Source organism: Brevundimonas sp. GN22 (genome assembly GCF_054824005.1).
Map to the genome: position 1 here is coordinate 1 of NZ_JSYD01000071.1, position 57,540 is coordinate 57,540.

General features: G+C 58.7%; 53 protein-coding genes, 1 tRNA gene, 1 pseudogene and 1 riboswitch (1 of these 56 only partly in view). Of the genes and pseudogenes, 29 read left to right on the plus strand and 26 right to left on the minus strand.

Going from position 1 to position 57,540, the window contains the following annotated elements; all coding sequences use genetic code 11:
- The 3 genes from OB03_RS10295 to OB03_RS10305 form a co-directional block, all read right to left on the minus strand.
- A partial coding sequence (locus OB03_RS10295) for a recombinase family protein (RefSeq protein ID WP_461344075.1) occupies positions 1-471 on the minus strand: 471 nt, incomplete at its 3' end.
- Positions 468-1,391, minus strand: a complete 924-nt coding sequence (locus OB03_RS10300; protein WP_461344076.1) for a hypothetical protein — start codon at positions 1,389-1,391, stop codon at positions 468-470. The genes OB03_RS10295 and OB03_RS10300, both read right to left, overlap by 4 nt.
- A gap of 220 nt (positions 1,392-1,611) precedes the next feature.
- Entirely contained in the window at positions 1,612-3,378 is a 1,767-nt protein-coding gene (locus tag OB03_RS10305) for a hypothetical protein (RefSeq protein ID WP_461344077.1), read from the minus strand.
- Between the two features lie 400 nt (positions 3,379-3,778).
- Between OB03_RS10305 and OB03_RS10310 the strand changes: the two genes are divergently transcribed.
- The 6 genes from OB03_RS10310 (at position 3,779) to egtD (ending at position 10,029) form a co-directional block, all read left to right on the plus strand.
- Positions 3,779-5,164 (plus strand): ammonium transporter, encoded by a 1,386-nt coding sequence (locus tag OB03_RS10310; RefSeq protein ID WP_282452680.1) that lies wholly within the window; start codon positions 3,779-3,781, stop codon positions 5,162-5,164.
- A 187-nt stretch (positions 5,165-5,351) separates the two neighbouring features.
- The gene (locus tag OB03_RS10315; protein WP_461344078.1) at positions 5,352-6,032 is read left to right on the plus strand and encodes a TorF family putative porin; all 681 of its coding nucleotides are present in this window, start codon (positions 5,352-5,354) and stop codon (positions 6,030-6,032) included.
- A gap of 125 nt (positions 6,033-6,157) precedes the next feature.
- Positions 6,158-6,460: an SCP2 sterol-binding domain-containing protein gene (locus OB03_RS10320; protein WP_242913416.1), complete on the plus strand. Its 303-nt coding sequence runs from the start codon at positions 6,158-6,160 to the stop codon at positions 6,458-6,460.
- Positions 6,461-6,579: 119 nt separating this feature from the next.
- Positions 6,580-7,791 (plus strand): acyl-CoA dehydrogenase family protein, encoded by a 1,212-nt coding sequence (locus OB03_RS10325; protein WP_461344079.1) that lies wholly within the window; start codon positions 6,580-6,582, stop codon positions 7,789-7,791.
- Positions 7,792-7,879: 88 nt separating this feature from the next.
- Positions 7,880-9,133, plus strand: a complete 1,254-nt coding sequence (gene egtB, locus OB03_RS10330) for an ergothioneine biosynthesis protein EgtB (RefSeq protein ID WP_242913418.1) — start codon at positions 7,880-7,882, stop codon at positions 9,131-9,133.
- Positions 9,109-10,029, plus strand: coding sequence for an L-histidine N(alpha)-methyltransferase (gene egtD, locus OB03_RS10335; protein WP_461344080.1), 921 nt, complete (start codon positions 9,109-9,111; stop codon positions 10,027-10,029). Before egtB ends, egtD begins: the two co-directional genes overlap by 25 nt.
- Before the next feature lie 56 nt (positions 10,030-10,085).
- Here egtD and OB03_RS10340 read toward each other — a convergent pair whose 3' ends face one another.
- Together OB03_RS10340 and OB03_RS10345 are read right to left on the minus strand one after the other, a co-directional pair.
- Complete coding sequence (locus OB03_RS10340; protein ID WP_242913420.1) at positions 10,086-10,328, minus strand: con-10 family general stress protein; 243 nt, start codon at positions 10,326-10,328, stop codon at positions 10,086-10,088.
- Between the two features lie 142 nt (positions 10,329-10,470).
- Positions 10,471-11,172 carry an MBL fold metallo-hydrolase gene (locus tag OB03_RS10345; protein ID WP_461344081.1) on the minus strand — a complete coding sequence of 234 codons (702 nt, stop codon included), beginning with the start codon at positions 11,170-11,172 and terminating at the stop codon, positions 10,471-10,473.
- Between the two features lie 174 nt (positions 11,173-11,346).
- On the opposite strand from OB03_RS10345, the gene tig reads away from it, so the two are divergent.
- The 5 genes from tig (at position 11,347) to OB03_RS10370 (ending at position 15,490) form a co-directional block, all read left to right on the plus strand.
- On the plus strand, positions 11,347-12,690 hold the full coding sequence (gene tig / locus OB03_RS10350; protein ID WP_242913422.1) for a trigger factor: 1,344 nt from the start codon (positions 11,347-11,349) through the stop codon (positions 12,688-12,690).
- Between the two features lie 152 nt (positions 12,691-12,842).
- A complete protein-coding gene (locus tag OB03_RS10355; RefSeq protein ID WP_461344082.1) occupies positions 12,843-13,751 on the plus strand; it encodes a hypothetical protein in 909 nt (302 codons plus the stop codon).
- Positions 13,752-13,858: 107 nt separating this feature from the next.
- Entirely contained in the window at positions 13,859-14,500 is a 642-nt protein-coding gene (locus OB03_RS10360; protein WP_242913424.1) for an ATP-dependent Clp protease proteolytic subunit, read from the plus strand.
- A gap of 107 nt (positions 14,501-14,607) precedes the next feature.
- Entirely contained in the window at positions 14,608-15,138 is a 531-nt protein-coding gene (locus tag OB03_RS10365) for a cytochrome b (protein ID WP_461344083.1), read from the plus strand.
- 31 nt (positions 15,139-15,169) lie between these two features.
- A complete protein-coding gene (locus tag OB03_RS10370; protein WP_242913426.1) occupies positions 15,170-15,490 on the plus strand; it encodes a hypothetical protein in 321 nt (106 codons plus the stop codon).
- A 21-nt stretch (positions 15,491-15,511) separates the two neighbouring features.
- Here OB03_RS10370 and OB03_RS10375 read toward each other — a convergent pair whose 3' ends face one another.
- Positions 15,512-16,114 (minus strand): HAD-IB family hydrolase, encoded by a 603-nt coding sequence (locus OB03_RS10375; RefSeq protein ID WP_461344084.1) that lies wholly within the window; start codon positions 16,112-16,114, stop codon positions 15,512-15,514.
- A 252-nt stretch (positions 16,115-16,366) separates the two neighbouring features.
- On the opposite strand from OB03_RS10375, the gene clpX reads away from it, so the two are divergent.
- The 4 genes from clpX (at position 16,367) to OB03_RS10395 (ending at position 20,791) form a co-directional block, all read left to right on the plus strand.
- Positions 16,367-17,635 (plus strand): ATP-dependent Clp protease ATP-binding subunit ClpX, encoded by a 1,269-nt coding sequence (gene clpX / locus OB03_RS10380; RefSeq protein ID WP_242913428.1) that lies wholly within the window; start codon positions 16,367-16,369, stop codon positions 17,633-17,635.
- Between the two features lie 255 nt (positions 17,636-17,890).
- Complete coding sequence (lon, locus tag OB03_RS10385; RefSeq protein ID WP_461344085.1) at positions 17,891-20,290, plus strand: endopeptidase La; 2,400 nt, start codon at positions 17,891-17,893, stop codon at positions 20,288-20,290.
- A 96-nt stretch (positions 20,291-20,386) separates the two neighbouring features.
- The gene (locus tag OB03_RS10390) at positions 20,387-20,662 is read left to right on the plus strand and encodes an HU family DNA-binding protein (RefSeq protein ID WP_242913430.1); all 276 of its coding nucleotides are present in this window, start codon (positions 20,387-20,389) and stop codon (positions 20,660-20,662) included.
- A 52-nt stretch (positions 20,663-20,714) separates the two neighbouring features.
- A tRNA-Val gene (locus tag OB03_RS10395) sits at positions 20,715-20,791 on the plus strand.
- A gap of 57 nt (positions 20,792-20,848) precedes the next feature.
- On the opposite strand, the gene OB03_RS10400 is transcribed toward OB03_RS10395, so the two are convergent.
- The 3 genes from OB03_RS10400 to OB03_RS10410 all read right to left on the minus strand — a co-directional run bounded on the left by OB03_RS10400 (position 20,849) and on the right by OB03_RS10410 (position 23,838).
- Positions 20,849-21,349: a pyridoxamine 5'-phosphate oxidase family protein gene (locus OB03_RS10400; protein ID WP_242913431.1), complete on the minus strand. Its 501-nt coding sequence runs from the start codon at positions 21,347-21,349 to the stop codon at positions 20,849-20,851.
- A gap of 85 nt (positions 21,350-21,434) precedes the next feature.
- A complete protein-coding gene (locus OB03_RS10405) occupies positions 21,435-22,493 on the minus strand; it encodes a PAS domain-containing protein (protein ID WP_242913432.1) in 1,059 nt (352 codons plus the stop codon).
- A 184-nt stretch (positions 22,494-22,677) separates the two neighbouring features.
- Positions 22,678-23,838: a glutathionylspermidine synthase family protein gene (locus tag OB03_RS10410; RefSeq protein WP_242913433.1), complete on the minus strand. Its 1,161-nt coding sequence runs from the start codon at positions 23,836-23,838 to the stop codon at positions 22,678-22,680.
- A gap of 108 nt (positions 23,839-23,946) precedes the next feature.
- Between OB03_RS10410 and OB03_RS10415 the strand changes: the two genes are divergently transcribed.
- The 3 genes from OB03_RS10415 to OB03_RS10425 all read left to right on the plus strand — a co-directional run bounded on the left by OB03_RS10415 (position 23,947) and on the right by OB03_RS10425 (position 26,906).
- Positions 23,947-24,528 carry a DUF1190 domain-containing protein gene (locus OB03_RS10415; protein ID WP_461344086.1) on the plus strand — a complete coding sequence of 194 codons (582 nt, stop codon included), beginning with the start codon at positions 23,947-23,949 and terminating at the stop codon, positions 24,526-24,528.
- A gap of 192 nt (positions 24,529-24,720) precedes the next feature.
- Positions 24,721-25,488 carry a trehalose-phosphatase gene (gene otsB, locus OB03_RS10420; protein ID WP_242913435.1) on the plus strand — a complete coding sequence of 256 codons (768 nt, stop codon included), beginning with the start codon at positions 24,721-24,723 and terminating at the stop codon, positions 25,486-25,488.
- A gap of 8 nt (positions 25,489-25,496) precedes the next feature.
- Positions 25,497-26,906, plus strand: a complete 1,410-nt coding sequence (locus OB03_RS10425; protein ID WP_461344087.1) for an alpha,alpha-trehalose-phosphate synthase (UDP-forming) — start codon at positions 25,497-25,499, stop codon at positions 26,904-26,906.
- 50 nt (positions 26,907-26,956) lie between these two features.
- Here the strand turns inward: OB03_RS10425 and OB03_RS10430 are convergent, their stop codons facing one another.
- Positions 26,957-28,909 carry a TonB-dependent receptor plug domain-containing protein gene (locus tag OB03_RS10430; RefSeq protein WP_461344088.1) on the minus strand — a complete coding sequence of 651 codons (1,953 nt, stop codon included), beginning with the start codon at positions 28,907-28,909 and terminating at the stop codon, positions 26,957-26,959.
- 135 nt (positions 28,910-29,044) lie between these two features.
- Positions 29,045-29,251, minus strand: a riboswitch (cobalamin riboswitch).
- A gap of 131 nt (positions 29,252-29,382) precedes the next feature.
- Here OB03_RS10430 and OB03_RS10435 point away from each other — a divergent pair.
- Positions 29,383-29,652, plus strand: a complete 270-nt coding sequence (locus OB03_RS10435) for a hypothetical protein (RefSeq protein ID WP_242913438.1) — start codon at positions 29,383-29,385, stop codon at positions 29,650-29,652.
- A gap of 13 nt (positions 29,653-29,665) precedes the next feature.
- On the opposite strand, the gene OB03_RS10440 is transcribed toward OB03_RS10435, so the two are convergent.
- The 5 genes from OB03_RS10440 to ligD all read right to left on the minus strand — a co-directional run bounded on the left by OB03_RS10440 (position 29,666) and on the right by ligD (position 38,308).
- Positions 29,666-30,823, minus strand: a complete 1,158-nt coding sequence (locus OB03_RS10440; protein ID WP_242913439.1) for a hybrid sensor histidine kinase/response regulator — start codon at positions 30,821-30,823, stop codon at positions 29,666-29,668.
- The gene (locus OB03_RS10445) at positions 30,820-31,389 is read right to left on the minus strand and encodes a chemotaxis protein CheB (protein ID WP_461344089.1); all 570 of its coding nucleotides are present in this window, start codon (positions 31,387-31,389) and stop codon (positions 30,820-30,822) included. Before OB03_RS10445 ends, OB03_RS10440 begins: the two co-directional genes overlap by 4 nt.
- A complete protein-coding gene (locus OB03_RS10450) occupies positions 31,386-32,222 on the minus strand; it encodes a CheR family methyltransferase (RefSeq protein WP_242913441.1) in 837 nt (278 codons plus the stop codon). The genes OB03_RS10445 and OB03_RS10450 overlap by 4 nt, the downstream gene beginning before the upstream one ends.
- Positions 32,219-35,656 carry a response regulator gene (locus OB03_RS10455; RefSeq protein ID WP_461344090.1) on the minus strand — a complete coding sequence of 1,146 codons (3,438 nt, stop codon included), beginning with the start codon at positions 35,654-35,656 and terminating at the stop codon, positions 32,219-32,221. Before OB03_RS10455 ends, OB03_RS10450 begins: the two co-directional genes overlap by 4 nt.
- 180 nt (positions 35,657-35,836) lie before the next feature.
- Positions 35,837-38,308, minus strand: coding sequence for a DNA ligase D (gene ligD / locus OB03_RS10460; protein WP_461344091.1), 2,472 nt, complete (start codon positions 38,306-38,308; stop codon positions 35,837-35,839).
- 117 nt (positions 38,309-38,425) lie between these two features.
- Here ligD and OB03_RS10465 point away from each other — a divergent pair, with 117 nt between their 5' ends.
- The 8 genes from OB03_RS10465 (at position 38,426) to OB03_RS10500 (ending at position 44,701) form a co-directional block, all read left to right on the plus strand.
- Positions 38,426-38,659, plus strand: a complete 234-nt coding sequence (locus OB03_RS10465) for a DUF5961 family protein (RefSeq protein WP_242913444.1) — start codon at positions 38,426-38,428, stop codon at positions 38,657-38,659.
- A gap of 70 nt (positions 38,660-38,729) precedes the next feature.
- The gene (ku, locus tag OB03_RS10470) at positions 38,730-39,590 is read left to right on the plus strand and encodes a non-homologous end joining protein Ku (protein WP_461344092.1); all 861 of its coding nucleotides are present in this window, start codon (positions 38,730-38,732) and stop codon (positions 39,588-39,590) included.
- A 6-nt stretch (positions 39,591-39,596) separates the two neighbouring features.
- Positions 39,597-40,613 carry a DNA topoisomerase IB gene (locus OB03_RS10475; RefSeq protein WP_461344093.1) on the plus strand — a complete coding sequence of 339 codons (1,017 nt, stop codon included), beginning with the start codon at positions 39,597-39,599 and terminating at the stop codon, positions 40,611-40,613.
- Positions 40,614-40,707: 94 nt separating this feature from the next.
- Positions 40,708-41,598 (plus strand): SDR family oxidoreductase, encoded by an 891-nt coding sequence (locus OB03_RS10480; protein WP_282452688.1) that lies wholly within the window; start codon positions 40,708-40,710, stop codon positions 41,596-41,598.
- A gap of 38 nt (positions 41,599-41,636) precedes the next feature.
- Complete coding sequence (locus OB03_RS10485) at positions 41,637-42,428, plus strand: TIGR02587 family membrane protein (protein ID WP_242913447.1); 792 nt, start codon at positions 41,637-41,639, stop codon at positions 42,426-42,428.
- An 8-nt stretch (positions 42,429-42,436) separates the two neighbouring features.
- Positions 42,437-42,805, plus strand: coding sequence for a hypothetical protein (locus tag OB03_RS10490; RefSeq protein WP_242913448.1), 369 nt, complete (start codon positions 42,437-42,439; stop codon positions 42,803-42,805).
- Positions 42,806-42,949: 144 nt separating this feature from the next.
- Positions 42,950-43,510 (plus strand): SRPBCC family protein, encoded by a 561-nt coding sequence (locus OB03_RS10495; RefSeq protein ID WP_461344094.1) that lies wholly within the window; start codon positions 42,950-42,952, stop codon positions 43,508-43,510.
- Positions 43,511-43,522: 12 nt separating this feature from the next.
- Positions 43,523-44,701, plus strand: coding sequence for a zinc-dependent alcohol dehydrogenase (locus OB03_RS10500; protein ID WP_242913450.1), 1,179 nt, complete (start codon positions 43,523-43,525; stop codon positions 44,699-44,701).
- 10 nt (positions 44,702-44,711) lie between these two features.
- Here OB03_RS10500 and OB03_RS10505 read toward each other — a convergent pair whose 3' ends face one another.
- The gene (locus OB03_RS10505) at positions 44,712-45,638 is read right to left on the minus strand and encodes an NAD(P)/FAD-dependent oxidoreductase (RefSeq protein WP_461344095.1); all 927 of its coding nucleotides are present in this window, start codon (positions 45,636-45,638) and stop codon (positions 44,712-44,714) included.
- A gap of 195 nt (positions 45,639-45,833) precedes the next feature.
- On the opposite strand from OB03_RS10505, the pseudogene OB03_RS10510 reads away from it, so the two are divergent.
- A pseudogene (locus OB03_RS10510) lies at positions 45,834-45,938 on the plus strand (KTSC domain-containing protein); the annotation flags it as partial.
- Between the two features lies 1 nt (position 45,939).
- Positions 45,940-46,977, plus strand: a complete 1,038-nt coding sequence (locus OB03_RS10515; protein WP_461344096.1) for a hypothetical protein — start codon at positions 45,940-45,942, stop codon at positions 46,975-46,977.
- A gap of 293 nt (positions 46,978-47,270) precedes the next feature.
- Here OB03_RS10515 and OB03_RS10520 read toward each other — a convergent pair whose 3' ends face one another.
- The 10 genes in view from OB03_RS10520 to OB03_RS10565 are tightly spaced (at most 6 nt apart) and all read right to left on the minus strand, a layout consistent with a single transcriptional unit that may run on beyond the window.
- Positions 47,271-47,777, minus strand: a complete 507-nt coding sequence (locus tag OB03_RS10520; RefSeq protein WP_461344097.1) for a tyrosine phosphatase family protein — start codon at positions 47,775-47,777, stop codon at positions 47,271-47,273.
- The gene (gene cobS / locus OB03_RS10525; protein ID WP_461344098.1) at positions 47,774-48,538 is read right to left on the minus strand and encodes an adenosylcobinamide-GDP ribazoletransferase; all 765 of its coding nucleotides are present in this window, start codon (positions 48,536-48,538) and stop codon (positions 47,774-47,776) included. Before cobS ends, OB03_RS10520 begins: the two co-directional genes overlap by 4 nt.
- Entirely contained in the window at positions 48,538-49,575 is a 1,038-nt protein-coding gene (gene cobT, locus OB03_RS10530) for a nicotinate-nucleotide--dimethylbenzimidazole phosphoribosyltransferase (protein WP_461344099.1), read from the minus strand. The genes cobS and cobT overlap by 1 nt, the downstream gene beginning before the upstream one ends.
- On the minus strand, positions 49,572-51,047 hold the full coding sequence (locus OB03_RS10535; protein WP_461344100.1) for a cobyric acid synthase: 1,476 nt from the start codon (positions 51,045-51,047) through the stop codon (positions 49,572-49,574). Before OB03_RS10535 ends, cobT begins: the two co-directional genes overlap by 4 nt.
- Positions 51,035-51,994 carry an adenosylcobinamide-phosphate synthase CbiB gene (gene cbiB / locus OB03_RS10540; RefSeq protein ID WP_461344101.1) on the minus strand — a complete coding sequence of 320 codons (960 nt, stop codon included), beginning with the start codon at positions 51,992-51,994 and terminating at the stop codon, positions 51,035-51,037. The genes OB03_RS10535 and cbiB overlap by 13 nt, the downstream gene beginning before the upstream one ends.
- The gene (locus OB03_RS10545; protein ID WP_461344102.1) at positions 51,987-52,760 is read right to left on the minus strand and encodes an ABC transporter ATP-binding protein; all 774 of its coding nucleotides are present in this window, start codon (positions 52,758-52,760) and stop codon (positions 51,987-51,989) included. Before OB03_RS10545 ends, cbiB begins: the two co-directional genes overlap by 8 nt.
- Positions 52,757-53,749, minus strand: coding sequence for a FecCD family ABC transporter permease (locus tag OB03_RS10550; RefSeq protein ID WP_461344103.1), 993 nt, complete (start codon positions 53,747-53,749; stop codon positions 52,757-52,759). Before OB03_RS10550 ends, OB03_RS10545 begins: the two co-directional genes overlap by 4 nt.
- The gene (locus OB03_RS10555) at positions 53,746-54,597 is read right to left on the minus strand and encodes an ABC transporter substrate-binding protein (protein WP_461344104.1); all 852 of its coding nucleotides are present in this window, start codon (positions 54,595-54,597) and stop codon (positions 53,746-53,748) included. The genes OB03_RS10550 and OB03_RS10555 overlap by 4 nt, the downstream gene beginning before the upstream one ends.
- Positions 54,594-55,604 (minus strand): threonine-phosphate decarboxylase CobD, encoded by a 1,011-nt coding sequence (cobD, locus tag OB03_RS10560; protein ID WP_461344105.1) that lies wholly within the window; start codon positions 55,602-55,604, stop codon positions 54,594-54,596. The genes OB03_RS10555 and cobD overlap by 4 nt, the downstream gene beginning before the upstream one ends.
- A gap of 6 nt (positions 55,605-55,610) precedes the next feature.
- Positions 55,611-57,540 carry the 3' portion of a TonB-dependent receptor plug domain-containing protein gene (locus OB03_RS10565; RefSeq protein WP_461344106.1) on the minus strand. Its footprint extends 14 nt past the window's final position, so 1,930 of the gene's 1,944 nt are visible here — the last part of the coding sequence; its start codon lies beyond the right edge, outside the window; the stop codon is at positions 55,611-55,613.

A 57,540-nucleotide genomic window follows, 5' to 3' on the forward strand; every position in this document is an offset into this window, starting at 1 on the left:
GACGCCCATTGTCATTTTTCCGGCTGCGCTCGTCAGATCCACACCACCGAGGGCGAGGCAATGAACCTTCACGCCAGAGGCGGCTAGGCGCTCCACGGTAGCTCGCACATCCATAGCATTGCGGCCTAGACGATCCAGCTTGGTGACAATCAGCACGTCGCCTTCTTCCATGCGGTCGATCAGCTTGGAAAAGTTCGGACGTTCCATTGCTGCTACGGAACCGGAGATGGTTTCCATCACCACCCGCTTCGGCTCGATGCTGAAACCTTGGCTCTCAATCTCTTGAAGCTGATTGGCGGTGGTCTGGTCCGAGGTGCTCACTCGGCAATATGCAAACGTCCTAGCCACAACCAATTCCGTATCGAAAACCTGTATCGGAACGTAAGTTGTATCGAAAGTATTGTAAAGCTGAGTTTCGATACAACTTTCATACCTGTATCGTTTTCGTTCGTTTTCGAGCCGGGCTGTCATTTGCCCTTCAGCGTATCCAATAAGCTCACCGCCCCATCTCTTGAGCCCCCTAGGTTCATTGGAATAGGCGAGCCAGATTTCCGTTGAGCCTGATACCAAGCCTTTGCAGCGGCTCTAGAGCTCGTAGGGGCTCCAATAAGGGTGTCGCGCCGCTCGGGCAAGGAACGCTTCTTTCTGGCCCAGTGGAGGGTGTCAGCGGTCATCAGAGGGGCTTTGGCAATGTATCTGGCCCATCCCATCAGATTGTAGATTTTGCGAACGTCCACTTGCCGCTCTTTGGCGGCCATATCTGTCTCACCACCGACTCGAGCAAGGATGGGCCGCACCTTGCTTATCGAGGAAGATATGATCCCGTGAATATGAACTTCATGGACTGGGGAAGCTTCCAATATGAAGGCATATTGAGGGGAGGGATCACCAGCCTTGCTGAAGGCTCGCTTCATTCGTTCAGTGAAATATCCAACAAAGCCTCTCGGGGAGGCATAAGCGGCTTCGATTTGCCTCTTGCCTAACTTGATCGTGAAGGCATGGACTTCACCCGTCATGGAAGCTCCCAAAGCCAACAGCTTGAGACGGTCTCCGGTATGGGTCCAATCAGGGACCCAAATGGTCCTGGTCTCTTTCCCTGTTTCTGGATTAATCTCTTTGTTCTTTAAATAGATTTTATCCTTCCATCTTGGGACTAGAGGCTTGCTTCCGGACGCTAAAACGGTGTCGCAGCCCTTATCTATAGAAGCCCATATTAACTGGAATATCCGGGTGTCTTCGATTGGGTCTCGGCGAGACGACGCGCCAGCAACTTTTGACTTATAGCCTAAGCGAGCGCGGGTTCTGGCGATCTTGGTTGCGAGAAGTTTATCAGCCTCCCATTCGACCACAAATTTGTCGATGAGGCGGTTGGTTTTAAGGTTTTGACTCATTGTGTTCTGAACTGAGAAAGTGGCTCGTGAAAGTATAAGGCCGCCCAAATGGCCTCTTTCAGAGTCCGGAAAATGCGGACAACTTTCGTACAAGTTACGTCCCGGATATGAGGCAGTGACTGCCATGTCGCTCAAGCCCCGCGCCCATAAAGTATAAGGTATTCAATATTTTGAAGACCAAAAACTCTAGGGACAGGGGCCTTTTAGGAGGGCTGATTTTCTAGGACTTCACTTCAGGAAGTGGTGACCGTTCAAGCCGCGACAGGTCCAGCCCCTCGTAGGTCAAGGACTCAATGGCTTTATACAGTGCATCGATGCCAAGACTTCCCATGTAAAATGCGTCCATTCCAGTCTGGGCATGCCCCATGATTTGGTTCTGGAACTGTGATGGTACCGAGTTGGTAGCCATCAGCGTCTTCCATGTGTGACGGAGGCTGTACAGCGTCGGCTTAGGATACCGATCAACCACACTCGGAATCATCTGCTCGTTGATGTTTCTTATCCAACGCGCCGAGGTGTAAAGCTTCCGAGGATCGTCAGACTTTTTCCACTCTGGGAATAGGCGCTTGCTCTTTGCAAGTTCCATTTCCTCCACATAGTCCAAGAAACCCAACTCAATGAGTTTCGGGTGTATCGGCAGCAGACGCTTGGCGTTCTCAGTCTTGTACGAAACGATATGCTCCTGATCGTTGGGATCAGAAGGGTCGAAGTCAGTCAAAATCGAAATGCTAGGGTACTGGCTGCTGTGCCGGATATCCTTGACCAAGAGCTGGGCAATCTCGCTGGGACGCGCTCCGCTGAAAAGCATCAATAGCGGAACCCATTTTCGGTGGTCGTTGATACGGTATTGCCCTGCTACGTTGGGGTGGTCTTTCGAGCGGCATCCCGTGAAGGTAGGTAGCGAGAAGAACGCGTTCAGTTCGTCAATCTCAAAAGGAACACCGCGAGATTTTCCTTTGCTCTTTGAAGCGCCCTTTACACGAATGCCATTGCAGGGAGAGACCTTGATGTATCGTTCTTCGACAGTGAAAGCGAAAACCCACCTAATCGCAGAAAAATAGTTCGTGTTAATGGTGTTGGGAGAAATAGTTGAATACGGTTTTTCTCTCGAAGCATTTGCTGCAATAGCCGCCTCGAGGCCAAGCTTAGGGAACCGCTGAACCATGCGGTCAGGGGCTTCTGAAACTAGGCGCAGAAACGATTTTACGTCGGTTCCCTCGATTTTATAAAGCGCAGCCCCCCTGACATGCTGATTAAACAGCTTAGCCGCAACGCGAACCTTGTGATTCCAGCTTTCCTTTTTCTTTCCCTCGAGGATGGCTTCCTCAGCAATTTCTAGGAAAGTTTTATAGGCGTTTGGATGGTGGACGGTTTCGCTGACACCGAACGCAAAGTGGGGCTTTGATGGTTCGGTTTTGTTACCAGCCAAATCAACTCTGGCTCTCATTTCAGCGATATCAACTTCAAACAACGCATCAGCAATGCGCTGAATGCTATCGGCGTCCCCCTGTAGGTGTTTCTTTTTGGCTATGACTTCAGCCATTCTAAGCCGAACGTCTTCCTGCTCTTTCTTGATGATGGCCCGGGCTCTGTCCGCGTAATACTCATCGTTCAGAGCGCCAACATCTTGTGCAGCAAGTTCATCACGAGTGATGCGCACTTCCAGCGGCTCCGACATACGGCTCGCGTACATCTTGGGCGCGGTACGGTTGTACATCTCGTTCATCAAGCCGTTCAGGATTTCGTCGGTAACGCCAATCTTGGCTGTGACCACGGCTGTTGGTAGCGAGCGATCTTCAAAAAGAAGATCGATTCCCTCTTCCACAATCACACGCCTAGCAGCGCTCACAGTCCGTACCTTGAGAGAGCGTTCGTATATCTCCTTGCCGTTAAAGGGGGGGAGGTGCTGAAGGTGTTTTGGAACGCGACGCCTATAATAGATGATCCCATTTCTAGGCTTAGTATGTGCGGGAAGCTTGGTACTCATGGCGAGGCTTGTGTGGCAGAAAGTATGACAAGCCAACCCCAAAGACATTTGATTTCTAAAAGTTTTTTGTTTTCAGAGGGCGAACTGTCACACAGCAGAGAATCCCTCCGTCTCCGCCAGATCTCTTTGCCGAGATCCGGCACCTTCCCTCAAAAGCTAACTTTACAGCCCTGATGATTTGGGGCGTTGACGCGCGACTGCAGCCAGTTTGCGCACGACAACAGCTCTACGCCCGCTGCTAAGCTGGATGGTATTTGCGCCGGAACATGGTTGACGGCCAGTTCACGCAAAAAATATTCGCATACCGACGTTTTTACTCTTGCTGATTTCGCAGATGCGTTCAAAACTTCGCACATGCGTAAACATAGAGGGGGATACTCGAGTGACGCACAAAAAGAGCATGATGCCAGGGCTTGTTGCCCTTGGCTGCTTTGCCGGCGGTCTCCTCGCTGCCGGAGCGGCATGTGCCGCGGCTACCCCTGAGGTAGCCACAACCATCGCAAACGTCGCTGCAACAGCGTCGGAGCCAGCCGCTCCGGCGCTGTTTTCACATCAGGTTCCGTTGGAGCTTGATGCCGCCGCGACGTCTTGGCTCGGAACGTCAACGGCACTGGTGCTGCTGATGACCTTGCCGGGTCTGGCCCTGTTCTACGGCGGTATGGTGCGCCGCAAGAACGTGGTGGCCACCATCACCCAGTCGGTGGCTGCCTTCGCGGTAGTCACGCTGGTATGGATGGTCGCTGGCTATACCATTGCCTTCGGCGTGAACCCCGATGAGGGGCTGAACCGCTTTGTCGGCAGCTTTGACGCGCTGTTCCTGAAGGGCATCACCAAGGATACGGCCTACGCCGCTCTTCCGGGCATTCCGGAGTATCTTTGGCTATCGTTCCAGCTGACCTTCGCGATCATCACGCCGGCGCTCATCACCGGGGCCTTTGCAGAGCGGATCAAATACTCTGGTCTGCTGCTGTTCATCGCCCTGTGGTCCTTGATCGTTTATGCCCCGATTGCCCACTGGGTGTGGGGCGGGGGCTTCCTCGGTGCGGGTGGCGTGCTGGACTTCGCCGGTGGCGCAGTTGTTCACGTGAACTCGGGCGTTGCGGGCCTTGTGTGCGCGATCTTCCTGGGTGCCCGTAAGGGTTACGGCGTCGAGCCGATTACAGCGCACAACCCTGTGCTGACGATGATCGGTGCTTCGCTGCTGCTGGTAGGCTGGATCGGCTTTAACGCCGGTTCTGCCGGCGCAGCAGATGGTCTGATGGCTGTCGCGCTCATCAACACCCTCATCGCAGCTGCGGCTGGCTCGTTGAGCTGGAAGTTCATCGAACGTATCGAAAAGCGCAAATGGTCGCTGATCGGCGTTCTATCCGGCATCGTTGCCGGTCTGGTGGGTATTACGCCAGCCGCTGGCTTCGTCGATCCTATGGGCGCACTCATCATCGGTCTGGTCTCCGGTCCGGTCTGTTACGTCTCGTCGGTCTGGCTCAAGAAGCTGCTCAAATACGATGACAGCCTCGATGCGTTCGGTCTGCACGGCGCGGGCGGTCTGGTCGGCGCACTGCTGACGGGCCTTCTGGCAACCACTGCGGTCAACGACCTGTCAGAAGGTGCAAACGTTCTGGCCCAGTTCATGGGTCTGGTCTGGACGATCGTCTGGAGCGCCATCGGTACGCTCGTCGTGCTGGTGATCTGCAAGTACACCACCGGTCTTCGCGTGAACGAGACCGTGGAAGACGAAGGCCTCGATACTCACCTGCATGGTGAGGCTCTAGAGCCTTCTGCCTAAGCGGCTTCATAGCCGTGGGGCTTTGATGCCCCGCTGATACCCAAAGTCGTGCCGGGCGGCGTGTCCTCCCACCGTCGTCCGGCCCGCAAGCCACCCTGAGTACTGTGATCGTTTTACCTCCGATGGCGGCTTCGCTGCCGGGACTGTTCGCGTGCGTAAAGTTCAATGACTTCCAGGGGATACACTAATGAAAAATGCAATCCTTGGCCTTGCAGCGCTGGGCCTGATGACTGTTCCGACGCTTGCTGTCGCGCAAGAGGCGGTGCCGGAATGGTCCTTTAACGCGGGCGTGGTGAGCGACTACATGTATCGCGGCTTCAGTCAGTCCGATAACGGCGTGGCTTTGCAGGGTGGTGTCGATTTCACCTACGGCCAGTTCTATGCAGGCACCTGGGCATCCAGTGTGAACTTCGGTGACGGAACCGATGCCGAGTGGGATTTCTACGCTGGTCTGACAGGCGTGGTGGGTGGCTTGGACTATGACGTAGGGGCCACCTATTTCACCTATGTCGATGCACCTGATGGCAGCGACTACAACATGATCGAGTTCAAGGCAGGCCTGTCCAAGACCATCGAACAGGTCACGTTCGGAGGCACTGTCTATTACTCCCCCGACTTCTTCGGTGCGGACGAGCACGCCACCTATATCGAAGCCTCCGTGGGCTATGAACTGAACGACAAATGGTCGCTCTCCGGGGGCATCGGCCGCCAGTATCTAGATGTCGGTACGGACTACAATTCGTGGAACGCGGGCGTGATTTATAACGTGAATGCCAATGTCGCGTTGGACGTCCGCTTCTGGGATTCCGGGGTTCGAACCGAACTCAGCGACGCGCGTGTCACTGTCGGACTGGGGTTGTCTTTCTGACCGTTGCTTTGCTTTCACTGATGAAAATAAGTGATGAAAGTGAAAAAGCCTTACGCTAGGTGATCTTGGCACGGGGGCCTGCAACCGCTAGCTCTTGGGTATCAAACGTCTAAGGGATGACGCTCATGGCCGATCTGGCTCAAATCACCGCAAAAATCCAAGAAGCCATCAACACCAACGGCGGCTTCGGCAAGACCATCAAGCTGGACCTCGGCGAAGCTGGCAAGATCTTCATCGACGGGATCAACAACACCGTCACCAACGATGACAACGCAGCCGATGCGACCGTCTCGCTGAAGATGGAAGACTTCCTGGCTCTGGCCGAAGGCCGCCTCGACCCGATGATGGCCTTCATGCAAGGCAAGCTGAAGGTTACTGGCGACATGATGCTCGCACAAAAGCTGGCTCCGCTGCTCAAGGGTCGTTGATCCTGAAGCGGTTAAGCTGAAAAGTAGGGCGCGGTTCTTTTAGGGCCGCGCCTTTTTCATGGCTCTAAATCGCCAGTCAGAGCGATGCGCCAAACGATGCCCAGGGGAGGGTTAATGCTATGGATTTCCGCTTTTCCGATCGATCGCTGGTTTGGCAGGACAAGCTTTCGCGCTTCATGCAGGACCACGTCATTCCGCAGGAGGACGCCTATATCGCTTCGGTTCGCGCCAATCCGCGCGTGTTCTCTCCGGTGATGGTCGAGCTAAAGGCCAAGGCTCGCGAGGCAGGCCTATGGAATATGTTCCTGCCGGGCGATCATGGGGCTGGTCTGAGCAATCAGGACTACGCACCGCTGGCCGAGATGATGGGGCGTCACCTGTGGTCGGCCGAGGTCTTCAACTGTAACGCGCCTGATACCGGCAATATGGAGGTGCTCCACCTCTATGGAAACCAGCGGCAGCAGGAACAGTGGCTGACACCTTTAATGGAGGGCAAAATCCGTTCGGCCTTCCTGATGACCGAGCCGGCCGTCGCGTCTTCCGACGCCACCAATATCGAGACGCGTATCGAGCGAGACGGCGATGAATACGTCATCAACGGGCGCAAGTGGTGGTCGACCAATATGGCCCACCCGAATCTGGCCTTCACGATTGTCATGGGCAAGACCGATCCCGATGCCCCCGTCCACCAGCAGCAGAGCCAAATCCTTGTGCCCGTCGATACGCCCGGTTTCCGTATCGAGCGCATGCTTTCGGTATTCGGCTATGACGAGCTTCCTATTGGTCACGCCGAGGTGGTGCTGGAGAATGTTCGCGTTCCGGCGGCGAACCTGATTGCGGGTGAGGGCAGAGGGTTCGAGATTGCACAAGGGCGCCTTGGACCAGGCCGCATCCACCACTGCATGCGCGTGATCGGTGCTGCCGAGCGTGCGCTCGAGCTGATGGTGGATCGCCTGTTGAGCCGCGTAGCATTCCGTAAGGCGTTGGCCGAACACTCCGTCTGGGAGCAGCGTGTCGCCGAGGCCCGCACCCAGATTGAAATGTGCCGTCTGCTTGTGCTGAAGGCCGCGTGGATGATGGACGATGTGGGTGCCAAGGGGGCCCGCTCCGAAATCGCCCAGATCAAGGTCGCTGCTCCGAAAATGGCGCTCAAGGTAATCGATGACGCTATTCAGGCTTATGGCGGTGCCGGTGTGTCTGCTGACACTCCGCTGGCAGAACTGTACGCTACGGTTCGCACCCTGCGGATCGCGGACGGACCTGACGAGGTTCACAACCGCACGATTGCCCGGCTGGAATACGCGGCAAGAGCGGTTCAAGCCGCGCGCTGAGGTCTAAGGGGGCGGGGGAACATCCTTCGCCCGCCTCGCGTTGCCTATGTAACGGTACACTCGATGTGCCGATTTACAGAGGGAAACGATGCGACCCGCCCCACGCCCCCTTCCGCTCGTCAGCACGGCCCTGCTTTCAAAATATCAAAGGGTTAGAGAACAGACCTTACGTTTGGTCTCAGGTTTTGCGCCGGAAGACCTTGTGGTTCAGTCCATGCCTAATGCCAGTCCGGCAAAGTGGCATCTTGGACATACCAGCTGGTTCTTTGAGGCCATGATACTGGCGCGTGATCCTCGCTATGTTCCGGTAAATCCCCAGCTCCAACTCATATTCAACTCCTATTATGAAGCCTTGGGGAAGCGTGTCGCTCGTGCGGAGCGAGGCCTAATGACGCGCCCGTCGCTTTGCGAAGTCCAGGCTTATCGGGCCGAGATTGACCGGCGAATGTATGACCGGCTGAATGATCCGCTTTCAGAAGCCGAAGAGTATCTGTTCAATCTTGGCCTCAATCACGAGCAGCAGCACCAAGAGCTTCTTGTTCAGGATCTACTGCATCTCTTTTCACGCAATCCCTTACGTCCCGCAGCGTGGCGCGAAGAGCCGCGCACGGCACCTTTGGCTTTGCCTAGAGGGGGTGTCATCGAGATCTCCGAAGGCTTGGTGTCCGTCGGCCATGACAAGGTCGATGGCTTTTCCTTCGACAACGAAATACCGGTTCATCGGCAGTGGTTAAATGCCTACGCCTTGTCGGCCGATCTGGTTTCCAACGGGCAGTGGGCGCGCTTCATTGAAGACGGCGGCTATGAGCGTGCGGAACTTTGGCTGTCTGACGGCTGGGCGCTAGTGCAAACGGAGGGACTGAGAGCGCCCGCATATTGGCGCAGCAGTGGCTCGGGCTGGAAGCAGTTTACCGTCACGGGCGAGGCCGATCTCGACGAAGACGCGCCCGTCCGACACATCAATTATTACGAGGCCGATGCCTTCGCGCGGTGGGCCGGCGGTCGCTTGCCGACCGAGGCCGAATGGGAGCACGCCGCTGCTACACGCGGAGCGGAGTTCTCAAATCTGGATACGGAGGTGTGGCAGTGGACCCAGTCGTCCTACGGCCCGTATCCCGGCTTCCAGCCGACCGAAGGGACTGCCGCCGAGTATAACGGCAAGTTCATGGCCAACCAGATGATCCTGCGCGGCGGAAGCTTCGCGACGCCACGCGATCACCTGCGAACCACCTATCGCAACTTCTATTATCCGCACCAGCGCTGGGCCTTTACCGGTCTGCGACTGGCCTTTGATCGCGCCCAGAATCCGGAGGTGGCATGCAAGCCTTTCGTCGTGAACTAACCGAAGGGCTGGCCGCATCGCCAAAATCGATATCTCCCAAATGGCTGTACGATGCCAAAGGCTCGGAGCTGTTCGAGGACATCACTCGACTGCCCGAATATTATCCGACCCGGCAGGAGAGGGCGTTGTTGCGGCGAGTGGCACCAACGTGGGCTAAGGGTGTCGGCCCCGACGCGACACTGGTCGAACTGGGCTCCGGTGCCAGCGAAAAGACCCGTATCGTGCTGGACGCTTTGCCTGCACTGGCGGCCTATATTCCTTTGGACATCAGCCAGTCGGCGCTTGAAGAGGCCGCCGCGTCTATCCGTGCAGACTATCCCAAGCTGGATGTCCGACCTGTGCTGGGTGACTTCAGCGCATTGCCATCACTACCGGACGATTTGCCGAGCGGCAGGCGCGTAGGGTTTTTCCCCGGTTCGACCTTGGGAAATCTCGAGCGGGACGAGGCCGTCAGGCTGCTCGCATCTTCGCGTCGCATGCTGGGTGAGGATGCGCTGTTTATCCTCGGGGTGGATCTCATCAAGGATCGCGAAACGCTGGAGGCAGCCTATGACGACGCGCAAGGCGTGACGGCGAGGTTCAATCTCAACCTGCTTGAGCGCGCCAACCGAGAGTTAGGCACCGACTTCGAGCTTACGGCATTCCGTCACCGCGCGGTGTGGAACGAGGCGTGCTCGCGTATCGAAATGCATCTGGAAGCCGTGAGGGATACCCAAGTCACGCTGGACGGTATGACCTACGATTTTGCCGGGGGCGAAACGCTGCACACTGAAAGCTCGCGCAAGTTCAGTCGTGACCAGATCGAACAACTGGCATCGGCTTCGGGGTGGAGCGTGCGAGACTGGGCCCAATCCGACGCACCGTCGGTCGCATTGGCTGTGCTGGCCCCGGCGTAAAGACAAAGGGCGGTGCATCGCTGCACCGCCCTTGGATTACTCAGGTTGCCACAGTCTTAGTTGGCACGCGGAGTAGCCGATTGATCCTTGAGATCAGCCTTGTTGCGCGAACCGTGAGAAGCTTCGCCTCCTTTTCGACCGGCTTGTGCGGCCAGAGAACGATCTTGGGAAAAGCTGCGCTTCTCCGAAGGAACGCTTGCACCACCCTTGCGGGCGATTTCACGCTGACGCGCTGGGTCCATCGACGCGAACCCACGTTTGGAAATACCCGAAGGCTTAGCCGGTACTTGGTCGGCCATATGCGAACTCCTTTCGAACTGTAGCACTCACAGAAAGAAGGAGCCGAGCGTAGCTAAGGTTCCGCGACCTTTGTCGCATTTTACAACCTTTGCGGGACCAACATGTTAAGCATCGGAAATAACGAACATTAATTGCTGTTAATCAAGCAAATCCGGACGTGTTATTTGACAATTCATCGCTGTTCAAAGCGGCGTCGCCCACGAAGGGATTTGTGCGCCGCTCCTGCCCGAAGGTCGAGTGGGGGCCGTGGCCGGGGATAAAGGTCACATCGTCCCCTAGCGGCCAGAGTTTCTGGACGATCGACTGCACCAGATCCTGATGGGAGCTTTGGGGGAAATCGGTACGGCCCACCGATCCCTGGAAAAGAACATCCCCGACCTGGGCGAATCGCGCCTCGCGGTTGAAGAAGATCACGTGGCCGGGCGTGTGACCGGGGCAGTGATAGACTTCCCAGCGGGTTTCACCCAATTCCACGGCATCACCGTCAGCAAGCCAGCGGGTCGGAGTGAAGCTGCGGGCGTCCGGCAGCCCCCAGCGCTGGCCCTGTTCTGGAATCATATCGATCCAGAATTTGTCGGCTGTGTGCGGTCCGACGATTTCGACGCCCGACATATCTTGCAGGTCCTGTGCGCCACCGGCGTGGTCCAGATGTCCGTGCGTGATCCAGATCGCTTCCAGCGTCAGTCCGCGGCGCTTGATCTCGGCATAGAGCGCGTCTGCGGATGCGCCGGGATCGATGACTGCGGCCTTCAGGGTTTTGGTGCACCACACGATGGTGCAGTTCTGCTGAAGCGGAGTGACGGGGCTGACGAGAACGCCAATAGGTGCGACTTGCTGGTTCATAAACACTGAAATAGCGCTGCTAGAACATCAAAGAAACCCGCTGCGCGTTGACGTAAGGGTCTTGGATCGACATAAGAGCGGGCTTCGAGGGTACCGCTCCTGTGGGGCGGTCCTTTTGCTTTATTCCACTCGCGCGCCTTTTGGGCGTCGCCCCAGAGCGTCAGATATCCGACCATGCAAGTCGTCGAAAAGTCGAACGAAGGCCTCAGCCGCGTGATCGCGGTGACCATTCCGGTAGCAGAGCTGAACGAAAAGCTTGAAGCCCGTATCAAGGAAGTCGCCCCGCAAATGAAGCTGAAAGGCTTCCGCCCGGGCAAGGTGCCGGCCTCCTACGTGAAGAAGACCTTCGGTCGTGACTTCATGGGCGAAATCATCAACGCCTCGCTGAACGAAACCAGCCAAGGCGCTCTGGACGAACTGAAGGTCCGTCCGGCTGCTCCGGCAGAGATGAAGCTGATCTCGGACATGGACAAGGTCGTCGCAGGCGAAGAAGACCTGTCGTACGAAATGTCGCTGGAAATCATGCCGGAGTTCACCCCGGTTGATCCGAAGACCCTCGAGCTGTCGCGCCCGACCTATGAAGCGTCGGACGAAGACCTCGAAGAAGCTCTCAAGGAACTGGCCTCGCAAGCCAAGTCCTACGAGGACAAGAAGGGCAAGACCGTCAAGGCCGCTGATGGCGACCAACTGACCATCGACTTCGTCGGCAAGATCGATGGCGTCGAGTTCGACGGTGGCGCTGCTACCGACGCTGATCTGGTCATCGGTTCGGGCCGCTTCATCCCGGGCTTCGAAGAGCAGCTCAAGGGTGCCAAGGTCGGCGAAGAGAAGACCATCGAGGTCACCTTCCCGGAAGAATATCAAGCCGCTCACCTGGCTGGTAAGGCCGCAACCTTCGACGTCACCGTCAAGGCTATCAAGGCTGAAACCGAAACCGCCATCGACGACGAGTTCGCCAAGCGCATCGGTCTGGAGTCGCTGGACAAGCTGAAAGAGCTGCTGAAGGCCAACCTGAACCAGCAATACGCTGGCGCAGCCCGCTTCAAGCTGAAGCGCGCTCTGCTGGACGTGCTGGACGCCGGTCACGACTTCCCGCTGCCGCCGAAGATGGTGGAAGCCGAGTTCGAAGGAATCTGGGCTCAGGTGTCGGCCGACAAGGAAGCTGGCAACCTGACTGAAGACGACGCCAAGAAGTCGGAAGACGACCTGAAGGCCGAGTACAAGAAGATCGCAGAGCGCCGCGTGCGTCTGGGCCTCGTGCTCGCTGAAATCGGTCGCCTGAACAACGTCGGCGTGACCGATCAGGAACTGTCGAACGCCATCATGGCCGAAGCCCGCAACTACCCGGGCCAAGAGCGCATGGTTCTGGACTTCTACCGTCAGAACCCGAACGCAGCTGCCCAGCTGCGCGCTCCGATCTATGAAGAGAAGGTCGTCGACCTGATCGTCTCGGTCGCCAAGGTGAAGGACGAAGCCATCACCAAGGAAGAGCTGCTGAAAGACGAAGAAGAAGCCTAATCGGCGGTCCTTCTGATCAGAAGTTTAAAGGGCGGTGCGAAAGCGCCGCCCTTTTTCGTTGCTGAACTATTTTTTGCCGCAATCCATGCATCGATTTAACTAATGGCGCGTACCTAGCGATGTTACGTAAGGACGACCCTTAGGAGTAACGAATGTTTTTTGCCGCCTTGGCTCTCGCGGGAGCACTCACCGCCCAACCGCCGCAGCAGGCTCCGTCGTCGCCGACGCAGGTGGATGACATCGTTGTGGCGGGACGTCCGGTCGGCGAGCAAATCCGTAGCTTCCTTGACGATGTAGCTCTGCCGGACCCGAACCTGCGGGTCGCACGCTTCCATAATAATGTCTGTGTCGGTGCCGTGAATATGCGCGGTGAGATGGCTCAATATGTCGTGGACCGCATTTCGGACGTGGGCGACGCCATTGGTCTGGAGGTTGGCGGTCCGGGCTGCAAACCCAATGTGCTCGTGATTGCGGCGGACGATGGGGCTGCCTTTGCCAGGGGGTTGGTAGACTCGCGTCGCCGCGCCTTCGTACCGGGCGGTTCGGGAATGGTCCGCACCTACGCAGCGCTGGACCGATTCCAAAACACTGATGCAGGCATTCGCTGGTGGCATGTTTCGATGCCGGTCGACGCCCGATCTGGAGCAATCGCGACCCGTTTGCCGGGCGAAGATCCTCCCTTTGTGACCGGCGCGGGTTCGCGCTTGCGCTCGGAGATCCGCAACGACATCAACCGCGTCATCATTATTCTGGACTTCAACAAGCTGCAGGGCCTGAACTCCCGCCAGATCGCGGACTTTGCGGCTATGGTTGCGTTTTCGCAGGTGGACTTGGACTCCGACTTCTCCGGATACGATTCCATTCTGTCCCTTATGTCGGATCGCGAATATGAGGGGATGAGCGAGTGGGACATGGCCTATCTCAAGGCTCTGTACAGTGCCGAGCTCACCGGCGTGTCCAAGACCCAACAGCGTGGCGAGATCGCCGCCCTGATGGAACGTGCCCAGGTCGGCCCGCGCGCCCGTCGCAAGGCGGTCGATGCGGCGGTTGATCCGTCTTAATCGCTTAATCCGCTCATGTGGCCTTGCATCGCCCATAGCGGGTGATGATATCGTGAGAACTAAGGTGGGCGGCTGTGAGTCGCCCCGAGATTCTCGAAAAGGCCCACATGCGCGATCCGATCGACTACATCTCCAACAATCTCGTTCCTATGGTGGTGGAGCAATCCAGCCGTGGTGAACGGGCGTTCGACATCTTCTCGCGCCTGCTGCGTGAACGCATCATCTTCCTGACCGGCCCGTTCGAAGACGGCATGGCTTCGCTGATCTGCGCGCAGTTGCTGTTCCTTGAATCGGAGAACCCGAAGAAGGAAATCAGCATGTATATCAACAGCCCCGGCGGTCAGGTGACCTCGGCGCTGGCGATCTACGACACCATGCAATACATCCGCTCGCCGGTTTCGACTGTGGTGATGGGTATGGCCGCTTCGGCAGGTTCGCTGATCCTGACCGCTGGTGAAGCCGGTCAACGCGTCGCTCTGCCGAACGCTCGCGTGATGGTGCACCAACCGTCGGGTGGCTTCCGTGGTACCGCTTCGGATATCGAGCGTCACGCCGAAGACATTATCGCGACCAAGCGTCGTTTGAACGAAATCTACGTCAAGCACACCGGACGCACCTATGAAGAGGTTGAGCGCACGCTCGACCGTGACCACTTCATGACGGCCGACGAAGCCAAGGCCTGGGGCATCGTGGACCACGTCTATGATCGCCGTATTCAGGCGGACGCGGACGGCGTGAAGGCTCCCTAACGCCTGACGACATGACGACATGACGACATGAGGCGGGGCGGTCCGGATTATCGGGCCGCCCCGAATCATGTTTGCACGTGATTTGAGTATGAGAGCGGGGCAGGGTGATGTGGGATAACGGCTTGAAATACGGACTGGTGACGCGGGTGCTGCATTGGTCCATTGCGGCGCTGCTGGCCTATCAGCTGGGCGGCGTTATCGCTGGTACGGTCTTGGGCGAAACCCCGCTGACCGAGGCGTGGGGCTCGGGGCACAAGGCAACAGGCCTGCTGCTGTTCGTACTCGCCGTGGTTCGCGCTGTGTGGGGACTGGTAAACTTGCGCCAACGACCCGCCTCGCATCGCGGGCTGATCGGCAAGGCTGCCGTCGCCGGTCATCTGGTGCTTTACGGCCTGTTGCTGTTCGTTCCTGCGGTCGCATTGGTTCGCCAATACGGGTCTGGCAGGCCGTTCGAGGCGTTCGGGCTAACGATCATGCAAGGCGGCCCCGACAAGATCGAGTGGATGACCAAGCTGGGTAGCGATTTTCACGGCGAAATGGCGTGGGTGTTGCTTGTGATGATCGCGCTGCACATCGTTATGACGCTGGTGCACCAATTCGTCTGGAAGGATGGCACGCTGAAGCGGATGGCGGGCTGATCCTCCTCGCTGAACATGCTATCAGGCCGCCATGCAGTACACCAATGACACCAAGGGCACGATAGAGGTCGATGGCGACGTCTATCTTTGGGAACTCCGCCGACAGCAGCGTCCGGTGGGCAAGAATGCGTGGGAGGGCATAGCCATCGCCTTCCGCCATCAGGACTATAAGCGCGAGGCTGTGGCCCAGTACCCTGCGCTGTTCCGCCCGAACGGTTCTCCCAATCTGGAGAAGCAGCGCATCGATCTGGACGTGCTGGCCAGCACGGTACGTTCAATCATCGAAGCTGGCTGGGAGCCTGCGTCGCGCGGCAAGACGGTGAACTTCGACGTGGATGCGGACGGCAACTGACCGCCCGCACCGTCGGACAGATCAGGGCTTCCGGGTGAAAACCTGGAAGCCTTTTTCTTCGGCCATGGCGATCATCTGTTCATCGCCGGACGTGTCCCCATAGGCCGCCAGGACGCGCACATCGGGTCCGTAAACGGCGCGGATGCGCTGGACCTTCTGTTCGCGACGGCAGTTCGGTGTGGCAAACCGTCCGGTGACGCGGTCATCGCCATCGAACTCCAGTTGCGTGCCGATAAGGTTTTCCGCACCCAACCGCTCTGCGAATGGCGCGATGGTCGTTTCGGGCGATGCGGTCACGATGACGCGGTGGACACCCTTGGCACCCCATTCTTCCCATTTGGCGAGAGCGTCCGGACGCATAAACTTCTTCCAGACCTCGTCGCGATAGGCCTCGGCCTGAATGGCCAGTGCCTCGCGCTTGATGCCCTTGAGAAACACATCGACCGACGCTGCCTTGATCCGCCCCCGATCGCGGTCACCAAGATAGGCAAGGGCCGCCGGCACCAGCCGGAGCATCCCGCCAAGGTACTTAAGTGGTCCTACCCGCCATTTGAGAAATGCGGTGAAGCTGTCGCGAATCGACAGAGTGCCGTCAAAATCGAACGCGACTATTTCCTTTGGCATTTCGCTTGTGCGAAAAGGGGGCTGGCGCGACGCGTCCACATTACCCATCTGTGACATCCTGCCTGTATTCCCCATAAGTTCCTGCGGAGTGACGTTTCTCGCGTCACGGTACCCAAACGGGCTTGTGGCGGAACCTCTGATGGGTGATTGTTATTTTTTGAAGACTTTGCTGCTTAGATTCTAATGTCTAACATCAAGGTTGTCGCCTTTTCCCCCAATCCCGGTGGAAATGGCGGAGAGTGAGATGGGTCTATGACCAAAGCCGCCGGCACTGACGCCAAAAGCACGCTCTACTGCTCCTTCTGTGGAAAGAGCCAGCATGAGGTCCGCAAACTGATTGCGGGCCCGACCGTGTTCATCTGCGATGAATGCGTCGAGCTGTGCATGGACATCATCCGCGAAGAACAGAAGATCACGCTCAAGACGTCGAAGGACGGGGTGCCAACCCCGAAAGAAATCCGCGACGTTCTGGACGACTATGTGATCGGTCAATCGCACGCCAAGAAGGTGCTGTCGGTTGCCGTACACAACCACTACAAGCGCCTGAACCACGCGGCGAAGAACAACGACGTCGAACTGGCCAAGTCGAACATCATGCTGATCGGTCCGACCGGCTCGGGTAAGACCCTGCTGGCACAGACCCTGGCGCGCATCATCGATGTGCCGTTCACCATGGCGGACGCGACGACGCTGACCGAAGCCGGTTACGTCGGTGAAGATGTCGAGAACATCATTCTGAAGCTGCTTCAGGCGTCGGATTACAACGTTGAACGCGCCCAGCGCGGCATCGTTTACATCGACGAAATCGACAAGATCAGCCGCAAGTCCGACAATCCTTCGATCACCCGCGACGTGTCGGGCGAGGGTGTTCAGCAGGCTCTGCTGAAGATCATGGAAGGCACGGTTGCATCCGTCCCGCCGCAAGGTGGCCGCAAGCATCCGCAGCAGGAATTCCTGCAAGTCGACACGGCCAACATCCTGTTCATCGTCGGCGGCGCGTTCGCCGGCCTGGAGAAGGTGATCTCGGCGCGTGGCGATGGCGTGTCCATCGGCTTCGGTGCCAAGGTCAAGGAAGTCGACGAGCGTCGTACCGGCGAAATCCTCAAGGAAGTCGAGCCCGACGATCTGATGCGTTTCGGACTTATTCCGGAGTTTATCGGTCGTCTGCCGGTCCTGGCTACTCTGGAAGATCTGGACGAAGAAGCGCTGATCAAGATCCTGACTGAGCCGAAGAATGCTCTGGTCAAGCAGTACAAGCGCCTGTTCGACATGGAGAACGTGAACCTGACCTTCACCGACGACGCGCTGTCCGCGGTCGCCAAGAAGGCTATCACCCGCAAGACGGGTGCACGTGGTCTGCGTTCGATCCTGGAAGGTGTTCTGCTGGAAACCATGTTCGACCTGCCGACCTACGAAGGCGTGGAAGAAGTGGTGGTCAATGCCGAGGTTATCGAGGGCCGCGCCCAACCTCTGCTGATCTATTCCGAGTCGAAAAAGAAGAAAGCTGACCCTGCAGCTTGATTTGAACTGATGAGCTAGCGGGCAGGGCGGTCCTTTACGGGGCCGCCCTGTTGCGTTTTTAGCCCATGTTTACCGCTGTAAGCCCGAACTCTGTGGGTCGTTCTGGCGTTAAGCTTGAACCCGCATAATCACGTCCCACATAGTCCATTTGAAAAGCCGCCTGATGGCGGGCCGAGTCGGTAAGCGGAACAGGTTGTTCAAGCGGATCGGCTTTGGCGGGCCGGAGATTCACAAAGGCTCCCGAAAGTAAGCACCATGACCGAGAGCAAAATCCTCCCAGTCCTGCCGTTGAGAGACATCGTCGTCTTTCCGCACATGGTCGTGCCGTTGTTTGTCGGCCGCGAGAAGTCTGTGCGTGCCCTCGACGAGATCATGAAGGGCGAGAAGCAAATCCTGCTCGCGACCCAGAAGAGCTCGACGGAGGACGATCCCGCGACCGATGCCATCTATCCAACGGGCGTTCTGGCGACCGTACTGCAGCTGCTGAAACTTCCCGACGGCACCGTGAAGGTGCTGGTGGAGGGCAAGTCGCGCGCGCGACTGACCAAGTTCACCGACCGTCAGGAATATTACGAAGCCGAAGCTGTCGAAATCGACGACGAGCCGGGCGATGCTTCGCAGTCCGAAGCTCTGCTGCGCGCAGTTATCGAGCAGTTCGAAAACTACGTGAAGCTGAACAAAAAGGTCCCGCCCGAGGCCCTCAGCTCCATTCCGCAAATCGCTGAACCGTCCAAGTTGGCTGACAGCGTGGCGGCTCATCTGGCCGTAAAGATCGCCGAGAAGCAGTCGCTGCTGGAAACCATCAGTGTCACCGAGCGCCTCGAGAAGGTCTACGGCCTGATGGAAGGCGAGATCTCGGTCTTGCAGGTCGAGAAAAAAATCCGCTCGCGCGTGAAGCGCCAGATGGAGAAGACCCAGCGCGAGTACTATCTCAACGAGCAGATGAAGGCGATCCAGCGCGAGCTGGGTGAGACCGACGATGCCCGCGACGAACTGCTGGAGCTGGAAAAGCGCATCGCCAAGACGCGCCTGTCGAAAGAAGCCCGCCTGAAGGCTGATGCGGAGCTGAAGAAGCTGCGCAACATGAGCCCGATGTCGGCGGAATCGACCGTGGTCCGCAACTATCTGGACTGGCTCCTGTCTATCCCGTGGGGCAAGGCCAAGACCAAGGCTATCGACCTGAGCAAGGCCGAGGACATCCTCGAAGCCGATCACTACGGTCTGGAAAAGGTCAAAGAGCGCATCATCGAGTATCTGGCCGTTCAAGCCCGTACCGGTTCGCTTAAGGGCCCGATCCTGTGCCTCGTTGGCCCACCGGGTGTTGGTAAGACCTCGTTGGCGCAATCCATCGCCAAGGCAACGGGCCGTGAATACGTCCGTATGTCGCTGGGCGGCGTGCGTGACGAGGCCGAGATCCGCGGTCACCGCCGAACCTACATCGGCTCCATGCCGGGCAAGATCATCCAGTCGATGAAGAAGGCTAAGACCACCAACGCCTTCGTGCTGCTGGACGAGATCGACAAGCTGGGCGCAGACTGGCGCGGTGACCCGTCGTCGGCCCTGCTCGAAGTGCTGGATCCGGCACAGAACTCGACCTTCGGCGACCACTACCTGGAAGTCGACTACGACCTGTCGCAGGTCATGTTCGTCACTACGGCGAACAGCCTGAACATGCCGCAGCCGCTGCTGGACCGCATGGAGATCATCCGTGTCTCGGGCTACACCGAAGACGAAAAGGTCGAGATCGCCAAACGCCACGTGCTGCCGAAGCAGCTCAAGGATCACGGCCTCAAGGACGGTGAACTGATCGTTCCGGAGCAGACCATTCGCGACCTCATCCGCTACTACACCCGCGAAGCCGGTGTACGTTCGCTGGAGCGCGCGCTGGGTGGTCTGGCACGCAAGGCGGTCCGCGAGATGGCCAAGACCGGCGTGAAGTCCATCACGGTCGACGAAGCCAAGCTGGCCGAGTATGCGGGCGTGAAGAAGTTCCGCTATGGCGAAACCGAAGCCGAAGATCAGGTGGGTATTGTAACCGGCTTGGCCTGGACCGAGTTCGGCGGCGACATCCTCACGATCGAGGCGCTGAAGATGCCGGGTCGCGGTCGTATGACTGTCACGGGCAACCTGAAGGAAGTGATGAAGGAGTCGATCTCGGCTGCTGCATCCTATGTCCGTAGCCGCGCCCTCAGCATCGGCGTGAAGCCACCTGTCTTCGAGAAGACCGACATCCACGTGCACGTGCCGGACGGTGCGACGCCCAAGGATGGTCCGTCGGCTGGTGTCGCTATGACCGTGGCCATGGTTTCTGTTCTGACCGGCATACCGATCCGCAAGGATATCGCGATGACGGGCGAGATCACTCTGCGTGGTCGCGTGACCGCTATCGGCGGGCTGAAGGAGAAGCTGTTGGCGGCTCTGCGCTCCGGCGTGAAGACGGTGCTGATCCCTCAGGAGAACGAGAAGGACCTTGAGGATGTGCCGGAAAACGTGAAGGCCGCGCTGGAGATCGTTCCGATTTCAACTGCGGACGAAGCTTTGAAGTGGGCCCTGACCGGCACCCCGCAAGCCGTTGAATGGGACGAGGAGGCAGAGCCTCTCAATCCTGCGCCTGCCGCCGCTGGCCAAGCGGGCGGCGCATCGATCAGCCACTGATCGAGTTTAAGCTAAAAGATGCGGTCCGGTTATCCGGGCCGCATTTTTTATTGGAAATATTACGCCAGCTAACTGGCACGAGGGGAGGGATAACTCATGAGCAAAAGCGAGCTGATCGGTCGGATGGCTGAGGCGGCGGGAATCACCCGCGAGCAGGCAAAATTGGCGCTGGAAGCGTTTACCGATCACGTCGGCCAGACGCTAAAAGACGGAAGAGACTTAAGAATCGTCGGTTTTGGAAGTTTTTCTGTTTCCGAGCGCGCAGCCGGAAAAGCCCGTAATCCAAGGACTGGAGAGGTTGTTGAGCGCCCCGCATCGCGCAATGCACGCTTCAGAAGTGGAGAAGGATTAAAAAGCCTCTTGAACGGATGAGCGATAGGAGGCAAAGAAGCGCTCCGCAGCGGCTTCGGCCACTCAGGAAATCGGGCGGCTAGCTCAGCTGGTCAGAGCACCTCGTTTACACCGAGGGGGTCGGGGGTTCGAACCCCTCGCCGCCCACCATTCCTTCAAGTTACGAAAAAAGGGCGTGATCTTCGTGATCACGCCCTTTTTTTTTGCCTAGAGCCGAACGTCGACAGCCCCGCCGGATTCCGGCGTAGTACCGCTCATATTGGCCTTGGCGATTTCGAAGGCAAACTTCAGCAATCCGCCATCCGATACCCAGATACGACCATCAGCGCCGTCGAAGCGGAGAAGGGTCAGATGGGGATCTTCTTTGCCTTCTGGGTACCATGCCGCAACAACCGGGTTCCAATGGCGGTCGATGATGGCTTGATCTCGCGGTGCTACGGTGAGGTTGCCGCGAAGGCTGGCCCAGATTTTCTGGTCTTTGGACCCGTATTCAAAGCAGGCCGCTGCGCCTGACGCCGCATCGCGCGCCAGTTCGACGTCATCGCGCGTGAAGAACCAGATGGAGTTGCTGCCTTCTTCCTGGAAGGCGGTCATCGGCTGGCTCAGATAGCCCGGCTGATCCAACCCCAGCATTCCGGTGTTGCTGGATTTCAGGGCTTTCCAGAATGCGTCTTGGGCTTCGGCAGGGGTGAGCTGTTTATCCGACATAGGCGTACTCCCGGGGTTGTTGACCCGGGAGGAACGGGCATAAGCCTCCCGCCGTTCCGCCAATGACGACTATCACACGGTAACGTCAGGCACCGGTAGAGACGAAACCTACAGCGCGCACCGGATGATCAGACAGATCGCGAATGATGGCAGCAGTTGCGCGGACCTGACGGATTTTGCGGGCGTCATCGACCACGCGGAAATCGACGGCGTACTCACCCTTTTGGTCAAATGCGTTTTCACGCGCGTGCCAATGGCTGCGGATACGTTCGACGTCGTCCGGATGCACGTAACCGAGGAACTGGGCCATCGAGTTGATCCCCACGGACGAGGAGATGCCCATGACCTTGTACCAGACGTCATTGCAGTGCACCCGGCCGGAGCGCAGGTCGATATCCCAGATCCCCAGTCCAGCGGCTTCGGCTGCCTTGGCCAGACGTTCCTCGCTCTGGCGGGTGGCCTCTTGAGAGCCGTGGCTGCAGGTGACGTCACGCGAAACGCAGAGTGCAGCAATAACGTGGCCGCTGCCATCCCGGTACGGCGTCAGAATGTGGTGCCATGTCTGCGGTTCTTCACCGGGGAACTGGCTGTGGTTCGAAAACTGGGTCGCTTCGCCGGCAAGCACCTGTTCAAGGATTTGCTCGACCTTGGGTCCCGCAGCGGGGGGCAGCAGGTCGACCCACTTCATACCCAGTTGCTGGGTCGGGGAGACCTTGAGCACACGACGGCCGGCTTCGTTCAGAAACAACAGACGGCCCGACGGGTCGACCACCTTCACGCAGTCCTCGAACATGTCCAGCATGCTGCGATAGAAGTCGGGGCGGGCCGCGGACGTTGTCTCGGGACGCAGGTCCGAGATGTCGGTCATGGTGCAGACCTGAATATCGTGGTCCAGAGCGGCAGAGGCGGCCAGCGACGGGCGGACGAGTGAACCGTCCTGGAGCAGGATGTCACGGCCAACGTCGGGCCCAATGCTGCGCAGGCCGATATCAACGCTCCAAGCCTTGTTGGAGGCCAGAACAACGCCGGCTTTGTCTACCAAGGCCATCGGTAGCGGAGAGACTTCCAGCCATGCGGGATCGTCCGCCGTCAGCGGGGCGGCGGTCTGTGCAAACAAATTCAGCTTACTAAGGAACTTGGCCATGCCGAGATTACACCCATCTTCTGCGGGCTTAATGCCAAGGCTTGCGACCAATGATAACTAGGTAAGACGTAAACAATTCTAACATTTGGCAACAGCTCGCAACCTTTTACGAGGTTTCGCCAATGGTTAAGCTTCTTTCGGTCCTAGATATCAAGCTTTGCTATAATTTGTTTCCAACCGCTCGTTATCGGATGAAATGAGGGACGAAACGCGAGGTATTGCGCGTGATCTTGCCCGTATCCTCACGAAGGCCGACGCCTACTGCCTCCGCACCGACGACCCACGAGCCGACAATGACGTACTGGCCCGAAAACCTCGGGGCAGGGTGAAGAGCTTGAATAATATGGCGTCCCTTGCCGTATCCCGCGTCCTGAATGCCGCCGCTGATTCCGTGCTCGACCAGTTCGACGTTGGCCCCTTCGCGCGAGAAGAATGGCTTGCGGGCATAGTTCCCGCTCAGGTTTGTTACGCTCGGATTACGCTCGAAATAGGCTTCGAGCAGGTTGGGGTGGCCGGGATGACGCTCCCACAATAGGGGCAGGATGGCCTTGTTGGAGAGGATACTCTTCCACGCCGGTTCCAGCATCTTCGTCCCGCTCGCGGGCAAATTCTGTGCCCAGCGATCGCGCAGCATGTCCTCCCACGGGTATAGCTTGAATAGGTTGGTGATGGTCCGGTCTTCGATGTCGACAAACAGGCCTGCGCCATCAATCCCAATCTGGTCGATAGCAACGAACTTCGGCTTCAGGTCTGCTTGGACAGCAAGGTCCTCAAGGAAGAGGACGGTCTGCCGGTCCTCTACAAACTCTGCGTCGGAGGCGAAATGGATCGGCGTCAGCGGCGGGACGATCTCTTTGAAACGCGAGACCAGCTTTTCATGGAGACTGTTGAACTGGTCGGCATGGGCGGGCAGGACGCCGTTCGCGATCTGCTCTTCCAGCCAGAGCCATTGAAAAACCGCTGTCTCAAAGATGCTGGTCGGAGTGTCCGCGTTGTATTCGTACATTTTCGCCGGAGACTTGCCGTCATAGGCGAAATCGAAGCGGCCGTAGAGCGATGGTTCGCCGGCGTGCCAGCTGTTGGCCACGTAATCCCGCATCGGTTCGGGGATATCGACGGCTTCCATCAACTCTTCGGATTCCACGACCTCATCGACGAGGTCGAGACACATGGCGTGCAGCGTTTCGGTGGGCGCTTCGATGTCGTCTTCGACCTCGGCCATTGAAAACGCGTAGGCGACCGACTCGTCCCAGTACGGGAGGCCGTTATCGTGGTGCCAGGTGAAGCCGACAGCTTTCGCTTTTGCTTGCCAATCCCAACGGGGCGCAAAATTCAAACGTTCCATAATAGGCCTTGGCTAGGTACAAACTGATCGCTGATAGTTCACTTACTGGATTCTGTCCCTCTGGGGCAGTTGTCCAGTTGCCGCGACGCCGCAGCTTGAGAGACGCATATGACCACTCGCCCCGAGACGCATAACGCCCTGCGCCGCATGAAGCGCTCCCGCATTCTGCATCTCAGCAGCCTGATGGCGACCGCCAGCTTCACGCTCGCTGCTTGTGGGTCGCCGCCGCAACAGGTTGCTGCCGCACCTGAAGGCGAATGGGACACCCGCGCCGAGGGTGCGTTCCGCACGGTTGAAGAGTGCAAGACCTCGGGCACCGCTACAGCCGCCGAATGTGATGCTGCCTATCAGGCGGCTTCTACCGAGGCCGCGGCCAATGCGCCAAAGTTTGCATCGAAGGTGGATTGCGAACAGGCGTCGGGCGTTGGCCAGTGCGAGGAGCGTGTTCAGGCGAACGGCAGTTCGGTATTTATGCCGATGCTTGCAGGCTTCCTGCTTGGGCGCATGCTGTCGAATGGAACGCGGGCGGCACCGTCTGCCTTGTTCCGTCAGAACGGCGACCTGCGCACGGCTAATGGCACCTTTGCAGGTCGCACCACCACGACGCAGCGCGCTGAACAAAAGACGGGTGACTCGCGCGCCGTTGCACGCGGTGGCTTTGGCGGCAGCCGTGGCGGTTACGGCGGCTAAGCTTTTCACAAGTTTCGAAACATTTGTCCCCCGCATGGCTCGCCGTGCGGGGATTTTCTTTGCCTCGGAAATGCCCAGCTTAGGACATTTTGCAACGTCTCGGTCTGGCACACGCTCTTAATGCGGGGCTGTGCATATGGCGGCCCCGAATGTGTTTGAAGGTGCAAGCCGCAAATCGCCGGAGTGCTGGGAATGGCAGACGATTACGCCAACGGTCGGGAGCTGGAGATCGCACCGCCGTTGGAAGCTATTGAGAGGGGTGTCAGTCTCTTTCTGGATTTGGATGGGGTCTTGGCGAATATCGAGCCCACTCCTGATGAAGTGGTTCCCCATAAAGAGCGGACCGAACGTCTGACCCGCTTGCAGAAGATGCTCGAAGGCAGGGTAGCGATCCTGAGTGGTCGAACGATCGAAGACGTTGATCGGATTACCGAAAAATCGATCGCACTGGTGGCCGGTGTACATGGCCTACAGTCCAGAGGTTTCGAGGCAGAAGAAAGCGAGCCTGGCGAAAAAGACCGCGTCGGCTTGGCGCTCGCGGCGGCCAAGGATTTTTCGCGGTCCTATCCTCTATTGCTGATTGAAAACAAGGATGTCGCCGTTGCTATCCATTACCGCGACACTCCAAACTCGGCCTCTGCCGTCAAAGAGTTCGCGGACAAGATTGCGCGCACCTTCGGCCTCGTTCGACAGAGCGGGCATTTCGTTGAAGAGGTGCGGCTGGGCGGTCCTAACAAGGGTGACGCGCTTCGTCGCTTCATGACCCTCCCAAAGTTTAAGGCAACCCGTCCCATCATGATTGGCGATGACCGGACCGACGAGGATGGGTTTGAGGCTGCCGATGAGCTGGGCGGCTTTGGCATCCGGGTTAACCCGCAAGGTCCGACGCTGGCGCGCTATCGTCTCGATAATACCGAGCACGTGGCCGCATGGCTCGATGCCTTTTTGGACAGAAAGTGAGGTCCGGCGTGGGGAGGCTTATCGTCGTATCTAATAGGGTTCAGGCTCCCAAGGATGCGTCGGACAGCTCCGTCGGGGGCTTGGCTATGGCACTGGCCGCTGCGCTTCGTGCTTATGACGGCTTCTGGTTCGGTTGGTCCGGCGAGACGACCGAGGAATTCGACGGCCAGATGAATGTGGAAGAGCGGGGCGGGGTGACCATCAAGACCATCCCGCTGGAAGCACAGGACGTCGATGAATATTACAACGGCTATGCCAACAAGACCCTGTGGCCGCTGTTCCATCACCGGATCGACCTGACTGCCTACGAGCGCTCATACAGTCATGGGTATGAACGGACGAACAAGCGTTTTGCCGAAGTTCTGGAACCCATGCTCGAGCCAGACGACGTGGTCTGGATCCATGATTATCATCTGATCCCGCTGGCTAGTTATCTTCGTAAACTGGGGGTGCGAAACCGTATTGGCTTCTTCCTTCACACCCCGTGGCCGGCACGGCAATTGCTCGTCACCTTGCCGCATCATGGCCAGATGGTCCGGGCGATGGGGGCCTATGACCTTATCGGATTCCACACCGAAGAATGGCGCGGCCTGTTCTGCGATTATCTGATTGAGCAGGCGCAGGGCAAGCGGCTGGATTCCGACACGGTGGCTGCGTCCGGCGAAATCTATCGCACAGGGGTATTCCCGATCGGGATCGACGTAGAGGGCTTCGTTGAGGGCAGCCACTCGGAACTCGCTATGCGCACCCTCAAGCGCATGAACAAGTCTGGCGATGGCCGATCCATGATGGTGGGTGTCGACAGGCTTGATTACTCCAAGGGCATTGAAGAGCGGCTCTCGGGCTTTGAGCAGTTTCTGACGGACCACGAGGAGTGGCGAAAGCGTGTGTTCTTGTTGCAGGTCACGCCGTTGTCACGCGATACGGTCGATAGCTATCAGGACATTCGCGAACGGCTTGAAGGTCTGGCTGGACGCGTGAACGGTCAGTTCGCGGATATGGACTGGCAGCCGATCCGCTATTTGAACCGGACCTATCGGCGCGACCAGTTGGCCGGCATATACCGCGCCTCCCGCGTCGGGCTGGTTACGGCGCTTCGGGACGGAATGAATCTGGTGGCCAAGGAGTATGTGGCTGCGCAGAACCCTGATGACCCGGGGGTGCTGATCCTGTCACGCTTTACCGGTGCAGCCGAGCAAATGACTGCGGCGCTGCTGGTAAATCCCTATGCGCGCGAGGAATTGGCCGATGCCATCTATCGTGCGCTGGAGATGCCGTTGGAAGAGCGGATAGAGCGGTGGCAAAGTTTAATGGATGTCGTTCGGCACACGGACATCGCGATCTGGCGCGACACCTTCGTCAGCGAGTTGCAGGCAACCGCCGTGACGCCCCCAAGGTTCGCAGCTTCGGTGCACTGACGGCCTGAGTGACTGGGGGCGGCCTTGCGGCTGCCCCCCACTTTGTCTGATTAGAAGCGGACGCGAACGCCGCCGAAAACGCCGCGGTCTGCGGTACCAAAGTTCTGGAACATCTCGTACTGCTCGTCGAAGAGGTTTTCGACACGGCCGTAGATCTCGAGCTTGTCGTTGATCGGGTAGGAAGCCCGAAGATCAACCAAGGTGTAGGCCTCCAGCACGCCGGTGTTCGTCGCATTGGTGAACGTCTCACCCGAATAGCGCACGGCGACACCGGCCTTCAGACCGTTGGCGAATGCGTAATCAGCGGACAGATTGCCCATGTGCTCCGGACGGTAGGTCAGTCGCTTGCCCTCGGCCGAGCCCGAAGCGTTGATCGCATCGGTCCACGTGTAGTTTGCGGCCACGCGCAGAGAAGAGGTCAGGTCGATCGAGCCTGCAACTTCTACGCCCTGGGCCTCGGTACGCTGGATGTTGGCGTAGTAGCCCCAGCGCGACGTGCCGTTGACGAGGCACAGAGGATCGGTCGTTCCGAACGCACAGCTATTATAGCGGATTTCGTTGTCGGCCTTGCGGTTGAAATAGGTGACCGCAACAACGGCTTTGTCCGACAGCTTGTGCTGTGCCCCGAGTTCCCAGGACTCGAACTCTTCGGCCTGTAGGGTGAGATTGCCGTAGTCGCTGTAAAGCTCGTAGAGGCCCGGTGTACGGAAGCCTTGGCCCCAGCTTGCGCGGACAACGGTTGCACCGTCATTCAGCGTCAATGCAGCGGCCACGGAGCCTAGCGCATTATCGCCATACTGTTCGTGGTCGTCATAACGCAGACCGGCGGTGATGTTCAGTTGCGGTATGATCGCCCACTGGACTTGAGTGTAGGCGCTGTCCAGATCGGCGCGCCCCGACCCGTAAGCGGGCTTATCGTTACTGTCGGATGGTGAGCGCGATCGCATTTCCGAACGCTCTGTTTCCACTCCAAAGGTCGCTGTCAGGTCGCTCGTAAAGGCGAAGATGCCCTGATAGTCCCAACGGATATTTTGGCCGTCAGACTCAAAGGTCGTCGGCTCGATGATCCGGTCAGGGTTCAGCGTGCGGCGCTTGGTATCGGTGTAGGCAAAGCCGATGCGGTTGCGCAGCCGGTTCTCGAAAAGGTCGAAATTTAAACCGGCGTAGGTGATCAGGTCCTCGGTATTGCCATACTCGCGGCTGTCACCGTTGTAGGCGTCATAATCGTTCGTGCCATCGGACCAGACAGAGCGTAGATCAACCGACACATTGTCCGAGACCTTGTAGTTCAGTCGGCCGGAGAGGTTCGTCTGGCGGTAACCATCGTCCTCGGTGCCCGAAGAATAGGCCGAATAGCCATCGGTATCGAAGCGATTGGCGGCAAGACGCCAGCTCAGGCGGTCGCCGGCACCGCCGATAGCTCCACGGAAATGGCGGGTGCCGCGTGAACCGGCTTCTGCGCTGAGGTTACCCTGAAGAGAGGCGGTCGGTTCAGCGGTGACGATGTTGACTACGCCGCCAATGGCCTGACTGCCCCACAGGGTGGACTGGGCACCGCGAAGAATCTCGATCCGTCCGAAATCACCAACCATAAGGGTTCCGAAGTTCACGCCGCCTTGGGTGGAAGCGGGATCGTTCATCTTCACACCGTCGATCAGTACGACTGTGTGATGGCCTTCGGCACCGCGAATATTGACCGAGGCTGCGGAACCCAGATTGCCGCTGCGGGTAAAGCTGACACCGGGGGTGCGAGCCAGTTCGTCGGCCACAGTGGCGGCTTGGGCATTATCCAGCGCCGCACGGGTCAGGATCGTTACCGAAGCGCCGACCTTGTCGAGCGCCTGAGCGGATCGGTTTGCCGTGACCACAATGTCGGGCAGGGCAGTAGAGGCGGTGTGGTCCGCGACCGATGGCGCAGCGGCTTGCTGGTCCATCTCGGTGGCAAACGCTTGCGACGACAGAAGTAGTGCTAGGCCCGCAGTCGGGAAAAAGAGCCTGTTCAATGTGACATCCCCACATGGATGCGAACATGGACGACGCCGTGCGCTGTTTAGACACACGAGTTCGCCCGCTGGTCGCGGTTGAAAACGATGTCGTCACACGAGTTACCTCGACCACCTGGCTATTCCCGGCCACGCGGAGAACGACGGCGACAGGTAGGTCTCCTGGCTTGCGGATCACCGCCGTTGCACGTCGCCTTCCCAGCGGCTGTCAGGCCGTGGCCTTCGAGCTTCCAGTGGCGTTTGACGTGCGGGCTAACCGCTTACAGTTGCGGGAACAGCCGGAGCTTGAGACTCCGTTCCCTTTTAATCCCCGAGCGGGGAACCTGACGCACTTGGGGCAGTAGGACTGTGTCTGGCACAGGTCAACCAGGAATTTCAGGCTGGGAATGCGGATAACATGGTCGGGCTATGTCCATTGACGAAGGAGGACGGGTTAGCCAGAACGATCATCGGTTGTAGGGGAGCACACCAGCATGCACCGTCTCGTTATCATTGCCCTGATCACAACGGGCGCGGTTGTCGTCGGCTGTACAGACAGCAAACGTGCAACGATGAGCGCGGAATTCAGCGATCAGCCAGCGGACATCACTTGCTGGTCCTACGGGACGGAAACCTACAACGGACGTTCTACGGGCCGGGTCACCCGCCGCGACGCAGCCACCACTTTTGTTGACGCCGCGAATGGCCGTCTCACCGCTATCGAGGGCGACTGCCGTATCGTCTATCTGCCCAAGACGAACTGAGCGAAGGGAAGGTTCAGGTCGGCTGGGCGGCCGTTTGAGCAATCGGCATATGGACGACGAAACAACTGCCGTGACCGGGTCCGTCGCTGAACACTTCGATGCGGCCCTGGTGCATTACGACCAGTTGTTTCACAAGGGCTAGACCGATGCCCAGCCCGTCGCGAGCCCGATCATCAGGCCCTTTCGACTGGGCGAACAGTTCGAAGATGTGGTCGCGCACTTCGAGCGGAATGCCGATGCCATTATCCTTGACCGAAATCCGGACCTGATTACCGGTAACGCTCGCAACCAGATGAACTTGGCCTTGCGTCGGCGTGTATTTGGCAGCGTTGGTCAGAAGGTTGCTGACAATCTGGGACAACCGAGTGAAGTCGCCGCTCAGCCAGCAAATATCGTCGGGCACTTCGACCGTCAGGGTGTGATCGCCGGCCTGCATCTTTGGCATAGCGATATCCACAGCCGACTGGATCACGTCCTGGAGGCTCACTTTTTGCTGTTTCAGTGAAATCTTGCCCTGATCGATACGGGCAACGTCCAGAAGGTCCTCGACGAGGCGCGACAGGTGCTGAGATTGAACTCTCATGCGCTTGCGAAGAGCAGCATGGCGCTCCGGGTCATTGGTCTTGTCCATCAGCTGGAAGCCAGCATTCAGGGCCATGATCGGGTTTCGGAGTTCGTGACCGAGAACAGCGATGAACTCGTTCTTGCGGCGATCTGCGATGCGCAGCGCATTGGCGTAGGCTTCCAGCTCATCGCGCTGGGCGAGGATTTTGAGCTTGCTGCGGTACAGGTCAATAAAGACACGCGCCTTGCTGCGCAGAATATCCGCCTCGATCGGCTTTTGGATGAAGTCCACGGCCCCGGCTTCATAGCCGCGGAAACGGCGCTGAACGTCCGCACTGCCTGCCGTCAGGAAGATAAGAGGGATGTCGCGGGCATTCACATTGCCTCGCATGAACTCGGCAAGTTGGAACCCGTCCATGGTTGGCATCTGCACATCGAGCAGCGCCAAGGCGACGTCATGGACCAACAGCAGTTCCAGCGCCTCTTCGCCGGACCGTGCCTTCAGACACGTCACATCCTCGCTGGCCAGCAAGGCTTCCAAAGCGATGAGGTTTTCCTGGAGGTCGTCCACCAGGAGGATGTTGATCGGCTGATCGACGGTGCTCATTGGATTGCAATCGCTTTTAACTGGTCGACGATGCCCTGAAGCGTCTCAATGCGCGCCGTCGGGCAAAACTTTAAGCCCGCATCGGGCATGGCACGGACACTGGCTGTGACCGGATTTTCTACGATGACATGACCGCCTGCCGCGGCCACAGCGGCTAATCCGCGCGCCCCGTCGTCGTTAGCCCCCGTCATCAGAACGGCCAGAAGGCGCTCTCCGTAGGTATCGGACGCGGTCTCGAACAGGACGTCGATGGAGGGTCTCGAGAAGTTCACCCATTCATCAGAAGACAGAGCAAGATCGCCGTTGGCTTCGACCAGAAGGTGATAATCAGACGGTGCGAAATAGACGACGCCAGGCAAAGCGGTCTCTTTGTCCTCGGCTTCTTTGACCGCGATTTTGCATTTGCTGGCGAAAAGCGGTGCCAACACATTGCTGCGGTCAGCCGGTATATGAACCACGACAAACACCGGAACAGGCAGACTGGCCGGCAGCGCGGGCAATACCTCGAGAAGTGCCTGCACCCCGCCCGCGGACGTGCCGATGGCAATGGCCTCTATGCCGTTCATCCGTCCTTCCTCCGGTAGATTTTCTCCTGAGGGACGAAATCGGTGAAAGCGTCGACGTGGCGCGAAAAACGAAGCGTCTCTTTTGACCCGATCCCGAGGAAGCCCTGCCGGCTAAGCGAGTCCTTGAACAGTCCGACCGCACGGTCCTGTAACGCACGGTCGAAATAAATCATGACGTTCCGGCAGGAGATCAACTGCATCTCGCCGAATACCGCATCCGAGACGAGGCTGTGGTCCGAGAAAACGACATTCGCACGCAGGCTGCTGTCGAAGACGGCCCGTCCGTAATCGGCGGTGTAATAGTCTGATAGCGACGAGCGACCGCCAGACTTCTGATGGTTTTCGGTGAACTTGCGGATGCGATCCAGCGGGTAGATACCCGCCTTGGCCGCCGCCAGCGCATGGGGGTTGATGTCGGTCGCGTAGAAGAGCGTGCGATCCAGCAGGCCTTCCTCCTTAAAGAGGATGGCCATCGAGTAAACCTCTTCCCCTGTGCTGCAGCCTGCGATCCAGACCTTGAGCGAAGGATAGGTTTTCAGGTGCGGCAACACCTGTTCCCGAAGCGCGCGGAAATAGGTCGGATCGCGGAACATTTCGCTGACCTGTACGGTCAGGAAGCTCAGCATATGACCCATCATGGCCGGATCGTGCAGAATGCGTTCCTGTAAGGCGGTGATGTTCGGCACGCCGAAGTGGATGCGCGCTTGCATCAGCCGCCGCTTGATCGAAGCGCGGGCATAGTGACGGAAGTCATAGTGGTAACGAAGGAACACGGCCTCCAGCAGAAGCTGGACTTCGATATCCTCGATGGAAGGCTGATGGGCAGGGCTCAACGCGGCATCCACACACGTACAAGCGAGAGCAGTTTGTCGACGTCCAGCGGCTTGGCCATATAGTCATTGGCACCGGCAGCCATGCATCGTTCCTGATCGTCGGGCATAGCCTTGGCCGTCAGCATCAACACTGGGAGATTCTTCCAGCGTTCATCCTTGCGGATTTCCTGCGTCGCGGTCAGGCCGTCCATGACCGGCATCATCACATCCATGAGGACCAGATCGATACGCTTGGACGGATCGGTCGCCGACTTTTCGAGGGCGTCGAGAGCTTCCTTGCCGTTGCGGGCGATCTCGATACGCGCCCCGCGCGGCTCCAGCACATTGGTCAGCGAATAGACGTTGCGCACATCATCTTCGACGATGAGGATTCGGCGATCTTCAAGCACAGCGTCGCGGTTCCGGGCCTGCCGGATCATCTTCTGCTGCTCGGGCGGCAGCTCGGACACGACCTGGTGCAGGAACAGCGAGACTTCGTCGAGCAGGCGCTCGGGCGACTTTGCGCCCTTGATGATGATCGAACTGGAATAGCGACGCAGCTGTTGCTCGTAGTCGGGCGACAGATCCTGACCGGTGTAAACAATCACCGGCGGGAAGGCGTAGGCACCCTCGCGGCTGAGAGTTTCCAGCAGGGAGAAGCCCGAGGCGTCGGGCAAGGTGAGGTCCAGAACCATACAGTCGAAGGTCTGGGTCTTGACTTGTTCCAGACATTCGGCGGCGGTACCGACACCCACCGTTTCGACGTCGCCGGAAGCCAAGAGGCGGCTGACGGCATCACGTTGCACCAGATCATCTTCGACGATCAGTACGCGTCGGACCGAGCGGGTCAGCTTTTCTTCGAGAGATTCAAGGACCTGAACCAAATCCTCGCGCTTCACCGGCTTGACCAAATAGCCAATCGCGCCGAGCGACAGGGCGGTCTGGCTGTGGTCCTCGCCGGAGACGACGTGGATCGGGATGTGACGGGTGGCATCGTCGCGCTTCAACACGTCGAGCACTGTAAGGCCTGATTGATCCGGCAGACCGACGTCCAGCACAACGGCGCTGGGCTGATAACGCTTGGCCAGACGCACGGCTTCTTCAGCCGTTCCTGCCACCAGGACCTGGAAGCCCAGTTCGCGGGACAGATCGCGGACAATAGATGCAAATCGCGCGTCATCCTCGACCACCAGCAGTACCCGGTGGGTCGAAGTGAGGTGATCGCGGTCGTCATCGACCGAGCGGGCAGCCGGACGGACCGGTTCTTTAGACAGCTCAGGAGCTGGTGCCAGTGAAGCGCGGGGCGGGGCACTGACGGGCGCGGGGAGGGCCTCGCGCGCGGTAACGCGGTCGGCTTCATAGATGCGCGGGATGATCAGGGTGAAGGTGCTGCCCTTGCCCGGCTTACTGTCCAGAGTGATGCGCCCGCCGAGCAGGCGCGCCAGTTCTCTGGAGATGGACAGGCCAAGGCCGGTACCACCGTATTTGCGGCTGATCGTGCCATCGGCCTGACGGAAGGCGTCGAATACAGCGGCCTGCTGTTCGGGCGAGATACCGATGCCGGTGTCGGATACGGCGAAAGCTATCTCGTCCGCGCCCACGCTCTCGAGAGACAGTTTGACCGTGCCGGCCTCTGTGAATTTGAACGCGTTCGAGAGCAGGTTTTTGATGATCTGCTCCAGACGCTGGCGGTCCGTTTCCAGATCACCCGCGCCTGCCGACGCGGTGTCGATCTCGAAGGTCAGACCGCGCTCGTCCGCCACGGGCTGGAACATCTGGCGAATGTCGCCGCTGAGGCGCTGGACCGAGACAGCTTCGGGGCGGGCCTGAATGTGACCGGCCTCGATCTTCGACAGGTCCAGAATGTCGTTGATCAGGTCAAGAAGGTCATTGCCCGACGACTGGATCGTGCGGGCATAGTTGACCTGTTGTTCGGTCAGATTGTTGTCGTTGTTGTCCGCCAGCAGTTTGGACAGGATCAGCAACGAGTTCAGCGGCGTGCGCAACTCGTGCGACATATTGGCGAGGAAGTCGGATTTGTACTGGCTGGCCTGTTCGAGTTCGCGGGCCTTGAGCGTCAGTTCAGCGCCGCTGCGTTCGAGATCGTCGCGCTGGGTTTCCAGCATCTGCGCTTGTTCTTCGAGCTGGCTGTTGGTCTGCTCCAACTCGGCCTGCTGCTGTTCCAGACGGACTTGCGATTCCTTAAGCGCACGCCCTTGTTCCTCCAACTCCTCGTTGGAGACGCGCAATTCTTCGCTCTGGACCTGTAGTTCTTCGGCTTGACGTTGGGTTTCTTCCAACATGTCCTGCAGACGGGCGCGATAACGCGCAGATCGGAGTGCAGCACCGATGGCCGACGCAGACTCGTTCATGAGCGCACGTGCTGGCTCGTCGACCGCCTGTAAGAAGCCAAGTTCCAGCACCACGTTGACGGAACCGTCCGCCTTGCCCGGCGCGATGAGCAGATGGCGCGGATTATCACGCCCAAGCGCCGAACCGATTGTGAGATAGCCGTCCGGCACGTCGTTCAGGATAAGGCATTCACCTTCGTCGGCCACCCGTCCCAAGAGGCCCTCGGAAGTGAGGAAGTGAGTGGGTACGTCGCCATCCGCGGGGACGCCGGTCATGGCCACGCGACGGAAGCGGTTGTCCTCGCCCTTGAACAGTGCGCCTGCATGGGCACCAGTATAACGTGTCAGGAAACTGAGAACATTCTGAGCGAGTTGCTCCAGGGTCTGGTCGCCCAGCATAGCGTTCGCCAGCCCGACCTGACCCTGATGTAGCCATTCCTGACGCGCCCGCTCGCGCACGCTGCGGCGGATCAACAGGAAGACGACAATAGTCAAGAAAGCACCAAAGAGGCCGGAGAGAACGCCGCTGAAGATTGCCGTTCGGGCAGCGGCTTCCATCTGACGGATACGCTCCTGGCGGACCCGTTGTTCCTCGACCTGCATCTGGTTGACGAGGGCGCGGATGGCGTCCATTTCGCCTTTGCCGCGGTTGGAGGTTAGCCGCTCAATCGCGCCCTGCATCCCGTTCTCGCGACGGGCCTGAAGGGCGGTTTCCAGCTCGGCCATACGGGTCGAAACGTGGGTGCGAACCTGCTTCAGATAGGCGGTCTGGGTCGGGTTTTCCTTGGTAAGATCCGAGATTTCTTTCAGACGCTCGTCGAGATCTTCAGTGGCCCGCTCATAGGGCATCAGGTAGCTCGGATTGCCAGTAAGCAGATAACCGCGCTGGCCGGTCTCTGCGTCCAGCATTGACGTCATGAGGCCGTCGATGCCGACGATCACCCTATGGGTGTGCATGATCTGCTGGTTGTTAGACCGCAGAACCTGAATGTTCATATAGGCAATGACGCTAGTGGCGCAGAAAAACGCCAGCACGAGCACCAATCCAAGCGCAGCCCATGCCTCGGTGCGCGACGAAGAACTCGGTCGGATCTTCTCGAACATAAAATGCGGCTCCCCCCGGAGCGAGAATGGCGGGTTACCCGGCCTTCAAAGCAAAAACTTATCAAAAGTTCGCGTTATGCGACGACGTATGCATACCCCACACGAGCCGAACCGCAACGCTGTGTTTGCCTAATCGGTTCCAGAGAATGCAAAGCCCAAGTTACATTTTATTGTGGAGCATCAGTCGAGAGACGTGCCGAGCCGATAACGCATGGGGTCCAGCCCCTTGCGAACCTGACTCCATTTGATCGGCATCGATACTGGTGCACCGGGACGACCACGGGGGGAGTAGGGCGCAACTGCAGTGGCCTTGCGGTCATTGCGCAGATAATCAATGAAAATGCGCCCCTTACGCTCTTTCTTTGACATGTTGATCAAATAGCGGTCCGGCGAATTCGCCGCCATAACGCGGGCGAATTCACGGGCAAAGGCCTTTGCTTCGGGCCAGTCCATGTCGAGATGCTCGACATATGTGGTGACGTGCAGGCCCTTGCCGCCCGTCGTTTTGCAGTGGCTATGGAGCCCAAGGTCTTTCAGCCTGTCCCGAACTTCCTTGGCCGCCGTAATAACGTCCACGAATGCAACATCAGGGGCAGGGTCCAGATCGAAGATCAACCGCTCTGCCTTCTCCGGGTTATAGGGCACGCAGTTCCAAGGGTGGATTTCGACAGCCGATATCTGGGCTGCTGCGATCAGGCCTTCGACCGTGTCGATGCGTATGTAGGGCTTGGGGTCTCCCTTGATCTCCACAGCCTCAATGAGCGGTGACTGCCCTTTGGCTTGATGCCTCTGGAAGAAGGCCTCGCCCTCGATCCCGTTAGGCATGCGAATGATTGAGCAGGGTCGGCCGCGAATGTGTTCGAGCATCTTTTCGCCCACGCGCTCGTAATATCGGGCGAGATCGAGCTTGGTGTAGGCGGGGCTATCCTTGGTCGGAGGCCACAGAACCTTGTCCGGACTGGACAGATGCACGCCGCGCAACGGGGAAGCAGGGACTGTGGGTGTTGGTGTCGCTGTCGTTTTCGGTTTCGAGGGTGCCTTTACCGTGTCCAATGCTACGTCTTTGGCGGGCTTGTCTTCCCGCAGCCCTTTGAATGAAGCCTGACGGATGGCTCCTGAGCCTGTGAAGCCCTCGAAAGCGATTTCGGCGACGAGGACCGGCTTGACCCAATGGACACCTGCAATGGTTTTGGGGCCATCTGGGAATGGGCTTTTATCGGTTTCCACGGCCTTCAATCGGGGCATTATTTGATCGACGGTTTTGCGACCAAATCCAGTTCCGATACGACCGACGTGAACAAATTTGCCGTCGCGATAGACGCCCGCGATAAGGGATCGGAAGGCCTCGCCCGTTGTGGCCCATCCGGCGATGACGACCTCTTGCCCTTGTCGGCACTTCGACTTCACCCATTCATCGCTCCGTCCCGAGCGATACGGGGCGCTCAGGCGCTTTGAGATGATGCCTTCGAGATCAAGTCGACAAGCCGACTGCAGCAGGGCGTTACCGGTTGTCTGGAAGTGTTCGACATAGCGGATCGTGCCCTTGGCTTTGGCAAGACGCTTGGCGAGTTCGGTCTTGCGGTCGGTCAGAGGGAGCTTGCGAATGTCGGATTGACCGTCGTGCAGAAGATCAAACGCATAATAGATGAGTTGAGCGTCGCTCTCACCGCCCAACACGGCCTGCAGAAGAGCGAAGCTGGGCTTGTCCTCGTGGTCCAGTGCAACGGCTTCGCCATCATAGAGGCCGTCCTTTAGCCCCTTCGCGTCGGCGACGATCGTTGGAAATCGTTTGGTCCAGTCCAGCCCTTTGCGGGTCCGTACCGTGATGTCACCCCCAGCGACCCTTAGTTGAAGCCGATATCCATCAAACTTGATCTCGTGAGCCCATGCCTCTCCGGCGGGCGGGTTGGATGCGTTGGACGCCAACTGCGGCTCGATAAAGTCGGGCAGGGACGGAGCTCGGGCAGTTTTGGCTGTCGCTTTTGTCGGCGCTTTTCGTGTTGCCGCCTTTTTTGGCAGCGTGCCTCTGGGCAGGGTCATAAAAGGTTCGACATCGGCCGGCGCATTATCGGCGATCTGCTTCATGGTCCGGCTTGAGGCGACCGACTTGTCGCGATCCGTGGGTCCGCCGCGATTGCCGGTCTTGGCTACACTGTCCTTGTGCTTGATCAGCATCCACGGCTTTCCCTTTTCGCCGGGCTTGGGCTTGAGCCGCACCAGTACCCAGGAGCCATGCATGCGGGTGCCTTCCATCACGAACTTCAGTTCACCCTTTTGAAGATGACGGTCGACGTCTTCGAAACCATGTTCCGGTATCCAGAGGCCGCGATCCCAGATCATCACGGTGCCGCCGCCGTACAGACCCTTGGGGATGCATCCTTCGAAGTCGCCATAGTCCAGCGGGTGGTCTTCCACCGCCATCGCCAACCGCTTGTCCGCGGGATCGAGCGAGGGGCCTTTGGGCACGGCCCATGACAGGAAGGTGCCATTCCACTCCAGTCTCAGATCGAAGTGGAGTCGGCTGGCGTCATGCTTATGGATGACAAAGCGGAGTTGATCTGACGGCGCGATGGCTGCCCCTATGCCTGACGGCTCCTCCGTGCGGGAGAAGTCGCGCATCTTGCGATAGGTATCGAGACGGGGATTGGGCATCGGAACCTCCGCTGTGGCTAACGGCCTCGAAGGGATTGCGCTCCACCATCCACAGATTTCCGAGCCTTGCATGAATCCATAGCGAGGCCTGTGCGTTTAGGTGGAACGGAGGTCCAAATGACTGCAACTGATGACAAAGAGCTCAACAGCTATCGGGTCACTGCCACGGGTCACCCCACGCGGATTGTCCAAGAGCCGACAGTCGAAGCCGCCGCCATCACCTATATCGAGGACTTCATCACCTCACCGCCAGTACCGGAATTGCGGCTCTGGGTGACCGATGTGGATGACGGACGCCAGCATTGCTTCCTGCTCGATCTGGAAACCGGCGAAGTCGAAGCCTGCGGCTAGCGAACGATTCGGCGCAAAGGCCGTTTGTGGATTGTCTCTATTGATCAGACTTTCACAACGAGGTGCGTCCATGGCTCCCAGACCCAGTTGGCAAGGGCATTTGAAGCTGTCCCTGGTGACCTGTCCGGTTGCCCTTTACACCGCCACCTCAACCGGCGGTGATGTCCACTTCAACTTGATCAATCCCAAGACAAACAACCGGATCAAGATGATCACGACCGATCCGGATACGGGGCCCATTTCGCGATCCGAACTGGTGAAGGGCTACGAAGTTTCGAAGGGCGAGTACGTCTTGCTGACTGACGAGGAGATCAAGTCGGTCAAGCTGGAGAGCACCAAGACCATCGACATCGAGAGCTTCGTGCCAGCCAAGGACATCGACAGGATCTATTGGGATAATCCCTATTTCCTCGCGCCTGATGGCAAGATCGGACAGGACGCATTCAACGTCATCCGGACCGCGATGGAGAAATCTGGCAAGATCGCCTTGGCACGGGTGGTAATGTCCACCCGCGAGCGGCTGTTGGCTCTGGAGCCGCGCGGCAAAGGCATTTTGGCCTATACGTTGAGGACCGATGACGAGGTGCGTCAGCCCGACGAGGTCTTCGGCGGGATATCCTCCGCAAAGCCGGATGCCGACATGATCAAGATTGCCGAGAAAATCATCGAACAGAAAGCAGGCCCCTTCGATCCCAGTATGTTCAATGACCGGTATGAAGAGGCGCTGAAAGCCCTGATTGCAGACAAGCAAAAGGGTAAGAAGCCCGCTAAGGTCGCTGCTCCGAAGGAAGACAATGTTGTGGATCTGATGGCGGCGCTTCGGGCCAGTCTGGATGCTAAAGCCGGCCGCGCTTCCAGCAAGACGGCCCCCAAGTCGTCTGCCAAGCCCGCAGCGAAAACCACCAAGACCCGCGCTCGCAAGGCGGGGTAATCATCAGTGGCAAAGGTCGCTGACGACGCCGACGATATCCCACAGGGGCTGCGCTGGTGCTCCGACGAGGGGGAAGGAATCCGTCGCAAAAGAGCGGGGCGGGGGTTCGTTTATCTTCGACCAGACGGCGCGCGGGTAACCGATGAAAAGGTGCTGGCGCGCATCCGTGCGCTCGCCATTCCGCCCGCGTGGACGCAGGTTTGGATTTGTCCTCATAGCAATGGACATATTCAGGCGACGGGTCGCGATGCGCGTGGGCGAAAGCAATACCGCTACCACCCGGAGTGGTCCAAGGCGCAGTCCGAGAACAAGTTTGCGCGGATGCCCGCATTTGCCGCCGCCTTGCCCAAACTTGAAGCCGCTATCGAACTGGGTCTGGCGCGCCGAAAGTTTGATCAAGAAAAGGTTGTCGCCACTGCAATGCGGCTGATGGAGCTAAGCCTGATCCGCGTCGGCAACGCGCGCTATTCCCGAGAGAACAGCAGCTACGGTCTGACAACCCTGCGCAAACGCCACATCGAGATCAGCGGCTCAGAACTTCGCCTGCGGTTTCGCGGCAAGAGCGGCATTGTTCATGACTTGAACATTCAGGACAAAAGGCTGGCGACAGGTGTGAGGCGACTAAGCGAACTGCCCGGTCATACTCTGTTCCAGTATCTCGATGACGACGGCGAATACCGCGCCGTTACGTCAGACGACATCAACGCCTTTATCCGCGACCACATGGGCGAGGAGTTCTCCGCGAAGGATTTTCGAACGTGGGCGGCAACGGTCTGCGTGGCCCGCGCCCTGTGTGACACCGAACTGCCGACCTCGGCTACAGATGCCAAGCGCAAAACCAACACCTGCATACGCGAGGCGGCTTCTCTGCTGGGCAACACTCTGGCCGTTTGCCGGAGCGCCTACGTCCACCCCCGCGTGATCGAGATGTTCGAGCAAGGGGAGTTGTCTGAGGCACTTCCTCGTACTTCGGCCAAGTCCTTCGAACGCGCTCTGGCCAAGGCTCTGATCCACGACCCGTAGATGTGCGCAGTGTTGGCTACGATGCACGGCGCAACAAACGGCGTCCGCAGAGGATTTATCGGGAAGCTAAAGACCTCGATCATGGAGACAAGCGATGGACAGACTGGCAATGCAGGATCCCCGAAATCAGTATCCTCGGCCTCCTTTTCCTGAGCAGGAACAGTCTCCCCCCGGCCTTGTGAAATGTGTCACGCCCGCACCCGACCATGGCGAGACCAGCTATAAGGGCCACGGGCGACTGGCCGATCGTAATGCTCTGATTACAGGCGGTGACTCCGGCATTGGCCGTGCGGTCGCTATCAGCTTCGCCAGAGAGGGAGCGAACGTCGCCATATCCTATCTGCCTTCGGAAGAAGCAGACGCTCAGGAAGTCATCAAACTGATAGAGGCCGAGGGCGTAAAGGCACTGGCCCTTCCCGGTGACGTCCGTGACGAGGCGTGGAATGCCACCATGGTGTCTAGAACGGTCGACGCGTTTGGCGGGCTAGACATATTGGTGGTGAATGCAGGCCGCCAGCAATACCGCGACGACCTGAGCGAGTTCACGACCGCGGACTTCGACGCAACGATGAAGACCAACCTGTACGCCATGCACTGGCTCTGTCAGGCAGCGATGCCGGTCATGCCAGCGGGTGCGTCAATCATCACCACGGCCTCCATTCAGGCCTATGAGCCGAGTGATATTCTACTGGACTATGCGACCACCAAGGGTGGCATCGTTACCTATACCAAGGCACTCGCCAAACAGGCCATCGACCAAGGCATTCGCGTCAACGCTGTCGCCCCGGGTCCCTTCTGGACGGTGTTGCAACCCAGTGGCGGTCAGCCCGACGAGAAGGTGCGGAACTTCGGTGCCCAAAGCGCATTCGGCCGCCCCGGCCAGCCGGTGGAAATCGCGCCTGTCTATGTCCTGCTGGCGTCTCAGGAAGCCAGCTTTGTTACGGGCGAAGTCTGGGGCGTAACCGGCGGTGCGGGCGTGGGTTAAGGTAGGTCGATATGTCTTCGCGTCATGGGGGACAGGCTGTGCGTTCGTCTTACGTCAGGGATCTGGGGCGCGCCTTTGGCGGTGCCTTGCTCTTTTCGCTGCCTCTGCTGATGACGATGGAGATGTGGGAACTGGGCATGGCCTTGGAGCCATGGCGGCAGTTGCTGTATCTCGTGATCAGCCTGCCGCTGCTTTATGGCCTGGCTCACTATGCAGGGTTCACCAATCGTCGGGGAACGCTGCAGAACATACTGGACGTTTTGGTCGCAGTGCTCGTTGCCGCGGTCACGGCGTCGGTGTTGTTGACCCTGATGGGCGCGTGGGAACTCGCCAATACGAGGGTGGCGACGGGCCAGCTGGTAATGCAGACCGTGCCCGCTGCGATAGGTGCACTCGTTGCGCGCAAGCAGCTTGCCGCTTCAGGGGCAGAGGATCGCATCCATAAGGGCGACTATTTCGGCGAACTGTTTCTGATGATGGCGGGTGCGTTGTTCCTCGCCCTCAATCTTGCACCGACCGAGGAGATGCAACTGGTGGCCTATCGCATCGGCCCACTAACTGCCTTGGCGGTCATGGCATTGTCGTTAGTGCTGTTGCATCTGTTCGTATTTGAAGTCGGATTTGCCGGACAGGAGGAAAAGGAAACGCCGATGGGCGCCTTCATGCACTTCACAGTGCCGGGCTATGCCATCTGTCTGCTGGCAAGCCTTTTGATCCTAAGCCTGCTAGGAATGAACGACGGCCACGGTATCGGTGCCATCGCAGCCAATACGGTCGTACTCGCGTTTCCAGCTTCGTTAGGTGCTGCTGCAGCAAGGCTTTTGGTATGAGATTTGGTGTGTCCAAACCCAGAAAGAAACGTCGCATCTCGCGCACCCAGGCGTGTCTCGCTGCACTGGGAGCTATAGTTATCTGTATCGGCGCAACGATCCTCGCGATCGAGAGCGCCAATGGGGGCGATCAAGCAAGCCTGTCCGCAAAAACGCTGCGCATAGACCACGTAGGCGGGGCGCGAGAGGTCACGATCGAAGTCGAAAACGACGGCGGGCGCACAGCATCTGAAGTTTCCGTCTCGGCTCAGGCATCAGGTGAAGAAGCTGCTGTGGTGATTGATTACGTGCCGGCGGGCGGGGGCAGGGAAGTGGTCGTGCGTCTGGAGGCAGCCGGTCCTGTGGAAGTAAGGGTCGACAGTTGGATTTACCCGTAGGGGAACTGATCCTTACCAGACACTAGGCGACATTCGAGAAACGCACGGAGCAAGCCGACACTTTCCTTTTCATCAGGCAGAAAAGGAAAATCCCATGCGACTTCCCGAAACGGTGGCCCGCCAAACGAGTGCGAGGCTGGAAACATGAGTGCCTCTGATATCCAGCCCACCCAAGGTACCAATGCCGAGATGGCAGGCACAGGTCTGCTGGACCGCAAGGCGCACGAGGGTGAGCATGCCGCCTCGTCAGTGCAGGCGGTGATCATCAACCGCCCGCGGGCCGACCTTTATCAATTCTGGCGGGACTTCCAGAACCTGCCGACCTTCATGCCAAACGTGCGCAGCGTGTCCGAAGACGGACGGCGCTGGGTGATTGCGGGGCCGGGCGGCACGGACATTGAACTTGAGACCGAAATCACGGCAGATGATCCCGACTCCTTCATTGGCTGGCGTTCCACCGAGGACTCCGACATTGACCATGAGGGGTGGGTAGAGTTCCGCGACAATGCGTTCGGGCGTGGCACCGAAGTGCGGGTGATGATCAGCTATGACCCGCCCGCGGGGGCCGTCGGCAAGCTGGTCGCCAAGGTGATGCAGCGCGAGCCGCGCATTCAAGCCCGACGTGAACTGCGTCGATTCAAACAACTGATGGAAACCGGCGAAGTCTCGACCTCGCAGGCTCCTGAAGCCGCACCCCGTAGTTGAGGAGAACTGAACATGCGCGCTCTTACCTGGCACGGAAAGCACGATGTCCGCGTGGATACGGTTCCCGATCCCCAGATCGTCAATCCTCGTGACGCCATCATCAAAATCACCGCAACGGCCATCTGCGGCTCTGATCTTCATCTCTATGACAGTGTCATTCCCGGCATGCACTCAGGCGATATACTGGGTCATGAGTTCATGGGCGAAGTAGTTGAGGTGGGCCGCGGGAACACCAGTCTGCAAGTCGGTCAGAAGGTCGTCGTGCCATTCACCATCGCCTGCGGCAGTTGCTTCTTCTGCGGCAAGCAACAGTACTCGGCCTGCGATAACTCCAATCCGGCGGATAAATCCGACGCTTCAGAAGTGGCCTACGGTTATCCGGCAGCGGGATTGTTCGGCTATAGCCACCTGACCGGAGGCTACGCCGGCGGACAGGCCGAGTATGCGCGGGTGCCATATTCCGATGTCGGCCCGATTGTGGTTCCTGACGGCATTGAGGACGAGCGAGTGCTGTTCCTGTCCGATATCCTCCCAACGGGTTGGATGGCCGCAGAAAATGCCGAAATCGAGCCGGGCGATACCGTCGTAGTGTGGGGTTGTGGCCCCGTCGGCCTGTTCTGCATCAAGAGCGCCTTTCTGATGGGGGCAGGGCGAGTTATCGCCATCGACCACCAGCCGAACCGGTTGGCACTTGCGCGTCGCAATGGTGCCGAGACCTTGAACTATCACGAGGTGAAAATCCTCGAAGCTCTCAAGGAAATGACCGCAGGCATCGGGCCGGACGCATGCATCGACGCCGTGGGCATGGAGGCGCACGGCTTTGCGCCGGACAATATCATTGATGCTGTGAAGCAGGAGACCAAGCTCGGCACGGATCGCCAGCACGTCCTGCGCGAAACCATCATGGCCTGTCGCAAGGGCGGACGCATATCCATGCCGGGCGTCTATGGCGGCATTGGCGACAAGCTGCCCATCGGGGCCTTTATGCAAAAGGGTCTGACCCTGAAGACAGGTCAGACCCATGTGCAAAAATACCTGCCGGAGTTGTTAAAGCTGGTATTGGAAGGCCGGATCGATACGACAGACCTGATCAGTCACCGACTGCCGCTGGAAGAAGCTCCGACGGCCTACAAGAACTTCCACGACAATCCGAACGAATGGACCAAGGTGGTCCTGCAACCGCACGGATAATACTGCCAGATCAGGTCAGCGTCTCGCCATCCTGCTCGCGGAGCCAATTATGGGCTTTGGTGGCAGCAAGGGCTCCGTGGCCCATGGCGACGCTGATCTGATCCAATCCTTCAACCACATCGCCTGCTGCCCATAGTCCCTCGACCGCGCTTTTCGTCACCGCTTCTGGAGGCAGGCAACCGGTGTCGGTGAGGCCCAGGCCAAGTGCGGCACCGAGTTCGGCTCGCGGCGAGCAGCCAAGCGCCGGATAGACGACATCAAAACTTGCTTCTTGCTGCCCCTCCAACGCGACCTCGATGCGGTCGCTGTGAGGCGTCAGTTTGGTCAGTGCTCCATGGGCCACCTTGATACCGGCCTGGTCGAGTTGTGCCTGCTCGGATGCTGTCAGTTCGGGATGGGACAGTGGCATCAGAGTGATACGGTCTGAGTACTGGCGCAGGAACAGCGCTTCGGCCGCGCCGTTGCTATCACACCCCAGCACCCCGATGTTGGCATCCGTATGCTCGTATGCATCACATATGGGGCAGTACCGCAGCACACCGTCCTTGATCGCCTGTTCGTGGACATCACGGGATAGGTCCACCTCGTTCAGGAAAATGCCGGTCGCGAGGATGACGCCACGGGCGCGAGTATCGGGCTGGCCATCGCTTGAAACGATGAAGGCTCCATCTGCGCGGCGAATGTTCGAGACGCACATCTCCAGCATTTCGGCACCATATTTTTCTGCGTGCTCGGTCATGCGGGCGATCAAGTCTATGCCAGTGATACCATCGGGATAGCCCGGCGCATTGTGCGTGAGCGGGATACGCAGAGCGCGGCTCTTACCGTCGTGTATGACCAGCACGCGGCGATGGTACCGCGCCAGGTATAGAGCGGCCGTCAACCCTGCAGGTCCGGCCCCTACGACCACCACATCCCAATCGGTATTTTGATCCATTTATGTGTCCTCTTTAGTGGGAGAACTTAAGAGCGCGGGGTGGCGTTCCCCCGATACGCCGCGCGTTGTGTCCGACAATGGATTGTAAGCGACGCGCAGGAACGGCGGAGACGGATTGCAATTTCTCACTCCCGATAGGGAGAGCCGCAATGACAGAAGAACAATTCCCGACGTTAAACAACGGGCTATCATTATTACGATGTGCCGTCACAGATTGCTCAAGCTTTCGATCAGGCCGGATCGAAGGGGCAGTTTCTCGCGGCGTCCATCAAGGGTCATTATCGTTACAGCAAGGTCTAAAATGTCTCTCGTCAGCCTCGATCAAAAGAATAGTCGCGTTCAGTTTGGTGCCTTTGAGGTCGACAACAAGATCTTGTTTGAGTTCTTCAACAAACTTCCCGCCATTGATCGCGACGAGCAGTTCCACAAGGCACTCTACATCGGTGTTCTGGCGCTCATGGAGGATCGACTTTCGAGCTTCCTTTCGAAAACTGCAAACGAACTCGGGACCGAGCTCGAAAGCCTGAAAATCATCTTTGATATGAAGAAGGAGCTGTTCTACCGATCCGCGGTAAAGGGCGTTCTGGCCGAGGCTGATATCGCCGACTTTCTATCTGAGTTTTTTGATCGACAGAAAATCGGTGACCGGATCGAACTGACCGGCGACCGCGCCGGTACAATCCGCCGCAACAAGACCGGCGACATCGTCTGCCATATCGCCGACGACAGCGGTAAGCGTATCGCAATTGAGTGTAAGTTCGATAAGAGCATTCGCCTGGGGGACATCCAGACTAAGGACATCTTCACCAAGAAAGCTGACACCGCTTGGAGCCAGCTCCTAGAAGCGCAGGCTAATCGCGACGGCCAAGTCGGGATCATCGTTTTCGACGCCTCACTCGTTGATAACAGCATCCTAACTGCCGTCCCGGACGTGAAATTCCTTCCCGGGATCGGACTGATCGCGATTATTGATTCCCAAAAAGGTGATTATCAAAACCTCGCCATTGCTTATATGCTAGCTCGCGACATTGCTCTCAACGCGAAGACTCAGGAGCTAGACACCGACGTTCTCATGATCATCGTGAACCGATTGATCAAGGACGCTCGAGAAGCGACGATAATAAAGAATCTTGTTATCGCAAATGTCGATAATATGAAGAAAATTCTCGCTCAGATCGAGAAAGGTATTCTTCTTGCTGAGTTCAATCAGCGTTATCTCAGCAAGTTCCTATCCGAAGGTACGCTCTCTAAGGAAGATATGCTTGCCTTTTATATGGGAGAAGAGGTCAAGGAACGCTTCAGCTTAGTCGAGCGAGAGATAACAGAGCTTTGTTCTTGATGTGCGAGCACACCTCTATTAGCAACATTTTCAATGTGGTAGCCGCTTCGATGGCTCGATGGGGAAACTACAAATCACGGATTGCCTCGCATAACTCTCGCCACAGCCTGCCGTAATCAACGGCTTCTCGCACAGATGCATGGCCTAACTGGTGAGCATGGCGACATTATAGGCCCTATCAAAATCATCGCGATAGTGGATGCGGGGAAGCTGGCGAAACCGTGCTAGTTGCGCGTGCTTTAAATCCGGTTCTTACCTCGTCACCAATGTCCGCTGGTGGCGCTAGGCAGACATTACACTAGCTTACTGATGTCGAAGGCTGAGCCCCAATAGGTCTCTCTACCTCTTCCAATCTCTGTGATCGCTTTAGACAGGTCGCCTTGGGCCTCTAGTGCTTCGTCGGCGAGGGCGATCATTCTTGGGTTTGGCGTGCAATAGGGCGCAGCGGATCGAAGGCGTGCAGCCAGTTCTGCCGGCGAAGGTCTGGCTCGATCAAAGGCGATGATAAAGGCGGCGGCTGGTGAGCGGCTGACGCCTGCCCAACAGTGGATTAGTAGGGGGCCTTGTGCCCGAGAACTCCGGCCAAACTCTATGATGGATTGGATGTGCTCAGGTCTAGGTTCGATCAGGCCCTCGCCGGGTTCGGCGATGTCGTTGAAGCGCAGTTCCAGATGATACGGGGCGAGGCGTTGAAACCCCGTGGGCTCCGCCGACGGAGAGATCAGGGTGAGAATATAGCTAGGGCGGCGGACGCGGGCGATGGCCTCTACGTCATGTAGGGGGCAGACGATAATGCTCATGACAGAATGGCAGCCATCGCCAATAGGAACCCGATCTCGAAGGCTTGCTCGATGGCACCCAGGACGTCACCGGTGCGGCCGCCTAACAGACGCCAAGCGAGACAAGCTGGAATAGCTGCGACTGCGATACCCACGGCCACGGCTATTGTCGCTTGCAATGGCGTAAAAGGGAGCAAAGCCAACGCTCCAACTGAGAAGGCGATAACCACGTTCAATACGGTCGTTCTGTCCGGCTTGCCCTCCTTGGCCATGCCCGGATCGCCGCCGTAAGGCATAGCGGCCATGGCTATAACTGCGATTGAGCGCCCCATGACGTTAGCCGCCAATACGCAGGACAATCCGAGCAAAGGGCTGGTCGAAGCGAGCGTCCCAACGCAAAGGATTCGCAATGCGAGGTTCATGAAGAGAACGGAAGCGCCATACGTGCCGAGGCGACTGTCCTTCATGATTTCGAGGCGGCGGCTTCGCGTCTGGCCACCGCCGATCCCGTCGGCGGTATCGGCCAGTCCGTCCTCGTGGAAACAGCCAGTCAACGCCATGCCCGCAGCCACAGCCAACACGGCAGCTATCCAAGGGCTCCAGATCAGACATGCCAGCCAAAGCACACAGCCTGAAACGCCGCCGACCACCACCCCCACGGCCGGATAGTAGCGAGCACTCTGCTGTATCCATTCAGGTTGGAAATCGTCCAGCTGTAGGGTCGGTATGCGGGTCAGAAACTGGACCGCGCAGAAGAACAGCTTGATCTCTTTTGTGACCATCAGACGGCACCCAACACTTCGGAAAGGGTGGCGACGTCGGTTGTGATGGTGCACGCGCTCTTGATGATCGGCACGGCGAGCAGGGCACCTGTGCCTTCACCAAGGCGCATATCTAGGTCCAGCAATGGCCTTACGTTGAGCGCCTCTGTGATAGCCTTGTAGCCAGGCTCGGCGGAGGTGTGAGTGAAGATGCAGAAGTCCTGCGCTTGGGGTGCCAATCGGATCGCTAATAGAGCCGCTGACGAACAGATAAAGCCATCGACAAGAACGGGCACTCGGCGCTTGGCGCATTCAAGAATAGCGCCCGCAATCTGACCAATCTCAAACCCGCCGAATTCGACCAAAACGTCCATTGGCGTCGATGCATTACTGCGATCAGCGGCCTTTTCGAGTACGGCTCTCTTCGTGGCCATGCCTTCATCGGAATGACCGGCTCCCGGACCGATGCATCGGTCTAACGATTCACCCGTGAGACGATGAATGAGCAGCGCTGCCGAGGAACTGTTGCCGATGCCCATTTCACCCAAGGCGATAATGTCGGCCCCTTCGTCGATGAACTCGCCAGCGACTTGTGCGCCATAGTTCAGTGCCAGCTGCGCCTGTCGGAGCGACATAGCAGGCTCTACGGAAGCGTCGTTCGTGCCTCGACCGACCTTGCGATGGATCAGGCTATCTCGGTTTGTCAGGTCGTCGGCCACACCTGCATCGACTACATGGACGCTAGCCCCCACCACCTTGGCAATGGCGTTGGCGGAAGCTCGTCCTGCCAGAAGGCTGTCCACCATTGAGACCGTCACACTGGCGGGAAATGCGGCCACTCCCGAACGGGTGAGGCCGTGGTCGCCTGCGAAGACGATGAGTGCTGGATCGTTGATTTTGGGTCTGCTGCATTGCTGCATCAGCCCGATGCGCACCGCTAGCTCTTCCAGCCGTCCTAGAGACTTCGGTGGCTTGGCCTTTCCATCAAGGCAGGCCTCGATCTCTGGCCTGATTGACTGAGAGAGGGCAGGGAAGTCGAGTAGGTGTGAGATCGTCATTTACGGCAAGCCAGTTGGTACAGATGATCGAGGTCGAGGTATTGTTCGAGCGTGGCGGCTATGGCGTCGAGTGCGGCATCAACCACGGCGGTATGGTCAGGAGCGGGGGGTATTGTCCGAGTTAGGCCCAGTATGCCTGCGCGGGCTTTGGAGCTATCGAACACGCCGTGAATGTAGAGCCCGTGGACAAGGCCGTTAAGCGATGTTGCACCGTGAGGTTTGCCATCAATCAGGGCGACGGGCCTCTCTGTGTCGGCACCGAACGTCTGGCCTACGTGGATTTCATAGCCCGTGAAGTCTGAGCCACAGGCGGTGATCTGGCCTTTGACCTGTTTCAGCGTTTTCGAGGGATGCAGTGTGGTCTCGACGTCGAGCAAGCCCAAGCCGCGACACGAGCCAATTTCGCCTTCTAAGCCGTGCCGATCATGGATGTGACGGCCCAGCAACTGATAGCCCCCGCAGATGCCAAGCACGCGCTTGTTGCGGCGGACGTGGGAAAGGATGTCGATGTCCCAACCCTGCAGCTTGAGGAACGCCATGTCCGCAATGGTCGCCTTAGTGCCTGACAGAATGATCCAGTCGCTATCTGCAGGAATGGTTTGCCCCGGCGGTATAAACTGCAGGTCAAAATGCGGATCGGCTACCACGGGATCGAAGTCATCGAAGTTGGCGATGCGCGACAACATAGGGACAGCGATGCGGACCTGTCCCTCAGGTTGCGTTGCCGAGGGTGTTTGTAGAACAACCGCGTCTTCGGCGGGCAGTCGGCAAGCCTCAGTGAGCCATGGCACCATGCCCAGATCGTGCCATCCGGTCAGTTCCGCGATTTGCTCGCGACCACGATCAAACAAGCACGGATCGCCGCGGAACTTATTGATGATGAAGCCTTGGATCATGGCCGCGTCGTTAGGATCAAGGACCAACTTTGCGCCGGCGAGAGCGGCGATGACATGGCCACGGTCAATGTCGCCTACGAGGACAACAGGGACGTTGGCCGCACGGGCAAACCCCATATTGGCGATGTCACCTTCGCGCAGATTGATCTCGGCGGGGCTGCCCGCGCCTTCTACGATGACGAGGTCGGATTCTGAGCGCAGGCACTCAAAACTTTCCAGAACAACCTCCAGCAATGCCGCTTTTCGCTGCTGGTAACCCTTAGCTTTCCAGTGACCCTCGACTTGACCTCTGACGACGAGCTGAGCGCCCGTGTCGCTTTGGGGTTTGAGGAGGATGGGGTTCATGTGAACTGTCGACGTTGTCCGGCAGGCGAGGGCCTGAAGAGCCTGCGCCCGGCCAATTTCTCCTGTCAGCCCACGATCGTCAGGTTGGGTGACCGCGGCATTGTTCGACATGTTTTGCGGCTTGAACGGACGCACTGTCAGGCCGCGATTGGTGAAGGCCCGGCACAGACCCGCCACAAGCACGGACTTACCGACATCCGATCCGCAGCCCTGGATCATCAGAGCCGCCATTGAGCACCTGCGAGGACCAAGATGATGGTGAGCAAGCCGAGGGCGAGAAGGTAGATGACCGCGCCGTTTTTCATGTCCATTGCCGTAGGAGCCGATCCATTACCAAAGCTCGGGCGCTCGCAAAGGACTCCGTCGTAATGGACTGCTCCTCCCAGTCGAACTCCCAAGGCTCCGGCCATGGCGGCCTCTGGCCAGCCCGCATTTGGAGATGCGTGTTTGGCGGCGTCTTTCAGCATGACACGCAGGGCCTGTGACGCAGTTCCTCGGGCGGCACACGCCATTACGATCAACAGGCCAGCGATACGGGCCGGTATCCAGTTGGCGATGTCATCGGTTTTCGCCGCGGCCCAGCCGAAGGCGCGCCATCTCGGCTCCATGTGGCCGATCATGCTGTCCGCTGTGTTGATGGCCTTATAGGCAAACAGTCCGGGCAGACCCCCGATGGCGAACCAGAACACGGGGGCAACGACGCCATCGTTGAAGCTTTCAGCCAGACTTTCCAAAGCTGCAGCCGAGATGTCTGAGGCGTTCATGGTCGCGGTATCGCGGCCAACAATCATGGACACGGCGTGCTTGGCAGCTTCCAAATCGTTTTGCGAGAGCGGGCGCTGAATGGCGACGAAGTGCTGATGCAGACTGCCCGCAGCCAGACCAAATATGCCAAGAAGGGCGCATAGGTAGGGCGCGATGTCGGGCAGCCATGCCGTTAGCCCGCACTGGACAACAAGCCCGACCACAGCAGCTGAAACTGCCACAACCAACAAGGCCAGTACCCCGCGCCATCGCTTGGTGCGTTCAGGCACTGGATTTAGGTTCCAGCGCCGATCCAGCGCCCCGATCAAAGCGCCCAGTGCAACAACCGGATGCGGTATTCGGCCGGGCCAGCGGATGAAGAACTCCAGCCAGAGCGCACCTGCTACCAACCAAAGCCAAGGGAGGTCATGCACGAGCCAGGGTCTCCAGCACGTAGCCATTGTTGCCCTTCAATAAAGCAGTGCTGATCCCGTAAGCCTGTTCAAGGAACTCGGAAGCCAAGACCTTGCTAGGCACGTCGTCGGCCAGCACCTTTGCATCACTCAGCAGAATGACCCGATCCGCGGCCTTTAGAGCTAGAGTGAGATCGTGCAGCGTCAGGATGACGCCACGCCCGTCCTTATGAGCAAGCTCTCGGAACAGGGCTACGACGTCGAGGCAGTGACCCGGATCAAGCCCCGCCAAAGGCTCGTCGGCAAGCAACCATTGGGGATCTGTCGCCAAGGCTCTTGCCAACAGAAGCCGCGCCCGCTCGCCGCCTGAAAGGGTGGCAACGGGGCGGTTGGCAAACTCTGATGTTGAGGTGCGTACCATCGCGTCACGGACAGCAGCGGTATCCTCAGCCGTCCGCCCCCACGGTCCGCAATGAGGCGTGCGGCCCAAGCCTACGAGCGTTTCGCCATCGATCTCCCAAGCCAGTTCCAAATATTGGGGAAGGTAGGCGATGCGTTTGGCACGCTCTTGTGGCTTCAGGTCCAGCAGGGGCGTAGCATCGAGGTGGACCTCGCCGAGATTGGGGCGACGCAGTCCGGCCAGACAATCGAGCAGGGTGGACTTACCCGCACCATTCGGGCCGATGATGGCGGTGACCTGTCCGCGCTGTAGCGAGAGGTTGATCCCCTCAAGCACCGACCGCGAGCCGAAGGTGACACAGAGGTCTGACGTCTTGATCTGGCTCATACGATTTTCCGGCGCATGGAGATGAGGAGGACGAGGAAGAAGGGCCCACCCAATGCCGCCATGGCGACGCCCAGCTTCACTTCGTTGGGAGCAGGCGTCAGTCTGACGAGAATATCGGCTGCCAGAGTGAGCACCGAACCGCCGATCGCGGATGGGATAAGCAGCGCGCCGGGTTTGGACTTCACAAATGGACGAAGCAGGTGGGGGGTAATCAGTCCGACAAAGCCGATGACGCCCGTAACGGCCACGGCCGATCCGATGGCAAGCGCCGCACCCGCAACGAGGGCAAGTCGTGTCGCGCCAAGGTTGATGCCGAGCCCCTTAGCTCCACTCTCGCCGAGGGTCAGAGCATCGAGGGCTCGGCCCTGAGACGCGAGCAGGATCAGCCCAAGTATCATGCCCGGTGCGGCGATCTTCAGATCATCAAGACTGCGGTCCGACAGGGAGCCCATCAGCCAGTTGATGATCTCGTTCACGGCCCACGGATTGGGCGCGAGGTTCAGAGCAAGTGCGACGCCTGCGCCCGCTACAGTCTGGATCACCACACCCGCAAGAATGAAAGTCACGATGCTGCTGGTTGAACCCGCGAGTGCCAACAGCACGGCCACACCAAGTGCTGACCCGGCCATCGCCATCATGGGCAACACCCAAGGCTGACCTCCGAAGCTGCCCATGTAGAATGTGGTGACTGCACCCAGCGCGGCCATGCTGGAGACGCCCAGCATACCGGGATCGGCAAGAGGGTTGCGGGTATAGCCCTGCATAGCCGCTCCGCCCAAGCCCAGCACGGCACCCACCATGACGGCCAAGAGTGTTCGAGGGAGCCGCAGCTCCACTAGAATGGCCCATGATGGATCGCCCGGAGTTGCCAGCCATTCGTGCAGAGGAATCCAGACCTTCCCGGCACAAAGGCTTCCGAAACAGAGCAGCACCACAAAGGCGAAGAGCCCGCCGCAGAGCGCGGCAGGATGGATCGACGCTGACTTCATTGAAGGGCCTCCAGCGCCTGCTGTCGTGCGCGAACGAGTGCGGTGGCGGTATCGATCAATACAGGTCCGCCGCAGTAGAGAAGCTTTTCGGGGAACTCGACCTGCGCCATCCGGTGCGAGATTGAATGCAGGGCAGGGTGGAGCATGATCCGTTCAGCCCATGACCTCGCGCCCGGTGATCCCGCTCCGCTGAGCAGGACTTCAGGCGGGTTGGCGATGAGATGTTCGAGGGAAAGGTTTCCCCATTTCCCGACACCATACCGACCAGCCACGTTGTCGAAGCCCGCGATCTCCATCATCTCGGACATCAGGGTGCCTTGGCCCGCAGCAAAGCCATTGGGTTGGAATAAGACAGCTTTCAGCCGCCTGTCATTCGGCTGGATACGGCTTCGTTCGATGTGGCGTGTGATTTCGCTTCGTAAGGCAGAGGCGCGGCCCGCATGGCCTGTCAGTGCGCCAATACGATCAACCTGCTCGAGACTTTCCCCAATGGTTTGAGGGACGCCAAACAGCTCAACAGCTATCCCTAGACGCGTCAGGGCATTTCGCGTGGCCCGTGAACTGTGCTGACTGCTCAGCACAAGATCCGGGCGCAGCGACACAATCTCTTCTGCCGTCTCGCGGGTGATGGGCAGGGTCTGGGCGAGCGAATAGATGTTCGACTGTTGCGAAATACGCGAAAAATGGCTGATGGCCGCAATCTGATGCCTTGGGGCCAACCGAACGAGGATGGCGTCCAGGCAGGGGTTCAGAGATACAACGCGGCGTGGGAACGAGGCTGCAGCAGACGCTGGCCAAGCCATACTGGCCATGCCGGCAACGAGGGTAACGCGTCGGCTGACAATCATAGCTCTGCCTCCAGCGCACGATGCAGACGGTAAAAGGCATCCGGCCGTGGCAGGCCGAAGCGCAACACGTCAGGCGTATGGTCAAACGGTCGCGTCAGGACCCCGCGTCGGCATAGCTTCCAGAACCAATCATGGGCGCGGGAGTGTCGGGCCAGCCTGAACAGACAGGTGCCACCGATCACCTCGAAGCCAGAAGAGTTTAGCTCTTCATCAAGTTTTGCCGCTTGTCTTTGCAGTGATGCGAAGGTCGCTTCGCTCCAAGCCGGATCGGCATAGGCCTGCCTGCCCATGGTGATTGCGTCTGCGGAGACGGGCCAATCGCCTGTCAGGGCCCTCAGCGAGGCTTTGAACGCCGGGGAGGCAATCGTGAAGCCCAGCCGGACACCTGCCAGACCGAAGAACTTTCCGAACGATCTAAGGACAATAAGCCGATCGGAGATGACATCCGCCATGGAGTTTTCAGGTGAGCATTCCCCGAAAGACTCGTCGATCACCAGCCAGCGCCCTTGGGTCTCACGCTTTCGCAAGATGCGTAGCAGCTCGGCCTTGCTGAAGACATAGCCGTCGGGGTTGTTGGGATTGACGATGACCAGCACATCGGAACCCGATCTATGTGCCTGATCGACGCCTATCGTCATGGGCGCGAGAAAAGCAGCTTGCCATGCCTCGGCATGGGCCCTGTAGGTCGGGCCAACAATATCGACCGTAACTCGGCCTAGGAGTACTGGCAGGAGGCGAATAACGGTCTCGGCTCCAGCGGCAGCCGCAACGCGTTCCGGCCGGGCCTTGAAATATCGTGCAGCGACGTCTTCGAGGACCGCGAGTTCCATTGGATCAGGCAAGCGGCCACGTTCCGCCGCACTGGCTGGCTGCGCCGGGTAGGGCACCGGATTGATGCCGGTCGACAGGTCAAGCCAAGGCTCAGTCACCTCGGGATGGGCGTAAGAGGCGGCCCGAAGGCCGCCTCCATGCCGTATCGCCTCTTTATGCGGGCGCACGGAGAGCATGGCGCATCAGAACCGGATGCGGACGCCACCGAATACGCCACGGTCAGCCGTGCCGTAGTTCTGGACGATCTGGTACTGCTCCTCGAACAGGTTCTCTACACGACCATAGACCTCGAGGGTTTCATTGATCGGGTATGAGACGCGCAGATCCACGAGGGTGTAGGCGTCGAGCGTGCCGGTGTTGGCATCATTGGTGAAGGTTTCACCCGAGTAACGCACAGCCAAGCCGCTCTTCAGGCCACTGGCGAAGGCATAGTCAGCCGAGAAGTTGGCCATATGCTCGGGACGGCGGGTCAGTTGCTTGCCCTTGTTGGTGCCCGAGGCGCTGGTGGCGTCGGTCCAAGTATAGTTGGCAGCGACCTTGAAGGCAGGCGTAACGTCATAGACGCCGCTGACTTCGATGCCCTGAGCCGCGGTCTTCTGGACGTTGGCGTAATAACCCCAACGCATGGCGCCGTTCACGACACAGAGCGGATCAGCCGTGCTGGAGCAGCCGTTGTAGCGGATCTCGTTGTCTGCCTCGCGGTTGAAGTAGGTGACCGCAACAGTCGCTCTATCCAGCAGCTTTTGCTGGATGCTGACTTCCCAAGCATCGAACTCTTCCGGCTGAAGGGTCAGGTTGCCGTATTCGCTGTACAGCTCATAAAGGCCAGGAGCGCGGAAGCCTTGGCCCCAGCTAGCGCGCAGGACAGTGTTGCCTTCATTGAGGGTCCAAGCGGCTGCGACTTGGCCTAGCGCGTTGTCACCATATTGGGCGTGGTCGTCATAGCGCACGCCAGCCGTCAGGTTCAGCGAGGGCAGGGCGGCCCACTGGAGCTGGACATAGACGCTGTCGAGGTCGGCGCGGCCGGTGCCAAAGGCAGGCTTAGTCTCACTGTCATAGGGCGAGCGGGTGCGCATTTCAGCACGCTCGGTCTCGACACCGAAAGTGGCATTCAGGTCCGAGCTAAAGGCAAAAGTACCTTGGTATTCCCAACGCGTGTTCTCGCCCTTGGCCTCGAAAGTCGAGGTCTCGATGGTGCGGTCTGGATTGGTGTTGTTGCGCTGGGTATCGGTGTAGGCATAGCCGATGCGGTTACGCAGGCGACCATCCAACAGATCGAAATTCAGGCCAGCGTAGGTGACCAGTTCTTCGGTGTTGCCAAACTCGCGGCTGTCGCCGTTGTAAGCGTCGAAGTCATTGGTGCCATCGGAATAGACTGCACGAAGGTCCAGCGAGGCGTGGTCGGTCAGCTTTAGGTTCAGACGGCCCGAAACACTGTTGTTCTCATAACCGTCATCCTCAGTGCCCGTGGCGTAGGAAGAGAAACCATCCGTTTGGTAACGGTTTGCGGCCAGACGCCAGGTGAGGCGCTCATTCGCACCCCCGATGCCGCCACGGAAATACTGGGTGCCGAACGATCCGACTTCAGCACTCATGTTGCCTTGGAAAGCCTCCGTCGGCTCGGCCGTGATGATGTTCACCACGCCACCGATGGCTTGGCTGCCCCACAGGGTCGACTGGGCACCGCGCAGGACCTCGATGCGGCCTGCGTCGCCAACCAGAACGTTGGTGAAGTTGGCACCGCCTTGGGTGGAGGAGGGGTCGTTCATCTTCACGCCGTCGATCAAAACGACAGTGTGGTGGCCTTCAGCGCCACGGATGTTGACGGTCGTAGACGTGCCGACGCCGCCGTTACGCGTGAAACTGACGCCCGGAGTGCGTGCCAACATATCCGGAACAGCCGTCGCTTGAGCGGATTCCAGAGCAGCTTTGGTCAGTACCGTGACTGAGGCACCTACCTTGTCGATCGACTGGGCCGAGCGGTTGGCCGTGACGATGACGTCGTCAACGGTTGTCGCGACGGTAGCCGCCGTCGGCGCTGCAGCCTGTTGGTCGAGTTCGGCGGCCAGCGCCGGCGAAGAAAGAAGAACGGCAAGGCCCGCAGCCGGGAAA

Coding starts and splice junctions, on each gene's coding strand:
- cobT (WP_461344099.1), bottom strand. CDS start 49,575: ATGACGATCTCACACCTACTCGACTTCCCTGCCCTCTCTCAGTCAATC.
- OB03_RS10495 (WP_461344094.1), top strand. CDS start 42,950: ATGAGTGCCTCTGATATCCAGCCCACCCAAGGTACCAATGCCGAGATG.
- OB03_RS10410 (WP_242913433.1), bottom strand. CDS start 23,838: ATGGAACGTTTGAATTTTGCGCCCCGTTGGGATTGGCAAGCAAAAGCG.
- OB03_RS10440 (WP_242913439.1), bottom strand. CDS start 30,823: ATGAGCACCGTCGATCAGCCGATCAACATCCTCCTGGTGGACGACCTC.
- tig (WP_242913422.1), top strand. CDS start 11,347: ATGCAAGTCGTCGAAAAGTCGAACGAAGGCCTCAGCCGCGTGATCGCG.
- OB03_RS10480 (WP_282452688.1), top strand. CDS start 40,708: ATGGACAGACTGGCAATGCAGGATCCCCGAAATCAGTATCCTCGGCCT.
- OB03_RS10300 (WP_461344076.1), bottom strand. CDS start 1,391: ATGAGTCAAAACCTTAAAACCAACCGCCTCATCGACAAATTTGTGGTC.
- OB03_RS10305 (WP_461344077.1), bottom strand. CDS start 3,378: ATGAGTACCAAGCTTCCCGCACATACTAAGCCTAGAAATGGGATCATC.
- OB03_RS10355 (WP_461344082.1), top strand. CDS start 12,843: ATGTTTTTTGCCGCCTTGGCTCTCGCGGGAGCACTCACCGCCCAACCG.
- egtD (WP_461344080.1), top strand. CDS start 9,109: ATGCAAGCCTTTCGTCGTGAACTAACCGAAGGGCTGGCCGCATCGCCA.
- OB03_RS10550 (WP_461344103.1), bottom strand. CDS start 53,749: ATGAAGTCAGCGTCGATCCATCCTGCCGCGCTCTGCGGCGGGCTCTTC.
- ligD (WP_461344091.1), bottom strand. CDS start 38,308: ATGCCCAATCCCCGTCTCGATACCTATCGCAAGATGCGCGACTTCTCC.
- cobS (WP_461344098.1), bottom strand. CDS start 48,538: ATGGTCACAAAAGAGATCAAGCTGTTCTTCTGCGCGGTCCAGTTTCTG.
- OB03_RS10315 (WP_461344078.1), top strand. CDS start 5,352: ATGAAAAATGCAATCCTTGGCCTTGCAGCGCTGGGCCTGATGACTGTT.
- OB03_RS10415 (WP_461344086.1), top strand. CDS start 23,947: ATGACCACTCGCCCCGAGACGCATAACGCCCTGCGCCGCATGAAGCGC.
- OB03_RS10405 (WP_242913432.1), bottom strand. CDS start 22,493: ATGGCCAAGTTCCTTAGTAAGCTGAATTTGTTTGCACAGACCGCCGCC.
- OB03_RS10345 (WP_461344081.1), bottom strand. CDS start 11,172: ATGAACCAGCAAGTCGCACCTATTGGCGTTCTCGTCAGCCCCGTCACT.
- OB03_RS10390 (WP_242913430.1), top strand. CDS start 20,387: ATGAGCAAAAGCGAGCTGATCGGTCGGATGGCTGAGGCGGCGGGAATC.
- cobD (WP_461344105.1), bottom strand. CDS start 55,604: ATGCTCTCCGTGCGCCCGCATAAAGAGGCGATACGGCATGGAGGCGGC.
- clpX (WP_242913428.1), top strand. CDS start 16,367: ATGACCAAAGCCGCCGGCACTGACGCCAAAAGCACGCTCTACTGCTCC.
- OB03_RS10515 (WP_461344096.1), top strand. CDS start 45,940: ATGTCTCTCGTCAGCCTCGATCAAAAGAATAGTCGCGTTCAGTTTGGT.
- OB03_RS10320 (WP_242913416.1), top strand. CDS start 6,158: ATGGCCGATCTGGCTCAAATCACCGCAAAAATCCAAGAAGCCATCAAC.
- OB03_RS10465 (WP_242913444.1), top strand. CDS start 38,426: ATGACTGCAACTGATGACAAAGAGCTCAACAGCTATCGGGTCACTGCC.
- OB03_RS10500 (WP_242913450.1), top strand. CDS start 43,523: ATGCGCGCTCTTACCTGGCACGGAAAGCACGATGTCCGCGTGGATACG.
- OB03_RS10520 (WP_461344097.1), bottom strand. CDS start 47,777: ATGAGCATTATCGTCTGCCCCCTACATGACGTAGAGGCCATCGCCCGC.
- OB03_RS10400 (WP_242913431.1), bottom strand. CDS start 21,349: ATGTCGGATAAACAGCTCACCCCTGCCGAAGCCCAAGACGCATTCTGG.
- otsB (WP_242913435.1), top strand. CDS start 24,721: ATGGCAGACGATTACGCCAACGGTCGGGAGCTGGAGATCGCACCGCCG.
- OB03_RS10360 (WP_242913424.1), top strand. CDS start 13,859: ATGCGCGATCCGATCGACTACATCTCCAACAATCTCGTTCCTATGGTG.
- ku (WP_461344092.1), top strand. CDS start 38,730: ATGGCTCCCAGACCCAGTTGGCAAGGGCATTTGAAGCTGTCCCTGGTG.
- lon (WP_461344085.1), top strand. CDS start 17,891: ATGACCGAGAGCAAAATCCTCCCAGTCCTGCCGTTGAGAGACATCGTC.
- OB03_RS10545 (WP_461344102.1), bottom strand. CDS start 52,760: ATGAGCCAGATCAAGACGTCAGACCTCTGTGTCACCTTCGGCTCGCGG.
- OB03_RS10370 (WP_242913426.1), top strand. CDS start 15,170: ATGCAGTACACCAATGACACCAAGGGCACGATAGAGGTCGATGGCGAC.
- OB03_RS10445 (WP_461344089.1), bottom strand. CDS start 31,389: ATGAACGGCATAGAGGCCATTGCCATCGGCACGTCCGCGGGCGGGGTG.
- OB03_RS10555 (WP_461344104.1), bottom strand. CDS start 54,597: ATGATTGTCAGCCGACGCGTTACCCTCGTTGCCGGCATGGCCAGTATG.
- OB03_RS10365 (WP_461344083.1), top strand. CDS start 14,608: ATGTGGGATAACGGCTTGAAATACGGACTGGTGACGCGGGTGCTGCAT.
- egtB (WP_242913418.1), top strand. CDS start 7,880: ATGCGACCCGCCCCACGCCCCCTTCCGCTCGTCAGCACGGCCCTGCTT.
- OB03_RS10435 (WP_242913438.1), top strand. CDS start 29,383: ATGCACCGTCTCGTTATCATTGCCCTGATCACAACGGGCGCGGTTGTC.
- OB03_RS10340 (WP_242913420.1), bottom strand. CDS start 10,328: ATGGCCGACCAAGTACCGGCTAAGCCTTCGGGTATTTCCAAACGTGGG.
- OB03_RS10455 (WP_461344090.1), bottom strand. CDS start 35,656: ATGTTCGAGAAGATCCGACCGAGTTCTTCGTCGCGCACCGAGGCATGG.
- OB03_RS10505 (WP_461344095.1), bottom strand. CDS start 45,638: ATGGATCAAAATACCGATTGGGATGTGGTGGTCGTAGGGGCCGGACCT.
- OB03_RS10375 (WP_461344084.1), bottom strand. CDS start 16,114: ATGCCAAAGGAAATAGTCGCGTTCGATTTTGACGGCACTCTGTCGATT.
- OB03_RS10310 (WP_282452680.1), top strand. CDS start 3,779: ATGATGCCAGGGCTTGTTGCCCTTGGCTGCTTTGCCGGCGGTCTCCTC.
- OB03_RS10325 (WP_461344079.1), top strand. CDS start 6,580: ATGGATTTCCGCTTTTCCGATCGATCGCTGGTTTGGCAGGACAAGCTT.
- OB03_RS10535 (WP_461344100.1), bottom strand. CDS start 51,047: ATGGCGGCTCTGATGATCCAGGGCTGCGGATCGGATGTCGGTAAGTCC.